At 62.6% G+C, this 43,684-nt stretch carries 31 protein-coding genes; 13 read left to right on the top strand and 18 right to left on the bottom strand.

The features are described from left to right. The 3 genes from ACRQEG_RS07210 to ACRQEG_RS07200 all read right to left on the bottom strand — a co-directional run. On the bottom strand, positions 1-451 hold a 451-nt coding region (locus ACRQEG_RS07210; protein ID WP_435733828.1), incomplete at its 3' end, for a DNA-3-methyladenine glycosylase. A gap of 57 nt (positions 452-508) precedes the next feature. After that, positions 509-1,480 (bottom strand): L-lactate dehydrogenase, encoded by a 972-nt coding sequence (locus tag ACRQEG_RS07205; protein ID WP_016441921.1) that lies wholly within the window; start codon positions 1,478-1,480, stop codon positions 509-511. Between the two features lie 18 nt (positions 1,481-1,498). After that, positions 1,499-2,497 carry an MDR family oxidoreductase gene (locus ACRQEG_RS07200; protein WP_320758251.1) on the bottom strand — a complete coding sequence of 333 codons (999 nt, stop codon included), beginning with the start codon at positions 2,495-2,497 and terminating at the stop codon, positions 1,499-1,501. A gap of 164 nt (positions 2,498-2,661) precedes the next feature. Between ACRQEG_RS07200 and ACRQEG_RS07195 the strand changes: the two genes are divergently transcribed. Both ACRQEG_RS07195 and ACRQEG_RS07190 read left to right on the top strand, forming a co-directional pair. After that, a complete protein-coding gene (locus ACRQEG_RS07195; protein WP_320758252.1) occupies positions 2,662-3,876 on the top strand; it encodes an amidohydrolase in 1,215 nt (404 codons plus the stop codon). Between the two features lie 36 nt (positions 3,877-3,912). Then, on the top strand, positions 3,913-5,634 hold the full coding sequence (locus tag ACRQEG_RS07190; RefSeq protein ID WP_320758253.1) for an MFS transporter: 1,722 nt from the start codon (positions 3,913-3,915) through the stop codon (positions 5,632-5,634). A 162-nt stretch (positions 5,635-5,796) separates the two neighbouring features. On the opposite strand, the gene ACRQEG_RS07185 is transcribed toward ACRQEG_RS07190, so the two are convergent. The 5 genes from ACRQEG_RS07185 to ACRQEG_RS07165 form a co-directional block, all read right to left on the bottom strand. Beyond that, the gene (locus ACRQEG_RS07185) at positions 5,797-6,393 is read right to left on the bottom strand and encodes a hypothetical protein (protein WP_320758254.1); all 597 of its coding nucleotides are present in this window, start codon (positions 6,391-6,393) and stop codon (positions 5,797-5,799) included. Positions 6,394-6,397: 4 nt separating this feature from the next. Further along, positions 6,398-7,615: a DUF7224 domain-containing protein gene (locus tag ACRQEG_RS07180; protein ID WP_320758255.1), complete on the bottom strand. Its 1,218-nt coding sequence runs from the start codon at positions 7,613-7,615 to the stop codon at positions 6,398-6,400. Further along, positions 7,612-8,373 carry an ATP-binding cassette domain-containing protein gene (locus ACRQEG_RS07175; protein ID WP_320758256.1) on the bottom strand — a complete coding sequence of 254 codons (762 nt, stop codon included), beginning with the start codon at positions 8,371-8,373 and terminating at the stop codon, positions 7,612-7,614. Before ACRQEG_RS07175 ends, ACRQEG_RS07180 begins: the two co-directional genes overlap by 4 nt. A gap of 1,011 nt (positions 8,374-9,384) precedes the next feature. After that, entirely contained in the window at positions 9,385-10,197 is an 813-nt protein-coding gene (locus ACRQEG_RS07170) for a carboxymuconolactone decarboxylase family protein (RefSeq protein ID WP_320758257.1), read from the bottom strand. Between the two features lie 132 nt (positions 10,198-10,329). After that, positions 10,330-13,419 carry a choice-of-anchor M domain-containing protein gene (locus tag ACRQEG_RS07165; RefSeq protein WP_394533039.1) on the bottom strand — a complete coding sequence of 1,030 codons (3,090 nt, stop codon included), beginning with the start codon at positions 13,417-13,419 and terminating at the stop codon, positions 10,330-10,332. A 124-nt stretch (positions 13,420-13,543) separates the two neighbouring features. Between ACRQEG_RS07165 and ACRQEG_RS07160 the strand changes: the two genes are divergently transcribed. From ACRQEG_RS07160 to ACRQEG_RS07110, 11 genes are all read left to right on the top strand, one after another. After that, entirely contained in the window at positions 13,544-15,367 is a 1,824-nt protein-coding gene (locus tag ACRQEG_RS07160; RefSeq protein ID WP_101595650.1) for a choice-of-anchor M domain-containing protein, read from the top strand. 93 nt (positions 15,368-15,460) lie between these two features. Then, positions 15,461-16,015: an NADPH-dependent FMN reductase gene (locus tag ACRQEG_RS07155; protein ID WP_200807162.1), complete on the top strand. Its 555-nt coding sequence runs from the start codon at positions 15,461-15,463 to the stop codon at positions 16,013-16,015. A gap of 202 nt (positions 16,016-16,217) precedes the next feature. After that, entirely contained in the window at positions 16,218-17,258 is a 1,041-nt protein-coding gene (gene nrdF, locus ACRQEG_RS07150) for a class 1b ribonucleoside-diphosphate reductase subunit beta (RefSeq protein WP_268760135.1), read from the top strand. A 738-nt stretch (positions 17,259-17,996) separates the two neighbouring features. After that, complete coding sequence (locus ACRQEG_RS07145) at positions 17,997-23,339, top strand: Rib/alpha-like domain-containing protein (protein WP_143231812.1); 5,343 nt, start codon at positions 17,997-17,999, stop codon at positions 23,337-23,339. Positions 23,340-23,550: 211 nt separating this feature from the next. Beyond that, positions 23,551-24,066: a Fic family protein gene (locus tag ACRQEG_RS07140; RefSeq protein WP_200807212.1), complete on the top strand. Its 516-nt coding sequence runs from the start codon at positions 23,551-23,553 to the stop codon at positions 24,064-24,066. Further along, positions 24,015-24,371, top strand: coding sequence for a Fic family protein (locus ACRQEG_RS07135; protein WP_280522331.1), 357 nt, complete (start codon positions 24,015-24,017; stop codon positions 24,369-24,371). Before ACRQEG_RS07140 ends, ACRQEG_RS07135 begins: the two co-directional genes overlap by 52 nt. 135 nt (positions 24,372-24,506) lie before the next feature. Continuing rightward, positions 24,507-25,187 carry a TetR/AcrR family transcriptional regulator gene (locus ACRQEG_RS07130; RefSeq protein WP_087070027.1) on the top strand — a complete coding sequence of 227 codons (681 nt, stop codon included), beginning with the start codon at positions 24,507-24,509 and terminating at the stop codon, positions 25,185-25,187. A gap of 12 nt (positions 25,188-25,199) precedes the next feature. Next, positions 25,200-27,023 (top strand): ABC transporter ATP-binding protein, encoded by a 1,824-nt coding sequence (locus tag ACRQEG_RS07125; RefSeq protein WP_087070026.1) that lies wholly within the window; start codon positions 25,200-25,202, stop codon positions 27,021-27,023. Continuing rightward, complete coding sequence (locus ACRQEG_RS07120) at positions 27,017-28,729, top strand: ABC transporter ATP-binding protein (RefSeq protein WP_087070025.1); 1,713 nt, start codon at positions 27,017-27,019, stop codon at positions 28,727-28,729. The genes ACRQEG_RS07125 and ACRQEG_RS07120 overlap by 7 nt, the downstream gene beginning before the upstream one ends. A gap of 245 nt (positions 28,730-28,974) precedes the next feature. Next, positions 28,975-29,319 (top strand): SdpI family protein, encoded by a 345-nt coding sequence (locus ACRQEG_RS07115; protein WP_320758413.1) that lies wholly within the window; start codon positions 28,975-28,977, stop codon positions 29,317-29,319. Positions 29,320-29,621: 302 nt separating this feature from the next. Continuing rightward, entirely contained in the window at positions 29,622-29,918 is a 297-nt protein-coding gene (locus tag ACRQEG_RS07110; RefSeq protein ID WP_159454974.1) for a type II toxin-antitoxin system RelB/DinJ family antitoxin, read from the top strand. Between the two features lie 172 nt (positions 29,919-30,090). Here ACRQEG_RS07110 and ACRQEG_RS07105 read toward each other — a convergent pair whose 3' ends face one another. The 10 genes from ACRQEG_RS07105 to ACRQEG_RS07060 form a co-directional block, all read right to left on the bottom strand. Beyond that, entirely contained in the window at positions 30,091-30,750 is a 660-nt protein-coding gene (locus ACRQEG_RS07105) for a hypothetical protein (protein ID WP_087070022.1), read from the bottom strand. A gap of 2 nt (positions 30,751-30,752) precedes the next feature. After that, positions 30,753-31,364, bottom strand: a complete 612-nt coding sequence (locus ACRQEG_RS07100) for a hypothetical protein (protein WP_087070021.1) — start codon at positions 31,362-31,364, stop codon at positions 30,753-30,755. Further along, positions 31,357-32,157 carry an ABC transporter ATP-binding protein gene (locus ACRQEG_RS07095; RefSeq protein WP_087070020.1) on the bottom strand — a complete coding sequence of 267 codons (801 nt, stop codon included), beginning with the start codon at positions 32,155-32,157 and terminating at the stop codon, positions 31,357-31,359. The genes ACRQEG_RS07100 and ACRQEG_RS07095 overlap by 8 nt, the downstream gene beginning before the upstream one ends. Further along, positions 32,150-33,238, bottom strand: coding sequence for a FecCD family ABC transporter permease (locus ACRQEG_RS07090; protein ID WP_234984421.1), 1,089 nt, complete (start codon positions 33,236-33,238; stop codon positions 32,150-32,152). The genes ACRQEG_RS07095 and ACRQEG_RS07090 overlap by 8 nt, the downstream gene beginning before the upstream one ends. 52 nt (positions 33,239-33,290) lie before the next feature. Continuing rightward, the gene (locus tag ACRQEG_RS07085; RefSeq protein WP_143231811.1) at positions 33,291-34,445 is read right to left on the bottom strand and encodes an ABC transporter substrate-binding protein; all 1,155 of its coding nucleotides are present in this window, start codon (positions 34,443-34,445) and stop codon (positions 33,291-33,293) included. A 162-nt stretch (positions 34,446-34,607) separates the two neighbouring features. Next, the gene (locus tag ACRQEG_RS07080; RefSeq protein WP_087070018.1) at positions 34,608-35,876 is read right to left on the bottom strand and encodes an ATP-binding protein; all 1,269 of its coding nucleotides are present in this window, start codon (positions 35,874-35,876) and stop codon (positions 34,608-34,610) included. Positions 35,877-36,101: 225 nt separating this feature from the next. Next, on the bottom strand, positions 36,102-37,976 hold the full coding sequence (locus tag ACRQEG_RS07075; RefSeq protein WP_234984420.1) for an ABC transporter ATP-binding protein: 1,875 nt from the start codon (positions 37,974-37,976) through the stop codon (positions 36,102-36,104). Then, the gene (locus ACRQEG_RS07070; RefSeq protein WP_087070017.1) at positions 37,969-39,843 is read right to left on the bottom strand and encodes an ABC transporter ATP-binding protein; all 1,875 of its coding nucleotides are present in this window, start codon (positions 39,841-39,843) and stop codon (positions 37,969-37,971) included. The genes ACRQEG_RS07075 and ACRQEG_RS07070 overlap by 8 nt, the downstream gene beginning before the upstream one ends. 187 nt (positions 39,844-40,030) lie before the next feature. Continuing rightward, complete coding sequence (locus ACRQEG_RS07065) at positions 40,031-42,622, bottom strand: YhgE/Pip domain-containing protein (RefSeq protein WP_101595654.1); 2,592 nt, start codon at positions 42,620-42,622, stop codon at positions 40,031-40,033. After that, on the bottom strand, positions 42,619-43,419 hold the full coding sequence (locus ACRQEG_RS07060; protein WP_159454972.1) for a TetR/AcrR family transcriptional regulator: 801 nt from the start codon (positions 43,417-43,419) through the stop codon (positions 42,619-42,621). Before ACRQEG_RS07060 ends, ACRQEG_RS07065 begins: the two co-directional genes overlap by 4 nt. Positions 43,420-43,684 lie beyond the last annotated feature (265 nt).

Below are 43,684 nucleotides of genomic sequence, written 5' to 3'. Positions count from 1 at the left end.
ATCGCCGCCAATGACCTGCGCATTGACGTGTACCGGTCCTCAGGGCCTGGCGCGCGGGCGGAGCGGCGCCTGGCCGGGTGCGGCGCCTCAGGGCTTCCTCCAGCCCGGCCACAACCTCCCCGGCCCGCAAGAGCACTGCGCTGGCCTGGCCATCCGCACCGCACACGATATTGCCGATGCGATGGATGCCGTAGCTGAGGTAGACATAAAGGTGGGCGGGTGGCCCGAACATAACGCGGGCGCGCGGGGTGGGCCCGGCGAAAGCATGCGAGGCAGGATCCTCCGCCCCGAGGTAGGCTTCCACCTCGGTCAGGCGCACCGCCACGGCGCCGTCGCCTACCACCGCGCCCAGCAGCAGCGGGGCCAGCTCATCGGCCGGCCGGCTCAGGTCCGCGATGCTCGCCGCGGCGGTGCTTGCCGCCGCGGTACGCGCCATATTCGCGTCCGTCATACCCCTCCCGCTGTTACGCCTACCGAGTCAGATGCTCGGGTGAGTGCCACGCGCCTCCTAGGCGTCGTCGCCCATACCCTCGAGGTTCGAGAGCGCTTCGCGGATCTGCGCGGCGCTGGCCCGTAGGGATTCCAGTTCCGCATCGGAGGGCTTCATATCGATCTGCCGGATCGCGCCGCGCGCCCCCACGATGGTGGGGACGGACATGCACACCCCGGAAATTCCGTTCCACCCGGTCATGAGGCGGGAGACGGAGAGCACCACGCGTTCGTCGCGCAGCACCGCCTGGATAATCCGGGAGGCCGCCAGCCCGATGGCGTAATTCGTGGAACCTTTCCCTTCGATCACTTCGTAGGCGGCGTTAATAACGCGGTCGGCGATACCGTCGAGGAGTTCATCGGTCACCGGGCCGGAACGCAGCTCCCATTCGCGGATCGGCACCGTGGAAATCGAGGCCATTGACCACATCGGAGTCTCGGAATCCCCGTGCTCACCGCACATATAAGCATGCACATTCGAGGTCGCTACGTGGAACTTCTGCGAAATAAGCTGGCGCAGTCGCGAAGAATCCAGCACGGTGCCGGTCCCGAAAACGCGTGCGGGCGGCAGCCCGGAGATTTTGAGGACGGCTTGGGTGACCACGTCCACAGGATTAGCGACGATGACGAAAATCGCGTTCGGGGAGAGCTCGACCAGCGGGGGAACGATGGAGCGCATCATCGCCACACTCGCCCCGGCCAGGTCCAAGCGGGACTGGCCTGGCCGCTGGCGTGCCCCGGCGGTAATCACGATGACATCGGAATCCGCGGTGGCCTCCACGTTATCGGTGCCCTCAATTTTGGCGGTGGGCATGAACTGGCCGCCGTGCATAAGATCGAGGGCTTCGGCATGCACCTTCTGTGCGTTGATATCTTGGAGAACAACATGCCGGGCGACGCCTTTGATGAGCATTGCGTAGGCGAGGGAAGTCCCCACCGCCCCGGCGCCAATAATAGAAACCTTTGAGCCTTCAGTGCGCTGGTCAATCATATTTCGTTATTTTACCCGCTACGGGTTGATCCGCACCGCCGTGCGCCCGTAACGCTGGCCGGCCAGCAGCTCGCGCCCAGCTGCGGGAACCTCCTCCAGGTCAATAACGTGGGTGAGGGAATCGAGCACGCTCGTGTCCACGTGTTCGGCCAGCAGTTCCCAGGCGCGCAGGCGCAGCTCGCGCGGGGCCCGCACCGAATCCACCCCGGCCAGGGTGATGCCCCGCAAAATAAAGGGCAGCACCGTGGTGGGGAGTGCGGTTCCACCGGCCAGGCCGCAGGCGGCCACCGTCCCGCCCCAGCGGGTTTGCGCCAGTAGATTCGCGAGCACCTGCCCGCCCACGGTATCCACACCGCCCGCGAAGCGGGCCTTCTGGAGGGGCCGCGCGGAAGGTTCCTCAAATTCCGAGCGCTCGAGCACCTCGGTAGCTCCGAGCCCGCGCAGGAAATCCCCGAAGCGCTCCGCCCGCCCGGTCAGCGCCACCGGCTCGTAGCCGAGCCGCGCGAGGAGATGGAGCGCGATACTGCCCACCCCGCCGCTCGCCCCGGTCACCGCAACGGGGCCGTCCTGCACCGCGTGCTCACTGAGCGCCAGCACGCACAGTGCCGCCGTATACCCGGCTGTTCCCAGGGCCGCCGCCTGCGCGGCGCTGAACACTTCTGGCACCGGCACGCAGGTATCCCCGGGCACCCGCAGTTGCGGGGTGTAGCCCCCGTGCCGGAATTCACCCAGGCCCGCCCCGTTCACACTCACTAGCTGCCCCGGGCGCACCGGGCTGTCCGGGCCGGCCTCCCGCACCGTCCCCACCGCGTCAATACCGGGAATAAGCGGGCTGATACGGGCCACACCCCGGTCGCCTTTCAGGCACAGCGCATCTTTGTAATTGAGGGAAGACCAGGAAATATCGAGGAGCACATCGCCTTCCCCGAAGGGGGCTGCATTCGCTCCACCGGCCTGAGTATCGAAAGTAAGCGTGGGCGCGGCTGCGTCGTCGCACCGCACAAAAATAGTAGCCATGCATTAAGCGTACCGGCGCGGCACGCAGCACGCTTTAACCGCTACTATCTGAAGTAGACCCGGCGCGTGAGCCGGGCACAAGGCACGGACAGGGCCGGATGATCACTCCACGCACTCGCAACGATTGAGCTTCCACCGCCCCTCTCCATGCGGAAAGGTGATTCATGATTAACGTTAAAGAGGTGGTGGATTCATTCACCTCCTGGCAAGAAGAGCTTTATATCCACCTGCATCAGCATCCCGAACTTTCCATGCAGGAAAAAGAAACGTGTGACACTATCGACGCGGAACTGACGCGCCTCGGATACGCAACGCAGCGGATCGGCGGCGGCGTCGTCGGTGTGCTGGAAAACGGGGAGGGACCCGCGGTGCTCTTCCGCGCCGATATTGACGGGCTCCCCGTCAAGGAAGCGACCGGGCTCGAGTACGCATCCACGCAGACGCGCACGGACGCGGACGGCAACGAAGTCCCGACCATGCACGCCTGCGGTCACGATTTCCATATTTCCTGCGCCTTGGGCGCAGCCCGTATTTTCGCGGAAAACCGCGAGGCCTGGGCCGGTACCTATATCGCGCTGTTCCAGCCCGGGGAAGAAACCGCGGCCGGGGCACGCTCCATGGTGGCCGACGGCCTGGTCGATAAGATCCCGGCACCGGATGTGGCTCTGGGGCAGCACGTGCTGGCCGGGCCGATGCGCGCCGGGCAGGTCGGCACCCACGCCGGGGCGATTCTCTCCACCGGCGCCTCCGTGAAAGTGACGCTGCACGGGAAAGGCTCGCACGGCTCCATGCCGCATCTGAGCATCGACCCGGTGGTGCTCGCCGCCGCCGTGGTGACCCGCCTGCAGAGCGTGGTGGCGCGCGAAATTAATCCCTTCAAGATGGCGGTGCTCACCGTGGGCTCCATCCACGCCGGAAGTAAATCAAATATTATTCCGGACACGGCCACCCTGCTTATTAATATTCGCGCCTACGATATGGACGTGCGCGAACAGCTCCTTGATGGCATTAAGCGCACCGTCACGGCCGAATGCGAAGCGGCCCGCGCCCCGCAGGCACCGGAATTTGAGATCTACGATTCCTACCCGCTTACTAATAACGACGACGCAACTACCGCCAAGGTCACCCAGGCATTCCTGGCACACTTCGGGGAAGAACGCGTGATGGACTGCGGCGAAGTATCGGCTTCCGAAGATTTCAGCGTGATCCCGGACGCCTTCGGGATTCCCTACACCTACTGGGGCTTCGGTGGTTTTGCGGAAGGCGCGCCCACCTACCCCAACCACAACCCCGCCTTCGGGCCGGTTCTCCAACCCACCCTCGCCACCGGGACTGAAGCCGCGGCCGTTGCCGCGCTCGCCTGGCTGGCGCGGGACTAGCGGGACTACATTTCCACGATGACAAAGGATAAAACTATGGCTACCACTCAAGGCGCGAAGGCGCCGGCCGGTACGGCGCAGGCTGGCACGGCGCCGGCCGCTAACCCGCCGCAAGATACCGGTTACCGCGGCACCGAAAAACTGCTGTGGGGCATCGTCCTCGCGGTTGTGACCTTCTGGCTCTTCGCCGGAACTGCCGCCACCGTGGCACCCAATATTATGGAGGACCTCGGCAGCGTGGACGCGGCCGGGATGAACCTCGCGGTTTCCATCACCGGCCTATTCTCCGGTCTCTTCATGGTGCTCATGGGCGGCCTGGCCGATAAAATCGGGCGCGTGCGCATCACCCTCCTCGGGATTGTGCTCAACGCGGCCGGCTCGCTGCTGCTCATTTTCGCCGCTGGGGGCGTGGCACTGCCGCTGCTGCTGACCGGGCGCGCGATCCAGGGCCTGGGCGCGGCCTGCATTATGCCGGCCTCGATGGCCCTCGTGAAGGCCTACTGGGACGGCCCGGCCCGCCAGCGCGCGGTGTCCATGTGGTCGATTGGTTCCTGGGGCGGCTCCGGCCTGGCCGCGATCTTCGGTGGCACCGTGGTGCAATTCGTGGGCTGGCGCGGAATCTTCATCGCCTCGATTATTATCTCCGTACTCGCCTTCCTCATGATCCTGGGCACCCCGGAAAACCGGGTGGAAAGCACCGGCCCGCGCAAGAGCTTCGACGCTATCGGCCTGGTGCTCTTCATCGCCGGCACCCTCGGGCTCATGATCGTGCTGCTCTACGGCTCGAAACTCGGCTGGGGCAGCGCGGCAACGCTTCTGCTCACCGCGCTCGCGGTGGTTTCTTACGCGCTCTTCTTCGGGTGGGAACGCAAGCAAGCGAACCCCTTCATTGATTTCGCGCTTTTCAAGAACACCACCTTCACGGGTGCCACGATCTCCAACTTCCTGGTGAACGGCACCATCGGCATGCTCATTATTAGCCAGCAGGTCATCCAGCTGGCCGGGCACAAGGCGGACGGTTCGCTCTACACCGCTTTCGACGCGGGCCTGCTTTCGCTGGGCTACGGCGTGTGCATTATCGCCTTCATCCGTATCGGTGAAAAGCTGCTCCAGCGTTTCGGGCCGCGCAAGCCGATGATCTGGGGCTGCCTCATCACCATCGTGGCCTGCGGGCTGCTCATGACCACGCACCTGCTTATCGGCCAGTACGTGCTCATGGCGGTAATCGCCTACTGCCTCTTCGGCCTGGGCTTGGCCTTCTACGCCACCCCGTCCACGGACGCGGCGCTCTCGAACCTGCCAGCTTCCCAGGCCGGTTCCGGTTCGGGTATCTACAAGATGGCCTCCTCGCTGGGTGGGGCGATCGGTACCGCGATTTCGCTGGCGGTCTTCTACGGGCTGCAGGGCGCCCCGGTGCCGGACGTGATCGCGATGTCCGGGCGTACGGATAACTCCTCGATTCGCCTGGCCGCGATGGTCGCCTTGGGTGTTTCTTTGGTGTTCTTGCTGCTCGCTATTGTTTCTATTACGACGACGGTGCCCAAGGGCGGGGGCTCTGCCACCGCGGGTGCTTCGGCTCCCAGCGCGGCTCCGGCCCCGCAGCTCGCCCCGGACGACGAGCGCCAGGAAATTATCGCGCGCCTGTCCGAGCTGCCGCTGCGCGATCTCCAGCGCCTGGAGCGCCAGCTGCTCGTGGACGAACTCTCCGGCTTGGATACCAAGGCATTGCAGGCCCTGGTGGAGAAGCAGAAGGCGTAGTTCTTCGCGCGGAGCGCTCGCCGTGCGGGTGCGCGGGCGGCGGGTATGACTGCCGCACGCGTAGGCATATTTACATAGGTGTGGGTGCGTATCGCAGGTTTCTGCGGTGCGCACCCACACCTCGTTAAAGCTGATGTGCTTTCGAAGCGGTCGGGCATCCGCCTACCGCTTGAGGTATCGCGGCCGGATGCCTCGGCAGTACAGTGCCGCGCATAATCCTGCCGCTACACACATGCCGGCAGCGATAAGCCACAACGAGGGGCTATTGCTCCGCGATTGCACTAGATTCCAGGTGCTCTCACGATCAGGCGCGAAAGCTGCGCTCAGGAACACTAGCACCAGGGGAAGCGCCCACATGAGGCGTGCACCGAAGAAGTAGGCACTCACGATTCCAAGTGCCAGCCACACAACGTGAAGGCGGAGCAGGCTGAGCCCGGTAGAGTCGTGAGTGAGTAGCACGAAAACTCCGGTTAATGCCGCAGTAGCGCTGGCGATTCCGCACCCTACCGTCAGCAACATACCCGCCGGAGCTTTGCCGTAGTAGTCCTTTTCCTCACGCGGGGCGATGATACTGAGGAGGGCCAAGGGTATGCAGAAGGTGAGCATACGGCCGAGCGGCGTTGTCCCACCTGAGACCCACGAATGGAAGGTGTGGTCTTCCCCGAGTAAATAGATAGCGATGAGCGCGGCGAGGGCGATACCGAATGCCTTCAAAGCCCGGTGAGCGTGAAGGTAGATGAGCCACGGGTGTGAGGGCATCGTGCTACCTCTCTAAATCAGCAACAGATGCTGCATACGTCGCCTGAGCCCAGGCGCGCTGTTCCGCCTCTGGTAGTGCAGTGATTGCTCGCGCGCGTTCCACTGTCGCGGAATCATGGCCGTCGGCAATAAAAGAACTATCTGTTTTATTCGGGGCGCCTCGCATCATGAGCCATAGGTCAAGATCATTACGTGCGGCATTCCCGGCATCACTGTTTGATCCTCCTTCATAACTCCGATTCGTGAGGGGGTATACCAGCGCAGTAACGAGCATGCTTTCGTCATCCATATCCGCGCTCGCAAAGTTTAAGGTTCGCCCGCTGTAGTGATTGCCGTTGAGCGCAAATTCTTCAAAGGTATCCGCAACTGGCATTCCTTCGGGGATAAGTGGCAGAATACGGTCGCTGATATTCGTGAATGTTCGCAAAGCGGGCTCGTGTTCTTTCCAGACGCACAGGAAAGGTTGAGACGTGGTGCATACCTGACCTCCGCCCCGGCGTTGGCTCGGCTCCGGGAAGAGCGCGCTGGTAGCGATGAGGGTAGCAGCAGCAATAAAAACAAATATCAAACTGCCCACACTTTGCTTTTTATGCCATCCCGTACGCCGCGGAAGGAAAAGTGCGGGGATGAAGGCTAGTGCTGTCACTGCAATAAGGGCGTAGAGCTGGGGGAGTGATACCTCCATATAGGGTTCTAGCACCGTATATTGTGTGGTGAACATGGCAATGCCCAGCATTACCCCGAAGCTTCCCACTGCGAGTACGGCGCTAGATGCATCTATTCGTCCGATCATATGGCCAATAAGTACCCCCAGGAATCCGAGGCATAGGTACCCGATGATCGGATGAATATTGACCGGCGCGAGCTCCTCGCGTGCCATGGCAGTTACCCCTAGGGCGGCGCCACTGAGCACCGCTCCCGTGAAGAGGATGGTGATGAGTCCCGGCATCAGCGCGCTGACGTTCTGCATGAGCACGCGACGCGGGGAATACGGCACCCACGTGGGAAGATCTACCGCACGGATTCGTTCGGAGTGAATTGCCTGCATCGCAGAAACCAGCGGCATCCCGAAAATAAAACCACAGAGAGCGTAATTTGCCGTGGCACTCGTATAGCCCACCCAGGAATCACGTAGGAGCCATAACGCTATCGTGCCGACTATCAGGGTGAGGAGCGCGCTGATGAGATGGGGGTGACGTTTGAGGTAGGGCCAGAAAATCATGACGTGCTCCCCTGTGGAGTTTCTCCGGCCAATACCGCCATAAAGCCCGCCTCCGCCAGGCTCATATCTCGCGTATCAGTGCCAGCGTGGCTACCAAGGTTTTCCAGTTCCGTCACCGTTCCCGAAAAACGGATAGTGCCCTGGTCGAAGACCAGAACAGTTTCGGCTACATGAACAATATCCTCAATGAGATGGGTGGAGATGATGACGGTATCCGCCAGGTGTGCGCCGAGGAGTTTTCGAAATTTTACGCGCTGTACCGGATCCAAGCCGGCCGTTGGTTCATCAAGAAGTAATATCTGCGGGTCGCCCACTTTGGCGGCGGCCAATCCGGCTCGTTGCAATTGCCCACCGGATAGACTTCCCATTTTCTTATTGGCGAGGTCGTCAATATCGAAATCACGGAGGTTCGTGCGCACCGAGGTATCAATATTTGAGCGCGCTACGCCGCGCACCCAGCCGATATACGAAGCGAATTCTGCAACGGTGAGCCTGGGATCAAATGTGATTTTCTGCGGCAGGTAGCCGATGCTTTGTCCCAGTTCGCGCCAGGTGAGTTTCTGGAGTGGTTTCCCGGAAATATAAACGCTACCGTCACGCGGGCGCAATTGGCCGGCCAGGGTACGTAGCAGGGTAGTTTTGCCGGCGCCATTTGGTCCCAACAAAGCAGTAACCCCGGAGGGGAACTCCGCGTCAAGTCCGCTAAAGACGGGATTCGACGCGGAGTACCCCTGGGTTAGCTTCCAAGTGGTAAGCATAGATTTTAACCTTGTTGTTGGATCGTGCCAGAAGAGATACCCCAGAAACAGGCCCCCCGAGAAACCTGGGATACCTTTGCACCTCTCGCGATATAGGCGTAGTCTCCCTGTCGTGTCGGTTGTGCAGTACACCGGGCGTGGGTCCGGTAGTTCCCGCTTACGGTTGCTCCTCCTGTTGCGACAGAATTAGCCCAGAAACCACCGGGATTCGAAGTATTAACTTGGAAAATGACGCCGTTGGTCGATCCTCCAAATTGGCCGGCAGACATTGACGCGTAGGCAGCTGTTGGTAGAGCTGCAAGTAAGGCTACGGCAGTAGTGCCTAGTATCTTTTTCATTATATTCTCCTTTGAATAACGTGAACTATCTGTTCACAACTTAATAATATTCCGTGATGTGGGTTACATACAAGGGCTTAGGTGTGTTTGTTATTTGAAATAAGTCGTTCTGAAGAGAAATTCACCATGAGATTTGTTTAGACTGAACGGGAGTCTGCTCTAAATCTGTGATGTCTTGAATGTTTTTGGGCAGGGAGTCCATTGACTTTTTGGACAAGGAGTCCAGTCACTTCCTTGACAACATGTCTACCCACTTTTTGGACAAAGCTGCCCGTGTCGACACGCAGTGTCAAGCGCACGTTAAATCTGCACGATTAGCGTAAGGAAGGCCGCATAGCCTTCTGGCCCCGCAGGCGAGCTTGCCAGCCCGAGCAAGGCTCCAGTCACGCGATCCGGCGCGCACCCTCCAAGCGTGCTATATGGCTATGAGTGCTACGACGCTACGTTGAGGGGCCTCGGATGCGATTCCCCGCCGATACTTTTCGTCAAACGCCGCTACGCGGACTTGGGAATGGTGGAGGGTTGTGAGTACGCCCCGCCCAGCACGGGCCAATTCGGGTAGACGGGGCCGGCTAGAAATTGTCAAACAAGGGCATGGATTCCCTGTCCAAAAAGTAGCGAGAGTCCGTGTCAAAGAAGTATATGGACATAACAATTCTGTTCTAGGGGCGAGCTAGTTGTGCCGCGTTAGCCGCGCATACTCCGCATCGCTCACCGGCTCAAGCCACTCGTTGGAGGTATCCGTCCCGGGAACTTCCACAGCGAGGTGGGAGAACCAGCTATCGGGCGCGGCCCCGTGCCAGTGTTTGGTGCCCGCCGGAACGTTGATCACATCCCCGGGCAGCATTTCTTCCACCGGCTGGCCCCAAGCCTGATGGAATCCGCGGCCGGCCACGCAGATAAGAATCTGGCCGCCGCCGCTGGAGGCGTGGTGAATATGCCAGTTATTGCGGCAGCCCGGCTCGAACGTCACGTTGTACATGGGAACCTGGCTGGTGGAGACCGGCGCGAGGTAGCTCTGCCCGATGAAATACTGAGCAAAACCGTCATTGGGGGCACCGATGGGGAAGAGGCACTCGCGCGCGTGGCGTTCCTTGGCGCTCAGTGCATCCGTGTCAGCATTGGAGCCAGCGCTACCATCCGCACCCGTAATCTCGGCATCAAGACTCCACACATCCTTCGTCAGATTGAAAACCGCCCAGGCCTTCGGCCAACCCACGTACATGGCCGCATGCGTGATAATCGCGGCGATTTCCTCCCGGGTCACTCCGTGATTCTTCGCGTTCTCCAGGTGATACCGCAGCGAAGAATCCGTGATCCCGGAGGCCATCAGCGCCACCACCGTGACCACGCACTTCGTTTTGAGAGACAGCGCGGGCTGATTCCACACCCGCCCAAAAAGAACATCGTCATTGAGCTCGGCAAAAAGCGGGGCGAAATTCCCCAGCTGGTCACGGCCCGCGGTTTGGGTAATCTTCTCACTCACCTGAGATCATCTCCTTCATGTATGGCCGACGCCTTTGCCCAGCCAAAAACAGACTACACCCCGGCGCAGCCGTTCTCGGGTGCGCCGGGGTGTAGGGGCGGGCCTTAGTGGCCCGGTCCGTTCATAGGTGCGTTACTTGCGCCGGTGGCGTTCCAGGGCGACGCCGCCGCCCAGGCACAGGGCACACAAAGTGATCACGCCCATGATCTTCGCCAGGGTGCTCAGCTTAATGCTCCGATCCCAGCCACTTACTGAAGCATCCGCATTTGCACCGGCGGTCGCCTGGTTGCCCTGGCCTGCTGCGCCATTCGGCATGCCAACGAAGGCGGAGCCGGAGGGTGTGCCGGCACCGGGCGTGGCACTCGCCGACGGAGTGGCGGAGGGTGCAGCCGCTTTCCCGGCCGCCGGCCCACCGGCCTTCGCGGGTGCGGGGGAGATGGGGCGCGGTGCCCCGCCGCCACCGGTCTGCGGTGCGCCAACCACCCGGTTACCCGTGAGGGTGGCGCCGCCACCGGGGCCGAGCGGTGCGGTGCCGCTCGGTGGCAGCACCTTCGCCCCGGGATTCTCCGGAAGCGGAGCAGGCGCGGGCGGCACGCCCGGAGTTAGCGGCTTATTCCCGGGATTATTTCCAATGCCGGGTATACCCGGCTGTGGATTTGGTTTTGCTGTGCTATTTCCCTCCGGGGTTTCGGGTGTGGCCGAAGGTTGCGGTGCGGGAGTGGTGCCCGGCGTGGGCGCACCACCCGGATTGACGGTGCCGCCTGGGTTGCCGCCAGGGTTACCTCCGGGCTTTCCGCCAGGATTCGGCGCACCACCGGGATTCCCACCCGGATTGGGCTTCCCGTCCGGATGTGGATCCGCGGAGGGCTGATCCGCACCGCCCGGTTCGGGAGCGGCAGGATCGCCGGGGATGCTCACGGTGCCCTGCTCGTAACCGGCGATCGCCTCATCCCCGACCAAGAACACCAGGCGGCCCGCCCGATTGGCCCCGCCCGCGCCGGAAACTTCCGGCGCGGCTGCGGCGTCGTCGTACCACACCCGCAGCACGTACACGCCTGGCTGCGTGAAGGCCCAACCGGCGTGCTGGTGCGTGGGATCGGGCAGGTCAAGGGCGGTGCGCGAGGCGTCGAAGAGCCGATCCACGTTCCCGAAACCGCTCAGCGCGTAGGCGTGATACTGCGCGCCCGCCGGAATCGACTCCGGCTCCACGTGGAAACGCGTGGGTTTGCGGTAGCTCTCCGTGGACCACCCGGGCCAAATATGCGAACGATCCCAGTTCTGGGGCAGCTGGTAGAGCCGCTCGCCCTCCGCACCGAGGAAATCAAAAGCCGCGCCCTTCGCCCGCGGCGACTTCGCCGAATCGGGCACCGCCAGCGCCACCGTGCTCACATCGCGCTGCACCGAGGTGGTGGCGTGCTCGAGGGTATCGTCCTTGAGGGTGACGCCCGGGCCACCCTCGCCCGGCACCGCCTGCAGGTCCACGTGGCCGCGGCGCAAAATGGTGCGCGACGGGGCGGGCTTCGGTGCGGGAGCTGGTGCGGGAGCGCTAGGCGAAATAGAAGGCGTGGGCGCCGGCACGGGCGGATTCGGCGCAGGATTGGGGCCAGGATTGGGGCTAGGATTCGGGCCGGGCTCCGGCCCTGGCTTCGGTGCCGGCTCAGGCTGCGGCCCGGGGGCCGGCTGCGTGCCGGTACCAATCGCGGGAGCCGCGGCGAGCCGGCCGGAATAGCTTTGCGGGGCGCTCAAATCCATGGTGCCGAAGCGCACGTCGGCGGCCGCGCTCATATTCACTTCCGGATGCGGGTCAATGCTGAGCTTGAGATGGTAGCCCTCGCACCAGGAATCGCCCTGGGTCACGGAGGCCACGCCGCGCGAATCCGTCACCATATTCACTTCGCAATCCGGGTACTTATCCTCCGCTTTCGCGTAGTAGCCGCCGTGCACGTACGCGCGCACCTTCGGATCCGTGAAAGCAACCGAGGTGGTCACGTTTCCGGCAGCCGTCTTTTCCGTGCGTACCGTGTAGTCGAAGGACGACGGCGTATACTCCCCGCCCGCCATGGCCGGCGCCGGATCCTGCGAATGGGGCTCGGGCAGCTGAGCGGCGCTCTCCGAGGTGCCGGCCTCCGCATCGCCAAAGGTGTAGGAGACCGGGGCTGAAACCCAGCGCGCGCCAGTTGCGGTATTAGCTGCGGCGGTGCGCGTAGTGGAAGGAGTATCGCTATTCCCGGCAGGAGTGCCACCTCCCGCGGCCGGGATAAATACCGCCTGGAAATTCGAAGCACCCGAGCCGATCATCTCCGCCCAGCGCGCCTTCCCCTTCTCCACCGGCACCTCGGCCAGGAAGTAACCATCCAGGAAGAACTGCACCTTCCCCGCAACCGTTTCCGAACCGGCATCGAAACGCAGCTCGGTGAGCTGGTCATCCGCGTCATGCTCGCGGCCCGCATACGGGGCGAGGGAGAAACGGTAGCCGGACGTATCCCCGGTGGGGGCGGCGTTGAACGCGGTAGCCAGATCGGGGCCCGCATCCTTGGCCGGGCGGGTACCACCCACCTGCCACACAAACGGAATCTCCTGCGAAGCAATAATCTTGCCATCCACCCCGCGCGCGATGGCGCGGTAGGTCAGGGTGTAGCGCCCCGGCTTGGTAAAAGCGGTCTCGTTATGGGTGTGGCTGCCGGGCACCAGGTAGGAGACCCGCCGCCCCCTCTCGTGACTGGAGAACAGCGGGAGGTAAAGATCCATATTGGTCATGAAGGCTTCCATGCGCCCCGGGCCGTCGAACTTGGTCAGCTCGAGGGCAAAGGTGCCGTTGCGGAATTGCTCCACGGGAATAGCGGCATCCGCACCGAAACCGGCCCAGATGGGGAAGGGACCGCTGGGCATACCCGGCGCGGAATACCAGCGTTCGGCCACCTTGCGCAGATGCCCGTAAGCCTCGTTATCCGGGGGCAGGAAAATGTACTGCTGCCCGCCCTGATTCGAGCCGGAGCGCGCGTAGCCGCGCCCCACCCAATTGACGGTCTTCTCCAGCGGATACAGCTCGTCATAGGCTTCGTTTTTCAGCACGAACGTACCGTTTTCCCAAAAAACCTTGGGGGCGTCAACGTGCGCCGTCGTTGTGACAATCTTTCCGTCATCCGGGGCGGCCGCGGCGGCCGGAGCTATCCCGGCGGTGAGTGCGGCGGCGGCCAGGGCCGCGAGGAGGCGTCGTGCCATTCTGTCTCTTTCCGTTTCGGTGTGCGGCAGTCCGGGTGAGAGACAACCACATCACCCCTTATTGATAATCATTATTGTTATCAAATAGGCTAGGTGGCGCAAGTACCGCAAGGAAAGGAAAGTCATGACAGCACTCACACGGCGTGCTGCGGCGGGGCTGGCGGGCGCCATGGCGGCGCTCCTGGCCGGGTGGGGAGCATTCCTTCCTGCCGCCCAGGCCGCACCGGCGCCGGCAGCGCCCGCGGGGGCGGGGGCCGGGCAGCCCACCGTTCTCACCTCCGGGCATATGGACCTCTTCAATATCACCGCCGGGGCGGATGGCACCATCTCCCTCAATCTCAAGGAAGATGCCACCGGTACCGGGGTGGAGCGCGCCCCCGAAGAAACCGTGATCGGGGTAGTGGAGCGAACGTTCATTAGCAAATCTGCCGAGGTTCCGCAGCTGGGTACGCCCGGCTTTTTGCTCGACCAGGTGCAGCAGCCCGGAATTGTATGGCCCGGCTGGGATTCCGGTGCGGCACGCCAGCTCGGCGGCACCGCGGCGCGTTTCGTAGTGGAGCAGCTCGAAGGTCCCGGCAAGGTCTTCCTGTGGGAAACGAATTTCGCTACCCTCAACCCGATTCTGCGCGACGCCGGCGGCGCCCCGAGCTTCCAGATGGGGCCGGGTAGCGTGATCGCCCAGCCTGAACCCGCGCACCAGCACGCCAATTGGCTCTTCTCCGCGCCCGGCACCTACCGCATGACGGTCCGCGCCGAAGTGGATACTCCCGCCGGCACCCTCACCGCGCCCGCCCGCACCTACACCTGGGCGGTGGGCGACGCGGCGATTGCGGCCGCGCAGGGTCACGATAACGATGGCTCCGGTAGTGGTTCCGGTAGTGGTTCCGGTAGTGGTTCCGGTAGTGGGAACGACGGCGCCGCTGGCGTGCCGGGCGATTCATCTACTCCGGGCGGCGGAACCACCTCGGGAGCTGACAATGGGGGAAGTGGCGCGAACGGTGCCAATGGTGCCAACGGCGGGAACGGCGCTAACGGCGGGGCCAACGGCGTGCCCGGCACCCCGGCGCCGAACGGCGGCGCTACGCAGGCACCCTCGGCTCAAGCGCCTCAAGCTCCGGCCGGCCAAGCCCCGCAAGCGCCCGCCGCGCCGGTGTGCATCCCCACCCCGGTGGAGCGCGCCGCCAGCGGCGGCGCCAGCGGTTCGCATACAATCCCGGCCAATACCCACGTGCACCCCAATTGGGTCTTCACCCAGCCGGGCACCTACACGGTGGGCCTGGCTCTCAACGCCACCGCAACGGACGGCACCCGCCTGTCCAGCACCACCACCCTCACCTTCAACGTCGGGGGAAGTGGCACCGCCAATAGCGGCCATTACGACCTGGGCGCGGTGGTGGACGGCGGCCAGCTGCGCGCCGCCGTCAAGGACGATAATTCCGGGCAGTGGGTTGACCCGGCTTCCCTGAGCTTCGGGCTGGGGGAGGCCGCGGCCACCACCGCCCCGGCCGGCATCGATTTCGTGGCGAGCGCCGGCGAGCGCATCTACATGATTTCCTCCAGCCAGGTCTCCGGTGTGCCGTGGCTCGGCGCGAATACCCAGCATCCCAGCTTCCGCGAAGCGACCACCGGCGAGCTCACCCTGAGTGTCACCAGCGTGTCCGGCCCCGGCAAGATGGCTGTATTCGAATCGGGTACCTTCGGGCAGCTGGTGGGCCAGCAGTGGTTCGGTTCGAGCGGCGGCGGCACCGAAACGGTGTGGGAAGGCCGCACCGCGGATGGCCAACCTTGCGAACTTTCCGCCGAGCAAATCGCCCAGCTGGAACGCGAAGGCAAGAAGCTCGGCAATAACCTCGCCCATTCCGGCTCCGAGGTTATCGACCCGCTCTCGGTCACCCTGGCCCTCCTCTGCGTGGGTGGGGTGGTGCTGTACACCCGCAAGCGGGCCTAGCCTATGATGGTGGCAGCGTCCGCTTCGGCGCCTGTGGCGGCGGCCGGGCGCGGCACACCCAGTCAATACACGAGTGAAAAGCGCGGGATACTTATGAAGATTTCAATTCTGGTGGGTAGTTTGCGGCGCGGTTCCTACGCGCGCAAAATCGCGAGCGAAGTGGCCGGCTATTTCCCCGAAGGGTACCAGGTGGAGATTGTGGAGATCGGTCACCTGCCGCTTTACAATTTCGATTACGACGACGCAGCTGTGACGGACGTACCCCTGCCCGAAAGCTACACCAGCTTCCGGGAAACCATTAAGGCCAGCGATGGCATCCTCTTCGTCACGCCGGAAAATAACCGCACCGTGCCGGCTTGCCTGAAGAACGCCGTGGACATCGGCTCCAAGCCCAATAGCGATGTGGCCTGGAAGAACAAGCCGGCCGGCATTATCAGCCATTCGGTGGGGCGCATGGGCGGCTACAGCTCGCAGAAGAACCTGCGCCTGGCGCTTTCCTACTTCGATATGCCCATGCCCGGGCAGCCCGAAGTGTTCCTGGGCCGTTCCCCGGAACTCTTCGATGAGTCCGGCAAGCTGAAGGCCGATACCGCGGACTTCGTGCGCGGCTATATTGACCGCTTCGTGGCCCTGGTCGAGAAGAAGTAAATCTCGCTCATCGCGTAGCGCACCCCCGAGTTGGCTCCGGCCGGCTCGGGGGTGTTTTTTCGTGGCCAGAACGCTGGTGGGAAAGGTGCGGCGTCGTCGTTATGACGTACACCACTGCGGCGAGCCTTAAGTCCTAGGTGCCCACAATGCGACACTATATCTAGTGGTCTAAATTGAAGTGACCACAATATCTAGTGTTTTGATGAAAATTGGAGAAGTCATGAGCGCACCTGATGGACGGCATTACACCCTGCGTTCCTTTATGCCGCCGCAGTACATCCAGCATCCCGAGGGGCCCTTCCGGCCGATCAACTGGAATTACGTCCCGGAGGAGAAGGATTTGGAGGTGTGGCGCCGGCTCACCGCGAATTTCTGGTTGCCGGAAAAGGTGCCGCTCTCCAATGACCTGCCTTCCTGGCAGCGCATGAGCGAGGTGGAGCAGACCCTCGTGATGCGGGTCTTCACCGGCCTGACCCTGCTGGATACCGTGCAGGCCAGCATCGGTGAAATTAGCCAGATCCAGGACGCGCACACCGAACACGAGCAGGCCGTCTACGCCAATATCGCCTTCATGCAGGCGGTGCACGCGCGCTCGTATTCCTCGATTTTCTCCACCCTGGCCTCGAGCGCCCAGATCGAGGAAGCCTACACCTGGGCGGTGGATAATCCGCTACTCCAGCAGCGAGCCAAGGCGGTGCTGGAACACTACGTGGGCGATGACCCCCTCAAGCGCAAGGTCTCCTCCACCCTGCTCTCCTCGCTGCTGCTCTACGCCGGGTTCTTCCTGCCCCTCTACCTGTCCTGCCGCGGCAAGCTCATGAATACCGCGGATCTTATTCGCCTCATCCTGCGCGATAAGGCGGTGCACGGGTACTACTCCGGGTACAAGTACCAGCGCGGCCTGGAAGAATGCGGCGAGGCGCGGCGCGCGGAAATGGAAGAATTCACCTACGGGTTGCTCGAAAAGCTCTACCAGATGGAACTCGAGTACTCCGGTGAACTTTACGAGCCCGTGGGTTTGATGGACGACGTCGCAATTTTCGTCCGCTATAACGCCAATAAGGCGCTCATGAACCTTGGCTACCAGGCACGCTTCAGCGGTGAAGAAACGCGGGTGAGCCCGGAGATCCTTACCGCGCTTTCCCCGGCAGCCGATGAAAACCATGATTTCTTCTCCGGTTCGGGCTCCTCCTACATTATTGGGGAATCGGAAGATACCACCGACGACGATTGGGATTTCTAAAGTAGCCCGAAGCTGAGTATCAGAAGGTGAGTAGCCCAAGGTAAATAATCCACAGGCGAGTAGCCCAAAGGTCCTGACCTGTGGTGCGATGATCGGGGCGGCTGACTGCGCGGGTGATGCGTGCGGGTGGCCGCCCCGAGAAAACGAGAGATTGGGTACATTTACCGGAGCGATGCCCCAGGTAGGGACCGTGGCGGCACATAAGTATTCACGTGGCGGGGCGCGGTGTGAATCGGGGAATGTACCGCGCGCATGCCCGCCCTTTCGCCGCGCCGGCACGGGACTTTAGTACCGCCCGGGCGGTGTGGGTGGTGAGCGAAGGCCCGCACTGTCACGGAAAAGTATTATTATTCACGCCGGTGCGGGCGGCATAATGGCGAGGTGGACGCGCGGCCGCGCCGTCGAAAAAGCGGCCAGGCAGGCCCGAGCGCAACGAAGCGCCCGTCTCAAAACCGCGCGGCGCCGCGGGTTAATACTTAGTAAATAATTCTGAAACGGCCTGATAAAAAGTTAGTTATCTCCGCGAGGGGAGCCGTGTTGCTACGCGGTTTATATAACCTTTGGTACTGAATAATTGAATACGGCTCTTTGTGCTAGGCTCATGAATTGTTTAGGCGATTTAGCTGACGGGGTCGGTTGAATTGCGGGGGGGGGGTGCACTCCAGCGCTACCCTCCCACAATTGACGCTCTCCTCATGCTTCACCCTAACGATCCATAAACCTACTAATGGAGAAATAATGTCCCAACACACGGAGTCGACTCAGTCGGCGCCCGGAGTCTCCGCGTCTGTGTCCCGCAAGGGTGGGCATCGTCGTCGCACGAAAGTGTGGGCCGGTCTCACCGCCGCGGCGCTCATGACGACGTTTGCTTCGGGAATCGCCTACGCTGCACCCCAAGGTAATTCCGGTGCGGCGCCGACTGCTCCCACGGCGCAGTGTCCGACGTATGTCGGTGACACCGCTGTCGAAGCAGGCGCGAACCAAGCTGGCGCTAACCGACCGGATATTCCTTTCAAGCAAGATGCCATTATCGAAGCCGATGCTTTCAAGACCGGCTGGATTAAGAGCACCACCGATGCCAGTAACGCCAAGAACACGCTCTCGGGGCGTGCGTTCTTCGGCGGCGTTGGCACGCCGGCAACCACCTCCAATGGTGCAACCCCGGTTCCGGACGGAACCAAGGTGTACCTCCAGTGGCGTGATACCGACGGCGCGGCCTCCCCGATTTACTCCACCACCGTCAAGACGATTGACGAGAGCGACGGAAGCCAGATCGGCCCCGGCGCCTACGCTTTTGATCTGCGCGTGCCCTGGGTGGATAACACCGGCAAGCAGCACCTCTACAAGGCTGTTGCTGGCCAGTACTACCGCCTGTGGATTAATGATTTCACCAACCCGGCCGGCAATCCCGTCACCATGGTGCGCCAGGCCGGCGGCTTCTTCCCGGGTGCCTTCGTCAATAGCGTGACGGCCAATAACCTGGGCCAGTTCCCGCTTATCGGCACCAATATGCAGCGGACCGCGGTGTTCATGTACACCGATCCGAATGATTACCTCACCCGCCCCAAGAACGAATGGGTCAATGATGACAAGGGTCCCCTGACCGACCCGGCCGTGACTCTTTCTACCCGGGACTCCGTTTCCGGCAAGGTGTGGTTCGAATCCGGTGCTGGCGATCTTGCCAACTCCGCCACCGGCCCGAACTTCAATACCTCGGGTGATGTGGTGGCCTCCGGCTACACCGTGGTGCTTTCGCAGCTGACCCCCGCGGGCAAGGCTGCGCTCCAGGAACTGCGTAATGCCACCCCGTCCGTGAATGACCGCGAGGTCAAGGTCCGTGACATGCTCACCGAGCACCCCGATTACATCGAGGGTACCTACACGGCCACCACGAACGAAAAGGGCATGTACACCATCCGCCTGCCGAAGAATGCCGGCGCGGACGTGGACCGTATTTACATGTACGTCCTGGACCCGAACGGGCGAGTAGTCCCGAACTACTCCTCCTTCATGCGCCAGACCTTCAACATGTTCAACTCGAATGCTTCGTGGACTCCGCAAACCTCCGCGGCTGTCAATCTGATTACCAATAACTGGTACAACGTCAATCTGGCGCTGGTGCTCAGCGTGCAGGTGGAACTGGATATCACGAACTTCGACGCGCAGGAAAACTACGCCCTCCCCGGGCAGACCGCTGAAGTCAAGCTGACCGGTAAGGATCTCTCCCCGCTGCCCAACCGCATCGAGTGGACCGATTCCAAGGGCAAGGTTGTGCAGACCAACGGCGGCCTGAAGAAGCTGAGCGATGCCAGCAAGGCATACTTCAAGGTTCCGGATAACGCGAAGGACGGCGAAATCTACACGGCAACTCTGTATGCCGCTGAAAACGCTGTTTCTTCCGATTCCTTCATCGTGCGCGCGATTCCCGTCAAGTACGACGCCGTCCAGGTGAAGAAGACCCAAACTGAGAAGAGCAAGGCTCCTTACGCGACCCGCGAAGCCAAGGGCTTCACGCAGGCCGGTAATAACAAGTACCAGCTGCCCGCCGATGCTACCTACGAGCTGGGCGAAGGTGCGAAGGCCTGGGCTACTGTTGATCCGGCCACCGGCGTGGTGACCGTCAAGCCCGGCGCGGACGTGGCTCCCTGTGACTACCGCATCCCGGTGGTTGCTACCGTGACCGATCCGCTCAACGCCAAGAACAAGCTCAAGCTCAAGACCTGGGTTCCGGTCAAGGTGCTCGCGCAGCTCACCGATACCTACGATCCGAATTACAAGCAGGACAATACGGTAGAAGCGGGGCAGACCATTGAGGTTCCGGCCCCCACCTTCGATAAGCTCGCTACCAAGAAGGTCGAAACCGACCCCGCTCCGACGGAGAAGGGTAAGAAGACCACCTTCAAGCTCGGCGAGAACTCCCCGATTACCGCCACGGTTAACCCCGAAACCGGCGCCATTACGGTGACTCCGGCCGCGGGCACCGCCGCTGGCCCCTACGAGGTTCCCGTTGTTGTCACCTACCCGGATGGCAGCACCGATACCGTCAAGGTTCCGGTAACCGTGACCGTTCCGGCTCCGGTGGATACCGATAATGACGGCGTGAACGACGACGCAGACAAGTGCCCCACCATCGCCGGCCCGGCTTCCAATAATGGTTGCCCGGCGTGGAACAACGGCGAGGGCAAGCCCGGCACTGACGTGACGCTCACGAAGGACCCGAAGAACGGCCCGATCCCGAGCACCGCGACCTGCGAGGCCGGCAATGGTGCCACGTGCACCATCGGCACCGATGGCAACGTCGTCGTCAAGGTTCCGGAAGGCACCGCCCCCGGCACCGAAATTCCGGTGACCATTAAGAACGAGGGCAAGACCCTCCACACACCCAAGGTGACGGTTACGGCCCCGGATCCGGTTCCGAACCCGGATACCGATAATGATGGCGTGAACGACGACGCAGACAAGTGCCCCACCATCGCCGGCCCGGCCACCAATAACGGGTGCCCGGCCTGGAGCGACGGCGAGGGTAAGCCCGGTGCGGACGTGACCCTGGCGAAGGATCCCGCTAACGGCGAGATCCCGGCGTCTGCCACGTGCGTGGCGGGTAACGGTGCTACCTGCACCATCGGCACCGACGGCAATATCACCGTGAAGGTTCCGGACGGCGCGACCCCCGGTACCGAGATCCCGGTGACCGTCAAGAACGACGGCAAGGACCTGGACACCTCCAAGGTGACCGTGCTTGCTCCGAATAACCCGGCCTGGAATGACACGACCACCAAGCCGAGCGAGCCGGCGCAGCTGCCTAACGCGGGTGGCCCGGTTCCGGACGGTTCCACCGTTGAGGTGACTGGTCCGGGTACCGCCAAGCTCAACCAGGATGGCTCGATCACGGTCACTCCGAACGCGAATGCGAAGGATAAGGACCAGATCGTTGTTAAGGTCAAGGACCCCAACGGCAAGGACCTGGATACAGCGACCGTGACCATTGCTGACCCTGATCCCGATAAGGACGGGGTCTCCGGGGATGCCGATCAGTGCCCGACCATCGCCGGGCCGGCTTCCAATAATGGTTGCCCGGCGTGGAACGACGGCGAAGGCAAGCCCGGCACCGATGTGACGCTCACGAAGGACCCGGCCAATGGCCCGATCCCGTCCTCGGCCACGTGTGAAGCAACCGGTGGTGCCACGTGCACTATTGGCGGGGATGGCAACGTCGTCGTCAAGATTCCGGCGGGTGCAACTCCCGGTACCGAGATTGCGGTGACCATCAAGGATGGTGACAAGGTCCTCGACAAGTCCAAGGTGACCGTCACGGCCCCCGCTCCGGTTCCGAACCCGGATGGCGATAACGACGGCGTGCCCGATGCTCAGGATCAGTGCCCCACCATCGCCGGCCCGGCTTCCAACAATGGTTGCCCGGCGTGGAACGACGGCGAAGGTAAGCCCGGTGCGGACGTGACGCTCACGAAGGACCCGGCGAACGGCCCGATCCCGACGACCGCGACCTGCGAAGCGACCGGCGGTGCAACCTGCACCATCGGCACCGATGGCAATGTTGTGGTCAAGGTACCCGCGGGTGCTAAGGACAAGTCCGAGATCACTGTGACCATCAAGGATGGTGACAAGGTCCTCGATACCTCCAAGGTGACCGTCAAGGATCCGGATACCGACGGCGATGGCCTGACCGATTCCGAAGAGGAAAAGATCGGGACTGATCCGAAGAATCCGGATACTGATGGTGACGGTATCAACGACGGCGACGAAGTCAATGGCACCAAGAACCCGTTCAAGGACGATAAGTTCAATAAGGACGGCAAGCCTGGTAACACCAACCCGCTCAACCCGGATACCGATGGTGACGGGGTGAATGACGGCGACGAAGTTACCGGCAAGAACAACGGTGGCAAGCCGACCAACCCGAACAAGGCCGATACCGATGGCGATGGCGTGACCGACGCTGACGAAATCAAGGACGGCACGGACCCGAACAATGCTGACACCGATGGTGACGGCGTGACGGACGGGGACGAAAAGAAGGACGGGACTGATCCGAAGAATCCGGATACTGACGGTGATGGTGTGACTGATGGTCGTGAAAAGGACCTGGGCACCGATCCGAAGAATCCTGATACTGATGGTGATGGCCTGACCGATGGTGAGGAAGTTGGCACGGATATCGACGAGAACGGTAAGCCTGCTCGTAATGAGGATGGCACCCCGAAGGTTGATGACTCCAAGGCCACCAAGACCGACCCGAAGAACCCGGATACCGATGGTGACGGACTCACTGATGGTGAGGAAAAGAAGATCGGGACTGACCCATTGAACCCGGATACCGATGGTGACGGGCTCACGGACGGTGACGAGGTCAATGGCACCAAGAACCCGTTCCAGGATGACAAGTTCAATAAGGACGGTAAGCCTGGTAACACTGATCCGCTCAACCCGGATACCGATGGTGACGGCGTGAATGATGGTGACGAGGTGACGGGCGCTAAGAATGGTGGCACTCCGACTAACCCGAATAAGGCCGATACTGATGGTGACGGCGTCAATGATGGCGACGAAATCAATAATGGTACCGATCCGAATAAGGGTGATACCGATGGTGACGGTCTGACGGATGGTGAAGAAAAGGTGATCGGTACTGACCCGAAGAACCCGGACACCGATGGTGACGGGCTCACGGATGGGGATGAGGTTAATGGCACCAAGAACCCGTTCAAGGACGATAAGTTCAATAAGGACGGCAAGCCCGGTAACACTGACCCGCTCAACCCGGACACCGATGGTGATGGTCTCACTGATGGTGACGAAGTGACCGGTGCTAAGAACGGTGGCAAGGCAACCAACCCGAATAAGGCCGATACCGATGGTGACGGTATCAACGACGGTGACGAAATTAAGAACGGCACCGACCCGTTGAACCCGAACGACCCGGGCAAGGCCGCACCGAAGACCAAGAAGGTCAAGAAGGCCAAGGGCCTGACCGCGACCGGTGCCGATGTGGCATCGCTGGCAGTCTTCGCTCTGCTGGCTGCCGGTGCGGGTAGCGTGGCGATTCGCCGGCGCAAGAAGTAACACAATGTTGCTGAGGTAGCTAAAGCTACCCAAGCAGCCGCGTGGCTGCGGAAGTTTCCAATGGGTTACGGAAGCAGCCGCACGGCTAACGCAAGGGGCCGCTCCTGAAATATCAGGGGCGGCCCCTTTGCTTGCGCGGGGCGTAGTCCTGCTATGCGGTTTCTCGGCGTGTGGATCGGTGGCGGGAATGCTGCTTGGATAGCATCGGGAGATGAGCGGTTACGAACCACCACTGCGCATAACACCTGCCTGCGACGCACTGGTCGGCCAGGTCTGCAACCTTGTTGAAAAACTGGAACGCCCGGGGGAAGACGGGAAATTCTGGCTGGATTCTTTGGGAGAGCTTGGGCGGCGCGAGAACCGTATTCGCGCAATTCACGCCACCCTCGCCATTGAGGGGAATACCTTGCCGCTGGATTCTGTCCGGGCCATTCTTGGCGGTGAATATACCGCGGACGTGACCGCTCAGGTTCTCGAGGTGTACAACGCCGGCCGCGCATATGACCTGCTTCCCGAACTTGATCCGATGTCAGTGCGGAATGTGCTGCGCGCGCACGGAACCATGATGAGCGGGCTGGTTCCCGAGAGTGGGCGTTTCCGGTCTGGCGGTGTGGGGTCTTTGCGGGGAATGTGGTTGTGCACGCGGCCCCACCGGCGGATCTGGTTCCGCAACACATGTCCCATTTGCTCGCGTGGTATCAGGAATCCACGTTGCACCCGCTTATAAAAAGCGCGGTTTTCTATTACGAATTCGAGTTCATTCACCCCTTCGCCGACGGCAACGGACGTACGGGCCGGCTCTGGCATTCCCTGCTCCTTGGCCGCTGGAAGGAGATCTTCTTGTGGCTTCCCGTGGAGGAACTCATCCGGTCACGTCAGCAGGACTATTGCCGAGCTTTCGCGGTATCGGGTAAAGAAGGGGAAAGCTCAAGCTTCGTTGAGCTCATGCTGGAGGTAATCCGTGATGCTTTAGCCAAAGTCGATGTACTTGGTCGGTTGACCGACCAAGATACCGACCAAGATAGCGTCTAAGTTACCGACCAAGATAATGGTTCAAGTTACCAGTCACGGCAACGCCGATTCCGATACTCCGAAATAGCCCCTTGCTGCCCTGCCTCTGCCGGGCTATCCTTATCGCATAACAGTGTTATGTGAGGTGGGGTTGCGATGGCGGCACGTGGAAATAGCTCAACGCAGGAACGAATCCTTGCTGCGGCTTTGCGGAATTTTTCCGAGCACGGCTATGAAGCTGCCAGCTTGCGTGTGATTGCCAAAGAAGCCAATGTCACCACCGGCGCCCTCTATACCCATTTTGATAATAAACAAGCTTTGTTTGCGGCTCTTGTGGAACCCTGTTGCCAGGAATTCCGCCAGCGGCACCGCGAAGGTATTATGCGTGGTCTTGCCCTCACGGAAAAGTCGCTCACGGAAAATCCGCTTGCCGAAAAGGCTCGCGTGGAAGAATCGCGGCAGGGTGGTAGCAGCGCCGGTGAGGAGCTCGGTAGCAGTATTACGGATTGGATGATCGATTACGTCTATGACCACCTCACCGTATTTCAGTTAGTTCTGTGGGGATCCGCGGGTACTCCCTATCAGAGCTTCGTAGCTGATCTAGCCGAATATGAAGCCCGCCTATATATCGAGCTCGGCCCGGAAGATACGGTATGGCCAGCGTTCGCGCAGGTCATGTGCGAAACCGGCTGGTACGGCTTCTTCGGTGCCCTCAGGCAAGGCCTCAACCGTGAGAACGCCAAAAAATACCTAGGCTTACTTCAAAACTTCCGGGAAGCCGGATGGCGGAGTGTCCTGGAAGCCCCGGTACCTTCCGGCACGCATGCGCTCGGGTAGAAAGAAGATCCCATGTCTCACCATCAGGGGAAAAACGCGAAGCAGGATCCGAAAGCGACTACGTGGCAGTTGGTCGCACCCGTGCGCACGTCAATGCTGGTCTCCTTCGTTATTGCCGGGATCGGATCCGGCGCTTCGGTCATTCCGTATATCGCATTAGTTGGCCTGGCTGATGACTGGCTCGGCGGCCGCGGCACGGCACGTATCTGGTGGTGGTTGGGGCTCACCCTGGTGGGCTTACTGGTACACCACATCTGTTACAACTGGGCAGTTGGTATCACCCATATCAGCGAAGCAGGGCTGCGGCATCGGCTGCGCCGTCGTATCATCACACACTTAGGCGCTTTGCCTTTGGGGCGCGTGCGGCGGCTGGGCCCGGGTGAAATCCGGAAAATCGTGGTGGATGACACCAGCGCCATCCACACTCTGGTTGCCCATGCCAGCGCCGAACTCGCCAGCGCGCTCGTGGCGCCGCTGGTGGGCGGCATCTACCTGTGCGTGCTCGACTGGCGGCTGGCGCTGCTCCTGGGCGGAGTATTTGTTGTTGCCGTTGGCCTGGCCATGGGGATTGCTTTCCGTGGTGGGGATCAAGCCGTTAAAGATTACGACGTCGCCCAACGGAAACTCGCGGACGCAACCGTGGAGCTCGTCGATGGCATAAAAGAAATCAAAAACTACCAACTCCCCGCCACCGGAGTCGGCGGGCGCTTCACCACGGCGCGGGAAGAAAATTCCGACGCCTCCTTCCGTTGGCTGGCCGGGGCCGGTAAAGGAATCGCGGTGGTATCCGCATTGAGCCAGCCGGGCGTGATCCTCGCGTGGAGCGCCCCGATCATCTGCTGGTTCGTGTGGAGCGGCTGGATCACACCCGCGAGTAGCCTGGCGTTCTTCACTATTTGGCTCGGGTTACCCGCGGGCTTGGGGCAACTCATGACGCTCACCCAGAACCTGCAAGGCTCACTGCGGGCCGGCGAAGATACAGCAGCGCTGCTGGCGGAAAAACCGCAGGAAGTAGGGGATTACCAGGTTCCTGCCCCGGCTGCGCGCGCCACGCCTTCGGCCACTACGGCTGCGTGCGCTACGGATTCGGCCGCCCCGTCGGCTTCCGCCCCGGAACTACGTTTCCAGAATGTGTCCTTCGGTTATGCTCCGGGCCGCCCGGCCCTGCACGATATTAGTTTCACCCTCCCACCCGGAACTCTGACCGCCGTGGTCGGGCCCTCGGGAGCGGGGAAAACGACCATCGGCGCGCTCGCGGCACGTTTTTGGGATCCGGAAAGTGGCTGCATTACCCTCGGCGGGCACGACCTGCGCGAATACAGCCGTGCGGGGCTCTACAGCCAGGTCGGGACAGTATTTCAGGATGTGTCCTTAGCGGCGGTGAGTGTGCGGGATAACCTCCTGCTCGGCAACCGGGAGGCTACCGATGCACAGATACAGGCAGCTGCGGCCCGCGCGCATATCGCCGCACGGATCGCCGCACTCCCGTACGGGTATGACACGATCCTGGGGGAGGCCGCTGTGCTTTCCGGTGGTGAAGCGCAGCGCTTGAGTATTGCCCGCACGCTGTTGGCAGATCCGCCGCTCCTCATCCTGGATGAAGCGAGCGCACACCAAGATACCCATACTGCGCAGGCGCTGCACCAGGTCATCGCGGCGCGGCGTGGGCATAGCTCCACCTTGGTGATCGCTCACCGGCTGAGCGGGCTCGCCCAAGCCGACCAGATTCTGGTGATTGCGGGCGGGCGGATCGTACAATCAGGCTGCCACGACGAACTTGCGGCCACCGCGGGCCTGTACCGCGACATGCTGAAAGAGCAGGGAATCCCATGCTGAAAATGCTCACGGCGATGCGTACCGTACTACACGTGCGCCAAATAAAAATCTTGATAGGGGCCTACACCGCGGCCGCGGTGGCCCAGGGCATCACCTTAGCGATGCTCATCGGGTTCCTCCGGGCCCTGCTCACCGAAGGCGGCGTTGGCGGCGGTGCCGGAATTCTCGACGCTTCCGGGATCGGAGCAGGCGGCGGCGCGCCGGCCGATGGGCAGCTATCCTCCTGGCTCATTGCGATATGCATCAGCGGAGCCATCACATTTTTCCTCTACGTGGTCACGATGAGCTGGTCTTATCGGGTGAGCGTGTACGCGATCTGCGACGAGCTCATGAAGAAAATCGGTGCGGCGGTAGTGCGCCTCCCGGTCGGGTGGTTTACACCGTCCCGCCGCACAACGGTTATAAATGCCACTTCGAAAGACGTTAACACCCTCTCCCACCTGGCTTCCCTGGTCTTCCCTGCGGTGATCTCAGGGGTGGTGGTTCCCTTCGTTATGGCCGTGGTGGTCACGGTGGTTGAATGGCGCCTCGGGGTGGTCCTCGCGGTGACCAGTATCGGATTGTGGTTCATCTGGGGATGGATGCACCGAGCAGTGCGCGAAGCTCAAGCTAGCGAAGCCCGGCTCTCACGCCGAGTAGCCGGGCGGATTATCGAATTCGCGAAACTCCAGCAAGTCCTGCGCGGCAGCGGGCAAACCCAATGGCAGCCCCTGGATGAGGCTCTCGCGGCCGAGTCCACCGGAATCCTGCGGACGCTGCGCAGCCAAAGCCGTCCGGCCTCCGCGTTCCTCCTGCTGGTCGAGCTGGCTTTCGCCGTATGCCTGGGCTGGGGCGGAGCTCTGGTGGTTGGTGGCGGCCTGGACTTCCTGAGCTTCCTGGCCATCGCCGTCGTTCTCACCCGTATTAATCTGCCGCTCTCGCAATCAGTTTTATACTCCACCGCGCTCACGGATTCCATGCAAGCCCTCGAACGGGTGCGCGAAATTATCGCGGCCGCCGAGGAACAGCCCGATATCTCGACTGTCGCCGAGCCTACGAACACGGATCTGGGTGCGCTCGCGGATAGCACCATCGAGTTTTCCGGAGTAACCTTCGGCTACGATCCGCGCTGCCCCGTGCTGCGTGATCTCAACTTGAAAGCCCCGGCAGGTAAAGTGACCGCTTTGGTCGGCCCCTCCGGGGCAGGAAAAACCACCGCGCTGGCGCTGGTAGCCGGCTTTTGGCAGCCACAGAGCGGAACCATCACGCTCGGCGGGCGCGATATCCGCGAATGCCAGCCCATGCGCCACATCGCGATGGTGTTCCAGGATGTCTACCTCTTCAGCGGGTCCATCCGAGAAAACCTGACGTTGGCCAAGCCGGATGCCACGGAGGAAGAAATCCTCACCGCGGTAAGCCAGGCTGGGCTGGATCCGGTTATCGAGCGGCTGCCCGCCGGACTGGACACCCAAGTAGGTCCGGGCGGAAATGCGCTCTCCGGCGGGGAGAAACAACGCGTTGCCATCGCCCGAGCTTTCCTCAAGGACAGCCCGATCCTCCTTCTCGACGAAATCACCTCCGCGCTGGACAGCATCACCGAGGCAGTCATCGGCGAAGCGATACGGCGCCTCGCCGCAGGCCGCACGGTACTTATGGTTGCTCACCGTCCCTCCACAATTGCGTGGGCAGACCAGGTCATCGATTTTTCGCAGCTCATGGCACGCTGAACCTGCGTATATTCGGTAGCGCAGCGCGCCCAGTGGGAAGCAAGCTGTCGGTATTTCCGACAGGTTCTATCGCTTACGAATTTGATGTGGGTACTGGTACGACGACGCTGCCACTCAGTAAACTGGCCCCTGGGAAAACACCGTTCACTGAGAAGAGCGCCACCAGCAACGAAGCTGGCAGATGGGAGGAGTCAATGACCTGGCAGATCGCGGTAGTTATAGTGGTTATCTTATGGGGATCTGCGGTGGTTAGCGGTTGGTTTGCCTACGCCTCGCGCAAAAAGACCCTCAAGCTTAACGAACTCGTCGGGTACCGCACTGACATCATCATGACGAACCAGGAAACGTGGCAGGAAGCGCACGCCGCAGCTTGGCCGTGGACGGCCGCCGCCACAGCATGCCTAGTCTTCAGCGGTTTCGCGGTATTGCTCCCGCTCTCCGACGGGGTGATCGCCACGATCATCATCCTCAGCATGGTGGTGCTGCTCGCCTGCGTATTTGCCGGTGCACACCGCGCTCAGAAGGTTGCGAAGGAGATTCTCGCCGCGAGCGCGGACGAAGCGGGCGCGCCTGTACCCGCTTCGAAATAGTCGAGCGGCACGACTGTGAGCGACGGTCGAAAATAATGTGAGCGACGGTCGAAAAGTAGCCCAGAACCAATGATTGAAAAATAGCCGAAGTTGCAAGCCTCTCCCGAGGGGGCATGTGTTTTCTCTGGTGTACTGCGTTTGTCGTACAGGCGCAGTACATCTCGGAAAACACATAGTGCCTCCCGCGCAGCCCTGGAAAGTTGTCGTAGTTGCCACGTAAGATTCATGGCAACAGTGCCCGCGGGGCGCTGTACAAACTCACCACATCTCAAGTACGCGTATAGAAAGAAAGGGTGGTTCCCGTGGCATATACACCGACGATCACCATACGGATTGATCCCGAATTGAAATTCGAGGCCGAATCTGTTTTCCGAGGTTTTGGGTTGTCCATGACCGAAGCAATCCGCATTTTTCTTCATAAGGCAGTGATGGTTGGGGGCTTCCCCTTCCCCGTGAGAGCGCTGAAGTTTCAAGCCACAACGGAGAAAATCATGATTACTAATGAATCAGAGTATTACGATCCCAACGACATCTTAGATGATGACGAATTCCCTTGGGAGTACTTCGAATCTCGTCGGATTAACGGCGCTGCGCAGTAGCGCTTTAGGTGCAGTGGGTGGGCGCGCGACATCTCGCACGCCCACCCGATTGCGTTCTCTGCTAAGAGCCGCGCTCGCGTACAGCCAACGCTGCACGCCGGCGGGCACCGGCCGCCCCGGTCGCCCCGGCCACGCCGAAGCCCGCGCCACCGGCCCACGCCACGCGCCAGCGCTAATCCCCGAGCCACTCCAGCATGCGGTAGAGCAACTGGGTGGCGCCGGGCATGAAACCGGCCCCGTGATGGTAGGTCGCGTCCATCGTGGAAACCACCAGCTCGGCCGGGAAAGTCACATTATCGTGGTAGAGCAGCATATTCGGGTGATCGGGAAGCGCCAAATAATGCCCGCCCCAGGGATCCACGCCCGGCCCGGTCTGCTCCACCTGCGTGAGCACCACCAGCGGCGTCGCCCCCGCCGGAGGCGCGAGCACCCCGTGATAATGCCAGTGGACGGCCTCGTCGGAAAGATACTCCCAGAGCGGGTGATCAGTGTTCACCGAGCGCCGCCCCAGATCCTCACCGGTACGCCAGGACCAGAAATTCGTGCCGCGTGGAGTCTCAGACGTGCCCGGCAGCCAACTATCCACCTGGTTAATGCCATCGATAAATACTTTTTTACCGGCCTGCCCCAGGAAATCCAACACCTGGCCGTATTTCGCGGCCACCACACCCGGGTGATTACGCGCCGCCAGATAGACGGCGTCGAACTCCGAAAAATCTCCCGAATAATCCGGCCAGTACACGGGGGTGACCGGGCGCGCCCGCACGGCCGGATCTTTCACGGTCGCGAGGTGGAAAAACGAACCGGTATGCACAAATGCTATTTTCTTCATCGCTACTTCTCCAGGTACTCGGTGATGGCGCGGCGCAGCCCGGCGGCGGAGGTCCCCGGGAAAGCGAAACCGCTGAGATCATTACCGTTGTGGACGATCACTTCGCCTTCGCCCAGCCGGTAGCTGACGTCCACCGGCAGCTTACCCGGGCCGATTCCGGTGATCACCCGCGCGCCTTCGGGCAGCTCAGCCAGGAAAGACCGCGCGTAAAAGCCGGCCACCCCGATCTCGCGTAATTCCTCGAAGGAATGCTGGCCGGGCACGCCGGTGCGCAGCAGCATATCGCGCCGCTCCACACCCTCCCAGATCGGATGCGGCTCCACCGCGCTCAGCCACACATCATCCAGCCCGTGAAATTCCATTTTTCGGTGGCTCGGCAGCCCATCCACCCAGCGCCGCATCGGCAGGCCATTGGCCAGCAGTTTCCCGCCCGCGCGCACCCACGCGCTCAGGCGCTCGCGCTGAGTTTCCAGGAAAAGCTGATCGGCGCCCATCGACACCACAATTCCGCGGTAATCGGCCAGCTGGGTGCCGGGCAGCTCGTAGGTATCAATAAGATCAGGTGGCGTGCTCGCATCGCGCACCGTATTCATAATCGTGAGGATATTACCCATCGTGGTCCTTTCTTTGCGAGGGTGGTGTGGAAGCGGAAGAGGCGGCGTCGTCGTTCGCACTAAAATCCGGTACGACGACGCACTGCGAGCCACGATCAACCGGAACATCACGGACCCGAATCGGAGTGCGATAAAGGGTGCTCAGCCGCGCTTCGGTGAGTTGGCGCGCGGTTTCCCCGATGGAGAGGTCGTCGGCATCCATGACGAGGGTGGTGCGCGAGGTGAGGAAGGCGTGCGCCGGGTCGTGCGTGGTCATAATTATGGCCAGGCCCTCGGCTGCGAGCGTGCGAATAATCGTGAGGACGCGGCGCTGATTGCGCAGGTCCAGGGCGGATGTCGGTTCGTCCAAAATGAGGGTGCTCGGGGTGGCGACCAGGGCGCGGGCAATGAGCGTGAGCTGGCGTTGCCCGCCGGAAAGCTCAGCATAGGTGGCCCCGCCTAAATGCGCGATGCCAACCCGTTCGAGCGCCTCCCAGGCGGCCTCGCTATCGACGGCCGAAGGGCTGGCGAAAACTCGCATGGTGCGGGCCCGGCCCATGAGGACCATGTCATGCACGGTGAACTGGTGGTTTGCCGCGTGGGATTGCGGCACGTAGCCGATGGGCCCGTCGGAATGGACGCTGCCTTCCACCGGGGTGCGCACCCCGGCCAAGCAGGTCAGCAGGGTAGTTTTCCCGCGCGCATTCGGCCCGAGCACGGTCAGCACTTCGCCGGGGCGGGCCTCCAGCTCCACCCCGCGGAACAGCCACGGGCCGCCGCGATAGTGATGCCCAAGATTATCTGCTTTAAGCAAGAGCCCGTCCCTTCCGCGCACGCCGAATAAGCAGCCCAATAAATACCGGGGCGCCGATAGTGGCGGTCAAAATCCCCACCGGAATTTCCACCGAGGTCGCATTGCGCGCAATCGTGTCAATAATAAGGAGATACATCCCGCCCATGAGGAAAGACTCCGGGATAACCACGCGATTATCGTGCCCCACCAGCAGGCGCACCAGGTGTGGAATCACCAGGCCCACCCAGCCAATAATGCCAGCTGCGGCCACCGAAGCCGCGGTAAGAAGGGCGACGGCGAAAATACACACCCAGCGCATCGCATTCGGATTAATGCCGAGAGCCCGGGCATCCTCATCGCCCAGCGAGAGCACATTAATACGCCAGCGCAGCGCCACCACCACGATCAGCCCAATAATAACGGGAATAATAATAGTGGTGACTTTTGCCCACGACGCCGCAGCTAGCGAGCCCATAAGCCAGAAAGTAATCGAGGGAAGTTTACTGTACGGGTCAGCCACATAGGTCATGAGGGAAACCATCGCATTAAAGAACGCGGACACGACCACGCCGGCCAGCACAATCGTGAGGGTGGCCGAGTGGGAGCGAATCCGCCCGATAAGCATGACGCAGACCACCGCGGAGAGCCCGAAAATGAAAGTGGATCCCATGAGAATAAAACTCGAGGTACCCACGAGGATCGCCAACACCCCGCCGAAGGCAGCCGCGGAAGAAACCCCCACAATATCGGGGGAGACCAGCGGGTTACGGAACAGGGACTGGAGCACCGCGCCGGAAACCGCCAGGCACCCACCGAGCACCACGGCAAGAATGACCCGCGGGGCCCGAATTTGGTTAATGGCCACCAGCGCGGAGCGATCTACATCATCCGGACTCGAGAAGAGGATGCGCACCACGTCCGGAGCACTAATGGAGAGCTGGCCCATGCCCATCGCCACCACCATCGCGCCGAGCAGCGCGATGGTGGTGATGAGCAGCACCGCGAAAGCCGCGGTGCGGCGCCGGGCGATGGTACTGACGGCTGTTGTTGGCGCACTGGCCGCGGGTGCGGGGGCGGTAGCCCCCGCCGTCGTCGTACTCATCGTTCCCGGCACTGCACCGGGCGCACCGGATGCGGCCGCTGCATCTGCGGATTTAGCGGACAACGTCATAATTAGCGCTGCCGGCATTAATATCGGTGCGCAGAACCAGATCGATATCTTCGTTGGTGAGATCGTAGTTGTAGACCCACTTCGTCTTCTCGCGCATGAGCGCGGGCATATCGACCTTAAACTCGCCCGGGTAGGCGAGGGCCGCCACGTAATTCCAGTACAGCGGCGATTCCGCGCACGGAACCTGCCAGCGGTACACGCCCAGCGGGGCGCGGTAGACGCGCTTATTCTTAATCGCACTTACTTCGGCCAGGCGCGGATCATTGTAAAGGTCATCGGGAACGGCCTTGTCGAAAGCGGAAAGGAAAATAATTTCCGGATCCCAGGCCAGGATCTGCTCCGGGGAAACAATGCCATCCTGCACCACATCCGAGGTGGCCATATTCTGAATCCCGGCCACGTCAAATACGTGCTGCCCGTAGCTCTTTTCCGTATTCGCGGACATTTTCTCCGCCGAGTAGCTCAGCTGCAGCCCCCGCGGCTTGGGCTTGCCCAGGGCTGCAACCTGCTTGGATATCGATTCCTGTTCGCTGTGCATATAGTCGATAAGCTGCGCGGCGCGGTCTTCCTTGCCGAGGATTTCCCCGAAAAGCTTGATCCAGGTTTCCAGATTTTCCTGGGTGCCGTACTTGAGCCCGAGCACCGGAATGCCGGCCGACTCAATCGGAGTAATAAGATCCTCGCTGCGGTCACCCCACTGAATAAATACGTCCGGATCCTGCGCCAGAATGGTTTCCATATTCGGGGTGAATTGGCGATCCGCGATCACCGGGGTGGTCACCGACGCCGGGAAAATCTTCGAAATAATGCCCTGCTTATTGGCGACTAGCAGCGACTCATTAATACCAACAATGCGGTCCCAGGAGCCGTCCACCGCGGCAATAATGGTGGGCGCGGGGATCACCGCGGAGGCAATTTTTTGCACCGGGCGCGTGACTTCCACCTGGTGGCCGCGCTGATCGGTCACGGTGATGGGGCCGCTTGCGGCATCGCCCGTTGCAGGGGAGGCCGACGACGCAGCTGCGCTGGCGCTACTCGAGCTGGTAGGTGATTCGGTAGAGGTGGAAGATGCAGAACAGCTCGCCAGTAACCCGGCGCAGAGCGCGCTCAGGGCAACGGTCATGACACGGCGTTTCACCAATGCTCCTTCGTTAGCGGCCGGGGCGTGAAACCGGCTCCCGACCTAGCGGTTAGGTGGCCCTAACTTTATGGACTGGAGCGCGGGGTGTCAACCGTTATGTGGCGTGAAAATCCTTGTAAATGCTTGAAAATCCGGGGGTGGGTATGAGTATGCGTAGCGTTACTGGCCCAGTGCGCTGAGCGGGAAAGTGATAACGCCCTCGGCTGCGGGCCCGGTTATTCCCGTGCCGGTAATGACGGCAAGGAAAGCGGGTTCGCCGCGTTCCGGCGCGATCTGATCAACTGCTTTTTTGAGACCGTGCGCGCCCTGGGTGATCTGCCCGCCTCCGAGTTTGACTTTGATGCCCGCCCACACACCTCCGGGGAATTCCAGCACCGCATCGATTTCATGGCCGTAGGAATCGCGATAATGCCGCACGTGCCCGCCCAGCGTCTCGGCAAAAACGCTGAGATCGTGCACAACCGCGGACTCGAAAATAAATCCGAGAGTTTCTAGATCTCGCTGCAGTGCCGAGCTATCCGCGGCAAGTGCCGCGCAGGCGAGCGCCGGATCGGCCAGGTGATACTTGGGTGACAGCCGCAACTGGGCTTTGGAACGAAGTCGAACCGACCAGGCTGGAACCGCCTCAACAACGAAAAGCCGCTGGAGGGTATCCAGAAGAGTGGATACCGTTTGCCGACTTGATGCGGGGAAAACCGCGTCCAGATCCTTTTTGAGAGTGGCGATGGAGACCTCGGTTGCCACCGAGCGAGCCAGGGCCCGAAGCAGATGCAAGATGAGCTGCGGGTCTTGACGCAAGGTAATAATCCTAGGAATATCCGCACGCGCAATCTCCTGGAGGTAGCTGGTGAGCGCGAAGGACGCCGCCTCGCCTTCCAGCTCAAGCATTCCGGGGAAGCCTGGGTGTAGCAGGGCCTCAATCACGGAATCGAGAGGGGGCGTGCTGAGGTTCGTGGAAACGGGCTCCCCGGCGAGGAGCTTGTCGAGGGATACCGCGCCCGAGCTGCGCCCCTTTTCCTGCCAGGTCATCGTGCGCTGGCGGATGCGGGTGAAACGCCCGGCCCCGGTATGGCGTGTGATGTCATCTGCCGGAACAGAAGAGCCGGTGAGAATGAAATCCCCGAAGCCCGGGGAGAAATCCACCGCCCGGCGCACCATATTCCACAGGTCTGGATTGAGCTGCCACTCGTCGAGGAGTCGCGGGCGTTCGCCTTCCAGAAGAGCATCCGGAGCTATCTGCGCGAGTTGCTGCGCCTGCGGAGTGTCCAAGAAAATGGCGGATTCGCAGTGACGCAGTGCAGTCATCGTCTTTCCGCAGCCGCGCGGACCTTCAATGGCTAGCGCGCCTGACGAGGCGAGAGCCCGCGTGACCAGGCGGTCCAGAGCCCGGGGAAGATAGGGGATTCCTGCAACTGCTTCCGTGTCCATAACCCTAGTCTAGAAGGTGGGTTGCAAAATGTAGAGTTCTTACGTTGCATTTTGTAGGCTCGCTACGTTGCAAAATGTAGCCCTGGTAGGTTGCAAAATATAGGATTGGGCCCGCCGGGCGTTTTGAAACGCACCGGCGGCCCCGCGATATGCGCGCGAAGAGCGGCACTCCGCCGCCGAAGCGGCGCTATTTCGCCGAGGCGGCGGCATTCCGCCAGGCCGGTACTAATCCGCCGCGGCTCCCAGCTGCCAGCCGGCCGCGCGCCGTCGATCCTCCCAGAACTTCCGGTACAGCCCGCCGTTTGCCAGCAGCTCGGCGTGCGTACCCACTTCGCGCACGGTCCCGCCTGCGTCGAGTACCACGATCTGGTCCGCACCCTGCACCGTTTCCAGCTTGTGGGCGATCACCAGCACCGTTGCCTCCTGGCGCAGCTGCTGAATGCAGGCGCGGATAGCGGCGGTATTTTCCGGGTCGAGGGCCGAGGTGGCCTCATCGAAAAGCACGATAGGAGCGTGCTTGAGCAGGGCCCGCGCGATGGATACCCGCTGGCGTTCCCCGCCCGATAGCATCCCGCCGCGTTCGCCCACCGGGCTCTCCCAACCGCCCGGCAACCGCGCGGCAATATCGCTCACCCCGGCCATATCCGCGGCCGCCCGCACTTCGGCATCCGTGGCGCCCTCGCGCCCCACCCGAATATTCGCTTCGAGGGTGTCGTCGTACAGATAAACATCCTGGAACACCATGGACAACTGCGCCATGAGCTGCGCCGTCGTTTGATCACGCACATCCACGCCACCGATGCTCACGCTGCCGCCGTCCACGTCCCAGAACCGGCACATGAGCCGGAACAGGGTCGATTTGCCGGCCCCCGATGGCCCCACAATCGCGGTGAGGGTGCCCGGGCGGGCCGTGAAACTCACGCCGTTCAGCACCGGGGTATCCGCGCGATACCCGAAACGAACGTCGCGGAGGGCAACTTCGCCGGGCGTAGGAAGGGCGACGTCGCTGGCGGGCTCGCTCGGGACAGGTGCATCGAGCACCTCGCGCATGGAGTCGAGCGGGGTGCGAGCCACCTCGGTCGCCATCACGAAAGCGGTGAAATCCTCCAGGTTCCGCATGAAACGCAGCGCCACCCCGAGGAAGGCGAGGGTAGCGGCCGGGTTGAGCAGCCCGCCGGTGCACAGGTGCACCGCTAGCGCGATGAGGCTGACCACCAGCAGCTGCGCGCCCACCCCGGAAAGTAGATTCGCGCCGATGCCCAGCCACAGCGAACGGCGCTGGGCGGCGAGGTTCGCGTTCACTGCGGTGTGGAGCGGCGCGAACGTGGCGGCCTGGCCGGTGGCCCGCAGGATCGGCTGGCACCGGGCGTATTCCACGATCCGGTCAGCCAGATCGCTTTCGGTAGCACTGGTGGCTAGCTCGGAGCGGCGTCGTAAAACCCGGGCCGCGCCGGCCAGCGCGCACAGCAGCGGGAACGCAACCGTAAGGGCAAGCCCCAGCTGCCACTGCCAGATCCACATCCCCACCAGCAGCACCAGAGCTGCGGTGGCGTTGCGGATAATCGGGGTAGTGAAATGGGCGATGCCCTGGCCGATGGCCATGAGGCCGTCGGTGACCAGGCGCGAGAGGGTGCCGGCCCAGCCGGAGCGGAACCATCCCAGCGGCAGGCGGGAAAGCTGGTCGCCCAGCAGGCTGAGGCTGTGGCGGATCACGTCCATGGCGGCGGTGTAGGCCATGACCGCCTGAACGTAGGCGGTGAGCAGGCCGGTCACCGCGAGTCCGGCAAGCACGCTCATCCAGCCGCCCACGCCGAGCCCAAGGGTCGGGGTGCCGGTGGACCAGGTCAGCGCCAGGGGCACCACGGTGAGCAGCGCCAGGCCCTCGATCATCCCGGAAAGGATGACCAGGATAATCGAGCGGCGGTAGTAGCCGTGGCCTTTCTCGGTGAGGACCGAGCCGTAGGCGTGCACGAGGAGCGGATCGGAGAAACGCCCGGTATGCGTGTGCCCGCCGTACGTGGTGGGTGCGCTCGCGGTGTTCGTGTGCCCGCCGCCCGCGCGCCCGCCGTAGGTATTCGTGGCCTCAGAGTTCTTAGGCATGTTCGCGTCCTTCCATGAGCCGCACCCAGAAGGGATGCGTGGCTACCTCGTCCGGGGTGCCCAGGGCGGAAATCCGCCCCTGTTCCAAAATGCAGACCTGATCCACCCCGAGCACCGATTCGGCGTGGTGCGCGATTACGAGCACGGTGCGCCCGGCCACCAAACGGTTGAGGGCGCTTTGGATTTCCGCTTCGCATTGGGGATCGGTGGCCACGGTCGCCTCGTCCAAAATAAGCAGATCGGCGTCGGCCAACAGCGCCCGCGCGATGGCCAGGCGCTGGTTTTGACCCCCGGACATCGTGGTATCTTCCCCGAGCACCGTGTCCAGCCCCTTGGGGAGGGCGCAGATATCTTCCCAAATATTGGCGGCGCGGGCCGCCTGCTCGATGGCGGCGTCGTCGGCATGGGGGCGCGCGAGGCGAATATTATCGCGCACGGACATGCGCAGCATTTGCGCGTCTTGGAGCACGAAAGCGACCCGCGCGTAGAGGTCTTTTTCGGGGAGGGTGCGCAGGTCGCGCCCGTCGAGGAGCACCCGCCCGCTATCCGGATCGCGGAAGCGCGCGAGCATGGTCGCCAGCGTGGATTTGCCCGAACCGGAGGGCCCGAGCAGCGCGGTCACGGTGCCGCGGCGCAGCGTGAGAGACACGCCGTCGAGCGCCTGGATGGTGCGCCCGGCGCGCGGATAGGAGTAGCTCACGTTCTCGAAAACCACATGCGCGGGTACGACGCCGCCCGCGGCTTCCCCGGTGCCCGCGGCCGCGGGGGCTGCGGGATTTTCCGCGGGGGCTTCCAGCTGCGGCAACTGTTCCACGCTCGTCACCTCGATAATCCGCAGCGCGGAATTCCCGGCCAGCTGGTAGGACCACATGCTGGTGGAGAGGGTGTCGAAGGTGAGCGGCACGATGAGGCCGATGAGGGAGCAGGCGATGACCTCGGGGAGGGTGGCGCCGCCGGCGGCCAGGATCAGCGAGCCGAGCCCCATATTGACGAGCAGTACCACCGGCGCGGAAATGAAGGACATCGCCAGCGCGGAGCCTTTGAGCAGCGGCCCGCACCAGTCCCAGTAGAAATTCCCGAAATCATCGGCGGCGCGCGCGAAAGCGCGATGCGCGTGACCGACTTTCCCGAAGCTTTTGACCACCTGGATGCCTTCCACGAATTCCACCCCGCGCGCGGCGAGGTAGCCGAGCCGGTCGTCCATCTCCGCGGTTTTTTCGCCCATATCGCGCATCATGAACATTTGCGCCGCGAAATAGAAGGGCAGCGGGATGATGGTGAGGAGCCCCAGGCGCCAATTCACGGTAAAAGCGAAAATAACGAGGGCGAGCGGGGTGGCTACCGCGGCCGTGGTTTCCACCGGGGCGTGTGCCACCAGGGTGTGCAGCGTGGTGGTATCGGCCTGGATGGCTTTGCGGATCTGCCCGGAGCGCGCCCGGGAGAACCACGAGAGCGGCGCGCGCGAAATCTGCGCGATAATGCGCTCTTGGAGCAGGCCGCGCAATGTGAGATCCGCGAAATGCGTGATGGTGAGCGCCAGGAAGTAGAGGAGCAGCTGGGTGCAAAAAGCCCCGGCAAGTAGTTTCACATTCCAGCTGAGCGCCGCGGTATCTATCGGTGTTCCCGCGCGCCAGGCCGGCAGCAGAATATCGCCGATGCGCACCAGCGCAATAAACGGCGCCACGGCCACGAGCGAGGAGCACACCGCCACGAAGCGGCCGAGCGCCAGGCGCGGGGCAATCGGCGCCATGAGTTCTTTGAGGGCGCGCTGTCCTTGCGCGCGTTTTTCTTTATACGTATCGACACGCGTGGCGACGCCGCCGTTCGGGGCGGTGCCGGCATCTGCGTGGGTGAGTTGAGCCGTCATCCCATTCCTCCGCGAACAGTAGGAGAGGTGCCCCGCGGGCGATCTGCGGAGCACCTCCATATTAGGCTTCCCTTACTTCGTGGTAAATAGGACTCAGAAATTACGGTACGGGGGGGTGCGGGCCCGGCGTGCGCTCCCGCGCTTTACTGTGCCGTAGCGTTTTACCGCGCCGCGGTGCTCCTGCGCTTTACCGCGCCGCGGCGGGCGCCTCCTCATTTTTTGGTACGACGACGCCGCTACCGGCTTTCGCCTCGCGGGGCCGGGACGCGCCGGCGTGGCCATCGCGGCGTATTTTGATGATGGCAGCAAGGACGGTGGCCAGCACCGAAGCGGCGAACCATATCCCGAGCGCGCCGGCGTAGGTCGCGCTGTCAATCGGGCCACCGGCAATCGCGGCGCGCAGGGCGTTAACCGTGTGGGTGACGGGCAGCAGCGGGTGGACAGCCTGGAAGAAGCCCGGCGCTGTTTCCACCGGGTAGATGCCGCCGGCCGCGCCCAGCTGGATCACGATCATGAGGAGCGCGATGAAACGACCCGGGGCGCCGAAAAGCGCAATGAGTGCCTGATTGATCGCGATATACACAATCGAGGAGGTGACGCAGATGGCCAGGGTGGCGCCCGGGTTGATGAGATCCACATTCCCGAAGAGGTGGAGTATCCCGACCAGCAGGCCCGCCTGCACGATTCCCATGAGCGCCCCGCTAGCAACCGAACCGAGCCCGAGCCGCAGCCCGGATACGCGCGCCGCCGCCAGGCGGCGCGAGAGAGGTGGCTTCATGAGATAGAGGCCGATAGCGCCCACCCACATCGCCAGCGCGATGAAGTAGCAGGCCACTGCCGCACCGAAATCACCGACGGGATGGGCGCGGGTGGTGCTCAATTCCACCGGGGTGGCCCCCACTCGCTGCATCGTTTCCGATTCGCCCGGGGTGTAGACCGGGATTTTCTCCGCACCTTCGGAGAGCTTCACTTCCAGGGTTGCGGCGCCCGCGCGCAGGGTGTGCAGGCCGTCGCGCAGGGTCTCCTGGTTGGTCGCGAGGGCGGTGGCGCCGCTGCTTACCTGGGTGGCACCGGTGTGGGCGGCGCGTGCCCCGGCGGCGAGTTCGGGGGCGCGGGCGGCCAGTTCGCCGCTTCCAGTAGCGAGGAGCGCGGTGCCTTCTGCGAGCTGGGTGGCACCGGTTGCGGCGCGGCTGCTACCAGAGGCGAGGATATCGAGCTGACTGCCGAATTCCGTGGTGGCGGCCAGGGCTTGCTGGCCTCCCGCGGCGGCACGCTGCGCACCCGCGGCCACCTGGGCGGCACCGTCCTTGAGCTGTGCCGCCCCGGCGCTCGCGGCCTGCGCCCCGCTGGCGAGCGCGCTCAACCCGCCGTTTTCGGCACCCGCGCCAGGCTCGCCGCTCGCGCCGGTGGCGGCGCCCGCGCCAGGTCCGCTCCCTGTTCCGTTATCGCTATTCGCACCGGACCCGCTCGCCGTTCCAGTTTCCTCACCGACGAGGGCAGCTATCCCGCCCTGGAGCTGGGTAGATCCCTCAAGAAGTTGCGCGGTGCCAGCCTGTGCCTCAGCGAGCTTCGCCTTAACCACCTCCGGGGGCAGCACATCGTACATCGCGATGAGGGTGCTCAATCCGTCATTGAGGCTGCCGAGCCCGCCGCTGAGTTTCTCCGCGCCGGTGCCCAGCTGCTGCGCACCGGCAAGGGCGCGGTTGGCTCCCTCCGCCAGCGCGGCATTCCCCTCCGCTACTTTCTGGCTGCCCGCCGCCACATCCTGGCTGGCGGCCGCCAAGGTATCCAGGCCCGCGGCGCTGCGCTCCGCACCATCTCGGAGCTGGCCGGCCGCAAGGCTCGCGGCATTGGCCCCACCGGCTACCTGGGAAACCCCCTCGCTGAGGGTGCTGGCCCCGCCCGCGGCATCGCCTGCACCGGCCGCGAGCTGAGCTGCGCCGTCGTTCATACGCCCCGCACCGGAAGCTAAAGTTTCCGTTCCGGTGGCGAGGCTCCCGGTGCCCTCGGCCAGTTGGCCGGCACCCTCCGCGAGCCGAGTTGCGCCGCCGGCCGCGTCACGCAGCCCAGCGCCCAGCTCTCCGGCCCCGCCCGCCGCGGCGCTCAGCTGCTCGCTCAGCGTCCCGAAGGAAAGGTAGATGCCATCAAGGTACTCGGCCGACACCTTCTCCGAAACCGCCGCGGTGGCGGTGGAGGCGATGACGCGTCCCACATTGCCGACAATATAGTTGAGGGCATCGTCGGTGACGAAGGAGAGCCGGGCGCGGGTGGCGGCCCCGGGGCCGCGCGCCACGGAAGTGGCATCGCTGGAAAACGACGCCGGGATGCTGAGCACCGCGTAAATATCGCCGTTAGCCAGTTTCTGCTGGGCCTCCGCGGCGGAGTATTCCCGCCACTGGAAGTTCTGGCGTTCCTCGGTTTCCAAGAGCTTGGTGGTGATGCTTGCGCCCAGGTTCACCTCGGAGCCGTCCAGCTGCGTGCCGCGATCCTCGTTCACAATCGCGGCCGGGATCTCATTGAGGTTGCCGAGGGGGTCATCGTAGGCGCCGGTGAGAATCAGCGCGTAGATCATCGGGATAATGGCGAGCCCAAACATAATAATCGCGGGGCGGATGCGCTCCCGCCAGCTGCGGGCGGGAGCCGGCTGCGCGGACGGCGCGGCCGGCCCGGTTTCCGCGGTGCGCGGCGCGGTATGCGCGGCTGGCGCGGCCTGCCCGGTTTCCGCGGTGGTGCGCGGCGTCGTATCCGGCTGCGGGGCGGTGTTTCGTGATTCGCTCATGAGTGTTCTCCATAGGCGGCGCGGGTAAAACTGCCCACTTCGGTAGCGAGGCGGGGAAGATCATCGGGGTCGGCGGGTTCCTCGGTCATCCAGTGGAGCACGCGCCAGAGCAGGCCGGCCGCCACCATGGAAGCGAAGTCCATCTCCGCTTTCGAGGGCGGGGGATAGGCGCCGTTCGCCCCGGCGGGCATGCTTGATTTAGCGGTCGCAGGCGCAGGCGCGCCGTCGCCCGAAGTTTGTTTTTCGGGTGTCGGCGTACCGAACATGACACGGCCACGGGCGCGAATGGCCGGGGCACTGAGCAGGCGATCACGAATCGCCGCGATAATCGGGGCTGCGCTCCCGAGAGCCGCGGAACTGGTGAGAGCCGCGGCAATGAGGTGGCGGTGCTCCAACAGAGTGGTGAGCATGGGGAGCAGCACCTGCAGCTGTACGTCGAGCGACGGTTCTTCTGAGGTTGGCACCGGGGTGGCGTCAAAAATTGCGTGGAGCCGTGTAAGAACGACGGCGCGCACCAGTTGGCTAATCCCAGAAAAATGCTGGTAGAAAGTGGGGCGGGTGACCCCGGCTTCCCGCGTGATCCAAGAGACGGTGAGATCATCAATCGCCGCGCCGCTATCAATGAGCGCGCCAGCAGCGTGCACCAGCGCATCGTAGGAGCGCCGGGCCCGCGGATCGTCTGCGGCAGGGCCGAGGGGGCTGTGCTGGTTTGCGGCGGGGCCGAGGATGCTGTGCTGATCTGCGTTCGGCATTCCGCTCGTGCCGCCGTTGGGAGCGTCTGTGTGTACCTCTCTCATGCCGCCTAATTTACACATGTAAAATAGGCGGCGCAAGGGGAGGCGGGGTGGTAGGTGTTTTCCGAGCTGTAGTGCAGATGTCGTACATGCGAAGTGCATCTCGGAAAAACAGTCACCCATGTACATTTTGTGAGTCGGCCTGGTCTCCCTCCTCCTCAAGTGCGCATTTCGGACCATCACCCTCGTCAAGTGACGCTTCTATATGTTGTCAAGAGGCAAGTACGGTTTCCTCGGCACGCATATGCCTGGTCAAGAGGCGATACAC

Source organism: Actinotignum stranguriae, assembly GCF_051265215.1.
Taxonomy (GTDB): Bacteria; Actinomycetota; Actinomycetes; order Actinomycetales; family Actinomycetaceae; genus Actinotignum; species Actinotignum schaalii_C.
This window is presented reverse-complemented; position numbering and strand designations above follow the sequence as displayed.

Bases quoted from the DNA above. Each gene is read 5' to 3' on its own strand.
- ACRQEG_RS07190 (WP_320758253.1), top strand. From the start codon at position 3,913: ATGGCTACCACTCAAGGCGCGAAGGCGCCGGCCGGTACGGCGCAGGCT.
- ACRQEG_RS07135 (WP_280522331.1), top strand. From the start codon at position 24,015: ATGTCCCATTTGCTCGCGTGGTATCAGGAATCCACGTTGCACCCGCTT.
- ACRQEG_RS07185 (WP_320758254.1), bottom strand. From the start codon at position 6,393: ATGCCCTCACACCCGTGGCTCATCTACCTTCACGCTCACCGGGCTTTG.
- ACRQEG_RS07160 (WP_101595650.1), top strand. From the start codon at position 13,544: ATGACAGCACTCACACGGCGTGCTGCGGCGGGGCTGGCGGGCGCCATG.
- ACRQEG_RS07175 (WP_320758256.1), bottom strand. From the start codon at position 8,373: ATGCTTACCACTTGGAAGCTAACCCAGGGGTACTCCGCGTCGAATCCC.
- ACRQEG_RS07125 (WP_087070026.1), top strand. From the start codon at position 25,200: ATGTCTCACCATCAGGGGAAAAACGCGAAGCAGGATCCGAAAGCGACT.
- ACRQEG_RS07120 (WP_087070025.1), top strand. From the start codon at position 27,017: ATGCTGAAAATGCTCACGGCGATGCGTACCGTACTACACGTGCGCCAA.
- ACRQEG_RS07130 (WP_087070027.1), top strand. From the start codon at position 24,507: ATGGCGGCACGTGGAAATAGCTCAACGCAGGAACGAATCCTTGCTGCG.
- ACRQEG_RS07200 (WP_320758251.1), bottom strand. From the start codon at position 2,497: ATGGCTACTATTTTTGTGCGGTGCGACGACGCAGCCGCGCCCACGCTT.
- ACRQEG_RS07165 (WP_394533039.1), bottom strand. From the start codon at position 13,419: ATGGCACGACGCCTCCTCGCGGCCCTGGCCGCCGCCGCACTCACCGCC.
- ACRQEG_RS07205 (WP_016441921.1), bottom strand. From the start codon at position 1,480: ATGATTGACCAGCGCACTGAAGGCTCAAAGGTTTCTATTATTGGCGCC.
- nrdF (WP_268760135.1), top strand. From the start codon at position 16,218: ATGAAAATTGGAGAAGTCATGAGCGCACCTGATGGACGGCATTACACC.
- ACRQEG_RS07105 (WP_087070022.1), bottom strand. From the start codon at position 30,750: ATGAAGAAAATAGCATTTGTGCATACCGGTTCGTTTTTCCACCTCGCG.
- ACRQEG_RS07075 (WP_234984420.1), bottom strand. From the start codon at position 37,976: ATGCCTAAGAACTCTGAGGCCACGAATACCTACGGCGGGCGCGCGGGC.
- ACRQEG_RS07080 (WP_087070018.1), bottom strand. From the start codon at position 35,876: ATGGACACGGAAGCAGTTGCAGGAATCCCCTATCTTCCCCGGGCTCTG.
- ACRQEG_RS07090 (WP_234984421.1), bottom strand. From the start codon at position 33,238: ATGAGTACGACGACGGCGGGGGCTACCGCCCCCGCACCCGCGGCCAGT.
- ACRQEG_RS07180 (WP_320758255.1), bottom strand. From the start codon at position 7,615: ATGATTTTCTGGCCCTACCTCAAACGTCACCCCCATCTCATCAGCGCG.
- ACRQEG_RS07145 (WP_143231812.1), top strand. From the start codon at position 17,997: ATGTCCCAACACACGGAGTCGACTCAGTCGGCGCCCGGAGTCTCCGCG.
- ACRQEG_RS07195 (WP_320758252.1), top strand. From the start codon at position 2,662: ATGATTAACGTTAAAGAGGTGGTGGATTCATTCACCTCCTGGCAAGAA.
- ACRQEG_RS07100 (WP_087070021.1), bottom strand. From the start codon at position 31,364: ATGGGTAATATCCTCACGATTATGAATACGGTGCGCGATGCGAGCACG.
- ACRQEG_RS07140 (WP_200807212.1), top strand. From the start codon at position 23,551: ATGAGCGGTTACGAACCACCACTGCGCATAACACCTGCCTGCGACGCA.
- ACRQEG_RS07070 (WP_087070017.1), bottom strand. From the start codon at position 39,843: ATGACGGCTCAACTCACCCACGCAGATGCCGGCACCGCCCCGAACGGC.
- ACRQEG_RS07155 (WP_200807162.1), top strand. From the start codon at position 15,461: ATGAAGATTTCAATTCTGGTGGGTAGTTTGCGGCGCGGTTCCTACGCG.
- ACRQEG_RS07065 (WP_101595654.1), bottom strand. From the start codon at position 42,622: ATGAGCGAATCACGAAACACCGCCCCGCAGCCGGATACGACGCCGCGC.
- ACRQEG_RS07060 (WP_159454972.1), bottom strand. From the start codon at position 43,419: ATGAGAGAGGTACACACAGACGCTCCCAACGGCGGCACGAGCGGAATG.